At 45.1% G+C, this 57,671-nt stretch carries 47 protein-coding genes, 6 tRNA genes and 1 rRNA gene (1 of these 54 running past the window's edge); 37 read left to right on the forward strand and 17 right to left on the reverse strand.

Annotated features, from left to right (window positions below):
• The first annotated feature begins 8 nt into the window (after nucleotides 1–8).
• Together rrf and BCV39_RS09480 are read left to right on the forward strand one after the other, a co-directional pair.
• Nucleotides 9–124: ribosomal RNA gene (rrf, locus tag BCV39_RS09475) — 5S ribosomal RNA — on the forward strand.
• A 69-nt stretch (nucleotides 125–193) separates the two neighbouring features.
• Nucleotides 194–284: transfer RNA gene (locus BCV39_RS09480), tRNA-Ser, on the forward strand.
• A 125-nt stretch (nucleotides 285–409) separates the two neighbouring features.
• Here BCV39_RS09480 and ilvY read toward each other — a convergent pair.
• The gene (gene ilvY, locus BCV39_RS09485; RefSeq protein WP_048612410.1) at nucleotides 410–1,300 is read right to left on the reverse strand and encodes an HTH-type transcriptional activator IlvY; all 891 of its coding nucleotides are present in this window, start codon (nucleotides 1,298–1,300) and stop codon (nucleotides 410–412) included.
• Between the two features lie 146 nt (nucleotides 1,301–1,446).
• Between ilvY and ilvC the strand changes: the two genes are divergently transcribed.
• Nucleotides 1,447–2,931, forward strand: a complete 1,485-nt coding sequence (gene ilvC / locus BCV39_RS09490; RefSeq protein ID WP_048661257.1) for a ketol-acid reductoisomerase — start codon at nucleotides 1,447–1,449, stop codon at nucleotides 2,929–2,931.
• Between the two features lie 274 nt (nucleotides 2,932–3,205).
• Here ilvC and BCV39_RS09495 read toward each other — a convergent pair whose 3' ends face one another.
• The 4 genes from BCV39_RS09495 to BCV39_RS09510 all read right to left on the reverse strand — a co-directional run bounded on the left by BCV39_RS09495 (nucleotide 3,206) and on the right by BCV39_RS09510 (nucleotide 8,417).
• Nucleotides 3,206–3,457, reverse strand: a complete 252-nt coding sequence (locus BCV39_RS09495) for an accessory factor UbiK family protein (protein ID WP_009848085.1) — start codon at nucleotides 3,455–3,457, stop codon at nucleotides 3,206–3,208.
• Between the two features lie 119 nt (nucleotides 3,458–3,576).
• A complete protein-coding gene (locus BCV39_RS09500; RefSeq protein ID WP_102431909.1) occupies nucleotides 3,577–6,699 on the reverse strand; it encodes a multidrug efflux RND transporter permease subunit in 3,123 nt (1,040 codons plus the stop codon).
• Between the two features lie 11 nt (nucleotides 6,700–6,710).
• Nucleotides 6,711–7,817: an efflux RND transporter periplasmic adaptor subunit gene (locus BCV39_RS09505; RefSeq protein WP_102431908.1), complete on the reverse strand. Its 1,107-nt coding sequence runs from the start codon at nucleotides 7,815–7,817 to the stop codon at nucleotides 6,711–6,713.
• Between the two features lie 18 nt (nucleotides 7,818–7,835).
• Complete coding sequence (locus BCV39_RS09510; protein WP_017629442.1) at nucleotides 7,836–8,417, reverse strand: TetR/AcrR family transcriptional regulator; 582 nt, start codon at nucleotides 8,415–8,417, stop codon at nucleotides 7,836–7,838.
• Nucleotides 8,418–8,597: 180 nt separating this feature from the next.
• Here BCV39_RS09510 and rep point away from each other — a divergent pair, with 180 nt between their 5' ends.
• Nucleotides 8,598–10,616: a DNA helicase Rep gene (gene rep / locus BCV39_RS09515; protein WP_102431906.1), complete on the forward strand. Its 2,019-nt coding sequence runs from the start codon at nucleotides 8,598–8,600 to the stop codon at nucleotides 10,614–10,616.
• Between the two features lie 97 nt (nucleotides 10,617–10,713).
• Here rep and BCV39_RS09520 read toward each other — a convergent pair whose 3' ends face one another.
• On the reverse strand, nucleotides 10,714–11,127 hold the full coding sequence (locus BCV39_RS09520; protein WP_017069626.1) for a cytochrome c5 family protein: 414 nt from the start codon (nucleotides 11,125–11,127) through the stop codon (nucleotides 10,714–10,716).
• Between the two features lie 298 nt (nucleotides 11,128–11,425).
• Here BCV39_RS09520 and BCV39_RS09525 point away from each other — a divergent pair.
• From BCV39_RS09525 to BCV39_RS09580, 11 genes are all read left to right on the forward strand, one after another.
• Nucleotides 11,426–11,502: transfer RNA gene (locus BCV39_RS09525), tRNA-Arg, on the forward strand.
• 49 nt (nucleotides 11,503–11,551) lie between these two features.
• Nucleotides 11,552–11,627 (forward strand) — tRNA-His (locus BCV39_RS09530).
• A 76-nt stretch (nucleotides 11,628–11,703) separates the two neighbouring features.
• A tRNA-Pro gene (locus tag BCV39_RS09535) sits at nucleotides 11,704–11,780 on the forward strand.
• A 44-nt stretch (nucleotides 11,781–11,824) separates the two neighbouring features.
• Nucleotides 11,825–11,900: transfer RNA gene (locus BCV39_RS09540), tRNA-His, on the forward strand.
• A 55-nt stretch (nucleotides 11,901–11,955) separates the two neighbouring features.
• A tRNA-Pro gene (locus tag BCV39_RS09545) sits at nucleotides 11,956–12,032 on the forward strand.
• 1,057 nt (nucleotides 12,033–13,089) lie between these two features.
• Entirely contained in the window at nucleotides 13,090–14,817 is a 1,728-nt protein-coding gene (locus BCV39_RS09550; protein ID WP_019826573.1) for an ABC transporter ATP-binding protein, read from the forward strand.
• Nucleotides 14,818–14,911: 94 nt separating this feature from the next.
• The gene (locus tag BCV39_RS09555) at nucleotides 14,912–16,465 is read left to right on the forward strand and encodes an ABC transporter substrate-binding protein (RefSeq protein WP_102432228.1); all 1,554 of its coding nucleotides are present in this window, start codon (nucleotides 14,912–14,914) and stop codon (nucleotides 16,463–16,465) included.
• Between the two features lie 178 nt (nucleotides 16,466–16,643).
• Nucleotides 16,644–17,621 (forward strand): ABC transporter permease, encoded by a 978-nt coding sequence (locus BCV39_RS09560; protein WP_008218600.1) that lies wholly within the window; start codon nucleotides 16,644–16,646, stop codon nucleotides 17,619–17,621.
• A gap of 2 nt (nucleotides 17,622–17,623) precedes the next feature.
• Complete coding sequence (locus tag BCV39_RS09565; protein ID WP_048607511.1) at nucleotides 17,624–18,562, forward strand: ABC transporter permease; 939 nt, start codon at nucleotides 17,624–17,626, stop codon at nucleotides 18,560–18,562.
• A gap of 187 nt (nucleotides 18,563–18,749) precedes the next feature.
• Entirely contained in the window at nucleotides 18,750–19,718 is a 969-nt protein-coding gene (locus tag BCV39_RS09570; RefSeq protein ID WP_102432227.1) for an SPOR domain-containing protein, read from the forward strand.
• A gap of 200 nt (nucleotides 19,719–19,918) precedes the next feature.
• Nucleotides 19,919–21,160, forward strand: coding sequence for an NADH:ubiquinone reductase (Na(+)-transporting) subunit B (locus tag BCV39_RS09580; protein ID WP_102432226.1), 1,242 nt, complete (start codon nucleotides 19,919–19,921; stop codon nucleotides 21,158–21,160).
• A 76-nt stretch (nucleotides 21,161–21,236) separates the two neighbouring features.
• Here the strand turns inward: BCV39_RS09580 and BCV39_RS09585 are convergent, their stop codons facing one another.
• The 3 genes from BCV39_RS09585 to BCV39_RS09595 all read right to left on the reverse strand — a co-directional run bounded on the left by BCV39_RS09585 (nucleotide 21,237) and on the right by BCV39_RS09595 (nucleotide 23,998).
• The gene (locus BCV39_RS09585; protein WP_347230996.1) at nucleotides 21,237–21,500 is read right to left on the reverse strand and encodes a DUF6482 family protein; all 264 of its coding nucleotides are present in this window, start codon (nucleotides 21,498–21,500) and stop codon (nucleotides 21,237–21,239) included.
• 115 nt (nucleotides 21,501–21,615) lie between these two features.
• Nucleotides 21,616–22,971: a glutathione-disulfide reductase gene (gorA, locus tag BCV39_RS09590; protein ID WP_102432224.1), complete on the reverse strand. Its 1,356-nt coding sequence runs from the start codon at nucleotides 22,969–22,971 to the stop codon at nucleotides 21,616–21,618.
• Nucleotides 22,972–23,158: 187 nt separating this feature from the next.
• Entirely contained in the window at nucleotides 23,159–23,998 is an 840-nt protein-coding gene (locus tag BCV39_RS09595) for a 23S rRNA (adenine(2030)-N(6))-methyltransferase RlmJ (RefSeq protein WP_102432223.1), read from the reverse strand.
• A gap of 280 nt (nucleotides 23,999–24,278) precedes the next feature.
• Between BCV39_RS09595 and prlC the strand changes: the two genes are divergently transcribed.
• A complete protein-coding gene (prlC, locus tag BCV39_RS09600) occupies nucleotides 24,279–26,321 on the forward strand; it encodes an oligopeptidase A (protein WP_102432222.1) in 2,043 nt (680 codons plus the stop codon).
• Nucleotides 26,322–26,389: 68 nt separating this feature from the next.
• Here prlC and asnC read toward each other — a convergent pair whose 3' ends face one another.
• A complete protein-coding gene (gene asnC / locus BCV39_RS09605) occupies nucleotides 26,390–26,854 on the reverse strand; it encodes a transcriptional regulator AsnC (RefSeq protein ID WP_008218581.1) in 465 nt (154 codons plus the stop codon).
• A gap of 126 nt (nucleotides 26,855–26,980) precedes the next feature.
• Here asnC and BCV39_RS09610 point away from each other — a divergent pair, with 126 nt between their 5' ends.
• The 3 genes from BCV39_RS09610 to BCV39_RS09620 all read left to right on the forward strand — a co-directional run bounded on the left by BCV39_RS09610 (nucleotide 26,981) and on the right by BCV39_RS09620 (nucleotide 31,727).
• On the forward strand, nucleotides 26,981–30,103 hold the full coding sequence (locus tag BCV39_RS09610) for an EAL domain-containing protein (RefSeq protein WP_102432221.1): 3,123 nt from the start codon (nucleotides 26,981–26,983) through the stop codon (nucleotides 30,101–30,103).
• 112 nt (nucleotides 30,104–30,215) lie between these two features.
• On the forward strand, nucleotides 30,216–30,995 hold the full coding sequence (locus tag BCV39_RS09615) for a class I SAM-dependent methyltransferase (protein ID WP_102432220.1): 780 nt from the start codon (nucleotides 30,216–30,218) through the stop codon (nucleotides 30,993–30,995).
• A 141-nt stretch (nucleotides 30,996–31,136) separates the two neighbouring features.
• Nucleotides 31,137–31,727, forward strand: coding sequence for a hypothetical protein (locus BCV39_RS09620; protein WP_102432219.1), 591 nt, complete (start codon nucleotides 31,137–31,139; stop codon nucleotides 31,725–31,727).
• A gap of 112 nt (nucleotides 31,728–31,839) precedes the next feature.
• On the opposite strand, the gene BCV39_RS09625 is transcribed toward BCV39_RS09620, so the two are convergent.
• On the reverse strand, nucleotides 31,840–32,718 hold the full coding sequence (locus BCV39_RS09625) for a carboxylate/amino acid/amine transporter (protein ID WP_102432218.1): 879 nt from the start codon (nucleotides 32,716–32,718) through the stop codon (nucleotides 31,840–31,842).
• Between the two features lie 52 nt (nucleotides 32,719–32,770).
• Nucleotides 32,771–33,205 (reverse strand): universal stress protein UspA, encoded by a 435-nt coding sequence (uspA, locus tag BCV39_RS09630; RefSeq protein WP_017060149.1) that lies wholly within the window; start codon nucleotides 33,203–33,205, stop codon nucleotides 32,771–32,773.
• Between the two features lie 189 nt (nucleotides 33,206–33,394).
• On the opposite strand from uspA, the gene ftnA reads away from it, so the two are divergent.
• From ftnA to BCV39_RS09645, 3 genes are all read left to right on the forward strand, one after another.
• Nucleotides 33,395–33,922, forward strand: coding sequence for a non-heme ferritin (gene ftnA / locus BCV39_RS09635; protein ID WP_017066029.1), 528 nt, complete (start codon nucleotides 33,395–33,397; stop codon nucleotides 33,920–33,922).
• A gap of 68 nt (nucleotides 33,923–33,990) precedes the next feature.
• Nucleotides 33,991–34,314: a universal stress protein UspB gene (gene uspB, locus BCV39_RS09640; RefSeq protein ID WP_048661272.1), complete on the forward strand. Its 324-nt coding sequence runs from the start codon at nucleotides 33,991–33,993 to the stop codon at nucleotides 34,312–34,314.
• Nucleotides 34,315–34,564: 250 nt separating this feature from the next.
• Nucleotides 34,565–35,758, forward strand: coding sequence for an NAD(P)/FAD-dependent oxidoreductase (locus tag BCV39_RS09645; protein WP_102432217.1), 1,194 nt, complete (start codon nucleotides 34,565–34,567; stop codon nucleotides 35,756–35,758).
• A 128-nt stretch (nucleotides 35,759–35,886) separates the two neighbouring features.
• Here the strand turns inward: BCV39_RS09645 and BCV39_RS09650 are convergent, their stop codons facing one another.
• A complete protein-coding gene (locus BCV39_RS09650) occupies nucleotides 35,887–36,780 on the reverse strand; it encodes a DMT family transporter (protein WP_102432216.1) in 894 nt (297 codons plus the stop codon).
• 138 nt (nucleotides 36,781–36,918) lie between these two features.
• On the opposite strand from BCV39_RS09650, the gene rmuC reads away from it, so the two are divergent.
• From rmuC to tatC, 7 genes are all read left to right on the forward strand, one after another.
• Entirely contained in the window at nucleotides 36,919–38,451 is a 1,533-nt protein-coding gene (gene rmuC, locus BCV39_RS09655) for a DNA recombination protein RmuC (RefSeq protein ID WP_102432215.1), read from the forward strand.
• A 65-nt stretch (nucleotides 38,452–38,516) separates the two neighbouring features.
• Entirely contained in the window at nucleotides 38,517–39,296 is a 780-nt protein-coding gene (gene ubiE, locus BCV39_RS09660; protein WP_026012235.1) for a bifunctional demethylmenaquinone methyltransferase/2-methoxy-6-polyprenyl-1,4-benzoquinol methylase UbiE, read from the forward strand.
• Nucleotides 39,297–39,394: 98 nt separating this feature from the next.
• A complete protein-coding gene (locus tag BCV39_RS09665; RefSeq protein ID WP_102432214.1) occupies nucleotides 39,395–40,000 on the forward strand; it encodes an SCP2 domain-containing protein in 606 nt (201 codons plus the stop codon).
• Nucleotides 39,997–41,631 carry a ubiquinone biosynthesis regulatory protein kinase UbiB gene (gene ubiB / locus BCV39_RS09670; protein ID WP_102432213.1) on the forward strand — a complete coding sequence of 545 codons (1,635 nt, stop codon included), beginning with the start codon at nucleotides 39,997–39,999 and terminating at the stop codon, nucleotides 41,629–41,631. Before BCV39_RS09665 ends, ubiB begins: the two co-directional genes overlap by 4 nt.
• A 54-nt stretch (nucleotides 41,632–41,685) precedes the next feature.
• Nucleotides 41,686–41,940, forward strand: a complete 255-nt coding sequence (gene tatA, locus BCV39_RS09675) for a Sec-independent protein translocase subunit TatA (protein WP_017060154.1) — start codon at nucleotides 41,686–41,688, stop codon at nucleotides 41,938–41,940.
• Nucleotides 41,941–41,943: 3 nt separating this feature from the next.
• Entirely contained in the window at nucleotides 41,944–42,351 is a 408-nt protein-coding gene (gene tatB / locus BCV39_RS09680) for a Sec-independent protein translocase protein TatB (RefSeq protein WP_102432212.1), read from the forward strand.
• Nucleotides 42,352–42,499: 148 nt separating this feature from the next.
• On the forward strand, nucleotides 42,500–43,255 hold the full coding sequence (tatC, locus tag BCV39_RS09685) for a twin-arginine translocase subunit TatC (RefSeq protein WP_017060156.1): 756 nt from the start codon (nucleotides 42,500–42,502) through the stop codon (nucleotides 43,253–43,255).
• Between the two features lie 288 nt (nucleotides 43,256–43,543).
• Here tatC and BCV39_RS09690 read toward each other — a convergent pair whose 3' ends face one another.
• Nucleotides 43,544–44,305, reverse strand: coding sequence for a TatD family hydrolase (locus BCV39_RS09690; protein ID WP_102432211.1), 762 nt, complete (start codon nucleotides 44,303–44,305; stop codon nucleotides 43,544–43,546).
• Between the two features lie 208 nt (nucleotides 44,306–44,513).
• On the opposite strand from BCV39_RS09690, the gene hemB reads away from it, so the two are divergent.
• The 3 genes from hemB to polA all read left to right on the forward strand — a co-directional run bounded on the left by hemB (nucleotide 44,514) and on the right by polA (nucleotide 49,546).
• Nucleotides 44,514–45,557 (forward strand): porphobilinogen synthase, encoded by a 1,044-nt coding sequence (gene hemB, locus BCV39_RS09695; protein WP_017060158.1) that lies wholly within the window; start codon nucleotides 44,514–44,516, stop codon nucleotides 45,555–45,557.
• A 76-nt stretch (nucleotides 45,558–45,633) separates the two neighbouring features.
• Complete coding sequence (locus BCV39_RS09700; protein ID WP_048661279.1) at nucleotides 45,634–46,068, forward strand: GNAT family N-acetyltransferase; 435 nt, start codon at nucleotides 45,634–45,636, stop codon at nucleotides 46,066–46,068.
• 679 nt (nucleotides 46,069–46,747) lie between these two features.
• Nucleotides 46,748–49,546, forward strand: coding sequence for a DNA polymerase I (gene polA / locus BCV39_RS09705; protein ID WP_057621837.1), 2,799 nt, complete (start codon nucleotides 46,748–46,750; stop codon nucleotides 49,544–49,546).
• Between the two features lie 507 nt (nucleotides 49,547–50,053).
• Here polA and BCV39_RS09715 read toward each other — a convergent pair.
• On the reverse strand, nucleotides 50,054–50,653 hold the full coding sequence (locus tag BCV39_RS09715) for a GTP-binding protein (protein WP_102432209.1): 600 nt from the start codon (nucleotides 50,651–50,653) through the stop codon (nucleotides 50,054–50,056).
• Between the two features lie 217 nt (nucleotides 50,654–50,870).
• Complete coding sequence (yihA, locus tag BCV39_RS09720; RefSeq protein ID WP_017060162.1) at nucleotides 50,871–51,530, reverse strand: ribosome biogenesis GTP-binding protein YihA/YsxC; 660 nt, start codon at nucleotides 51,528–51,530, stop codon at nucleotides 50,871–50,873.
• A 148-nt stretch (nucleotides 51,531–51,678) separates the two neighbouring features.
• Between yihA and BCV39_RS09725 the strand changes: the two genes are divergently transcribed.
• The 5 genes from BCV39_RS09725 to hemN all read left to right on the forward strand — a co-directional run bounded on the left by BCV39_RS09725 (nucleotide 51,679) and on the right by hemN (nucleotide 56,284).
• Nucleotides 51,679–52,296, forward strand: a complete 618-nt coding sequence (locus BCV39_RS09725) for a c-type cytochrome (RefSeq protein ID WP_012602993.1) — start codon at nucleotides 51,679–51,681, stop codon at nucleotides 52,294–52,296.
• A gap of 557 nt (nucleotides 52,297–52,853) precedes the next feature.
• Nucleotides 52,854–53,492, forward strand: coding sequence for a class I SAM-dependent methyltransferase (locus BCV39_RS09730; protein ID WP_048612436.1), 639 nt, complete (start codon nucleotides 52,854–52,856; stop codon nucleotides 53,490–53,492).
• Nucleotides 53,492–54,049, forward strand: a complete 558-nt coding sequence (gene yihI, locus BCV39_RS09735; RefSeq protein ID WP_102432208.1) for a Der GTPase-activating protein YihI — start codon at nucleotides 53,492–53,494, stop codon at nucleotides 54,047–54,049. Before BCV39_RS09730 ends, yihI begins: the two co-directional genes overlap by 1 nt.
• A 6-nt stretch (nucleotides 54,050–54,055) precedes the next feature.
• Nucleotides 54,056–54,544 carry a DUF2489 domain-containing protein gene (locus BCV39_RS09740; protein ID WP_102432207.1) on the forward strand — a complete coding sequence of 163 codons (489 nt, stop codon included), beginning with the start codon at nucleotides 54,056–54,058 and terminating at the stop codon, nucleotides 54,542–54,544.
• Nucleotides 54,545–54,892: 348 nt separating this feature from the next.
• On the forward strand, nucleotides 54,893–56,284 hold the full coding sequence (gene hemN, locus BCV39_RS09745) for an oxygen-independent coproporphyrinogen III oxidase (RefSeq protein ID WP_048663047.1): 1,392 nt from the start codon (nucleotides 54,893–54,895) through the stop codon (nucleotides 56,282–56,284).
• A gap of 82 nt (nucleotides 56,285–56,366) precedes the next feature.
• Here hemN and BCV39_RS09750 read toward each other — a convergent pair whose 3' ends face one another.
• Nucleotides 56,367–57,671: the 3' portion of a GGDEF and EAL domain-containing protein gene (locus tag BCV39_RS09750; RefSeq protein WP_102432206.1), read on the reverse strand. 1,278 nt of this gene lie beyond the right edge of the window; the window shows 1,305 of its 2,583 coding nt (coding positions 1,279–2,583); its start codon lies off the right edge, out of view — the gene reads right to left on this strand; its stop codon occupies nucleotides 56,367–56,369.

Genomic DNA, 57,671 nt, shown 5'->3' on the forward strand with positions numbered 1-57,671 from the left:
AAAATTTGCTTGGCGACCATAGCATTGTGGACCCACCTGATTCCATGCCGAACTCAGAAGTGAAACACAATAGCGCCGATGGTAGTGTGGGGCTTCCCCATGTGAGAGTAGGACATCGCCAGGCTTTAATTTCGTTATTTGCATAGCAAGTAACAACCTCAACAGTGCACAAATCTGTTGATGACAATTTGTTGGAGGGATGGCTGAGTGGTCGAAAGCACCGGTCTTGAAAACCGGCAACCGTTAATAGCGGTTCTAGGGTTCAAATCCCTATCCCTCCACCACCATTGAAAAGCCCGCTGAGAAATCAGCGGGCTTTTTTCATATCTGTCGTTTAGAAAAACAAAAAGAGCACTAACGTGCTCTTTATCTGTGACTCTATCCCCGTTTGTTACCACTTATATATTCTTTAGTCTTGCAGATATTTTCCTTCGGCGACCTGCCAAAATGCTCTAATTAATGGGTTTTCTAACTGTGCTCTCTTGCAGCAAACACCCAACTCAAAGGGTTTGATGGGTTCTATCTTTAAGCGGTCGACTTTATCTCTTACAGGGCTATTGTTAATCACCACATCAGGTGCAATTCCTACCCCACAACCTAGCGCCACCATACTCACTATCGCCTCATGGCCTGAAACTTGCGCGTATATGTTGGGTTTTATCTTCATCTTTTTGAACCATGCATTGGCACGTTCACGCGCCGTACCCGCTTCAGGGATGATAAAAGGCACTTCATTCCAGTTTGGCTTGTCAGACTGAAGTTGCTGGCTAAAGCTGCTGACACCTGATGGAATTATGACGGATAGTGGTATATCGCTAATCGTTTCGAATTCTAACCTTGAAGGAAGGATGTCCGGCTTCGCCGAGATAGCAATATCCGCTTCATCATTTAATATTTTGTCGATAGATTGAGCAGGATCGCCCGTAGAGAGCTTGAATTCAATATACGGGTGAATGGCTCTGAATTCAGTAATTAGTTCAGGTAAGTGACTGTAGCTAGCTGTTACTGAACAAAATATACGGATCTCACCTTTAAGCTCTTGCTCTCCACCTTTCAAATGAAGATTGTATTGCTGCCACTCTCCAACGATGCTTAATGCTACTGGCAATAGATGCTTTCCTGCTGGAGTGAGATCAACACTGCGGTTATCTCTGATAAGCAATTCTTGCCCCGTTTCTTCTTCAAGCTTTTGTATCTGACGGCTTAGCGCTGAAGGACTGACGTGCATAGCAGCAGCTGTTTTGCTGAAACTCTTGCTATCACATAAATGTATAAATAATTGTAGAGATTTTATGTTCATGTTCTGTGATCGTTTCCATGTTGCATTTATTGCAATAACTAATTGTGAATATATCACTTTCAGCAACGGAGTGTCTGTTTTAGTATGAAGTCATTCGATAGAGAGATATCGACCTTACGGACTTATTTTTAAAGGAGTGCCCTACAATGGCTAACTATTTCAATACATTAAACCTTCGTGAACAACTAGACCAACTAGGTCGTTGCCGCTTTATGGATCGTGAAGAATTCGCGACAGAAGCTGAATTTCTTGAAGGTAAGAAAATCGTAATTGTTGGTTGTGGTGCTCAAGGCCTAAACCAAGGTCTAAACATGCGTGATTCTGGTCTAGACGTATCTTACGCTCTACGCCAAGCAGCAATTGATGAGAAGCGTCAATCATTCAAAAATGCTGATGAAAATGGCTTTGTTGTAGGTAGCTACGAAACGCTAATCCCTCAAGCAGACCTAGTAATCAACCTTACTCCAGACAAGCAACATACAAATGTTGTTGAAACTGTAATGCCTCTAATGAAAGAAGGTGCTGCACTTGGTTACTCTCACGGCTTTAACGTTGTTGAAGAAGGCATGCAGTTACGTTCTGACCTTACGGTTGTAATGGTTGCTCCTAAGTGTCCTGGTTCTGAAGTTCGCGAAGAGTACAAGCGTGGTTTCGGTGTACCAACACTGATTGCTGTTCACCCAGAGAATGACCCTAAAGGTGAGGGCTGGGATATCGCTAAAGCTTGGGCTGCAGGTACTGGTGGTCACCGTGCAGGTTGCCTAGAGTCTTCTTTCGTTGCGGAAGTTAAATCTGACCTTATGGGTGAGCAAACTATCCTTTGTGGCATGCTACAAGCGGGTTCTATCGTATCTTACGAGAAGATGATTGCTGATGGTATCGAACCTGGCTACGCAGGCAAGCTTCTACAGTACGGTTGGGAAACGATCACTGAAGCACTTAAGTTTGGTGGCGTAACTCACATGATGGATCGTCTATCTAACCCAGCTAAAGTTAAAGCGTTTGAGCTTTCTGAAGAGCTTAAAGACCTAATGCGTCCGCTTTACAACAAGCACATGGATGACATCATCTCTGGTCACTTCTCGAGCACTATGATGGCTGACTGGGCGAACGATGACGTGAACCTACTAGGCTGGCGTGAAGAGACAGGCGAAACGGCATTCGAAAACTACCCAGCTTCTGACGTAGAAATCTCAGAGCAAGAGTACTTCGACAACGGTATCCTAATGGTTGCTATGGTTCGTGCAGGTGTTGAGCTAGCATTCGAAGCTATGACTGCATCAGGCATCATAGACGAGTCTGCTTACTACGAATCTCTACATGAGCTTCCACTAATCGCAAACACAGTTGCTCGTAAGCGTCTTTACGAAATGAACGTTGTAATCTCAGATACTGCTGAGTACGGTAACTACCTATTCGCTAATGTAGCAACACCGTTACTACGTGAGAAGTTCATGCCTTCAGTAGCAACTGACGTAATCGGCCGCGGTCTAGGTGAAGCATCTAACCAAGTGGATAACGCTAAGCTAATTGAAGTAAACGAAGCTATCCGTAACCACCCTGTAGAGTACATTGGTGAAGAGCTACGTAGCTACATGAGCGACATGAAGCGTATCGCTGTAGGCGGTTAATTAGTCGCTTAGATACTGATAAATTTGCAGAAAAAGCGAAGCAGTATCACTAACTCCTTACAGGTTGGAGTTATAAGTAAGCAACACAACATCTAATAAAAAGGCTTGGTCGCCGTTGACCAAGCCTTTTTGCTTTTAGTAACAAAGTCTTAAAAATCAATCAAATGAACATTGCTTGATCAGTCTTCGTCGACTTTCAGGTCTTGATTGATCCTCAGAAATACAAAAGGGTTGGCGTTTTCACACCAACCCTTTCAGTTTTCTTGCTTTGCGCTTACTTATCGGCAATCTTTGCTTCTAAGTCAGCTAGCTTTTGTTCCATTTCAGTTAGCTTTTGGCGAGTGCGAAGCAGTACTTGTGTTTGAACATCAAACTCTTCACGGCTCACAACGTCTAGCTTGTTTAGTTGGCCTTGGATAACTTGGCGAACTTTTTGATCTACGTCTGAACCAAGCTCTTTTACTGGTTGAGGCATAGAATCGTGGATCTGCTTAGCAATCTGCTCTAGTTTTTTTGGATCAAACATATCAATTAAAACTCCTGAATATTTACCACTATTCTATTTAATCACACTTGAGATGTCGCCTATGGCGTATAAAAAAAGGCCACCGAAGTAGCCTTTTTATTGTTAATACGACTTAGCGATTACTTATTATCAGCTAATTCTCTGTGTGCCGCTTTTGCTTCATCGATGCGAGCTAGCTTTTCTAGGTCTTTGTCTTCTACAAATACAGGTAGAGGCTTGTGTTTTTCAGCCAAGTAGCTGTAAATCACTGGCAGTACAAATAGCGTGAAGATAGTACCAATCGCTAGACCAGCAACGATTACGATACCAATACTAAAGCGCTGAGCTGCACCCGCACCACTTGCGTACATCAGTGGGATTAGACCCGCGATCATCGCAGCTGTTGTCATCAGGATTGGACGAAGACGAACCTTCGCAGCTTCCATTACCGCTTCGATACGAGTCTTGTGATGATGCAACTGTTCTTCTTTTGCAACTTCACAGATCAAGATACCGTGCTTGGTAATTAGGCCGACTAAGGTGATCAAACCTACTTGCGAGTAGATGTTCATTGTTGCCGCACCCCAAGCCAGAGCTATTAGGGCACCACAGATCGCCAGTGGTACAGATACCATGATAACCAATGGATCTTTCAGAGATTCGAATTGAATCGCTAGTACCAAGAAGATGATAGCCAGTGCTAGACCAAAGGTCGCGTAAAGTGCGCTACCTTCAGTTACGTATTGACGTGCTTCACCCATGTAATCGTGGTTGTAGCCACTTGGAAGCTTATTCGCCGCCGTGTCTTCAAACCATGCAATTGCATCACCCATTGCAGCGCCTGGAGCAGGTACTGCACCAATCGTAGCTGAGTTCAATTGGTTGAAGTGAGGAAGAGAGCGAGGCTCTGCCACAACATCAATCGTAATCAAACTGCCTAATGGGACAGCATTACCGTCCGCAGCACGTACGTAGTAGTTATTCATCGATTCTGGGTTCAAACGGAATTTACGTTCAACCTGAGGGATAACCTCGTAAGAACGACCATTCAAGTCGATACGGTTTACGTAGCCATCTGACATCATGGTACCTAGCGTGATACCGATATCTTGCATGGTTACGCCGTATGCGCCCGCTTTATCCTTGTCGATGTGTACTTTCATCGTTGCTGAGTCGTAGTTCAGATCGAGATCCGAGTATACGAATAGTGGGTTTGTCGCTACATCAGTCAAAATGTCAGTGGTGATTTGGAATAAGCTCTCAAAACTGTTTGGTGTTGTAATAACAAACTGAATTGGAAGACCCGAACCCGCACCTGGTAGCTCTGGCATTTGGAAGGCTGTTACTGCCATTCCAGGCACATCTTTCACCAAACCACCAACGCGGTTTGCTACCTCAGATTGGCTTGCTTCACGCTCACTCCAAGGAACCATAGATGCAATACCAAACGCTTGGTTTGCATTAGGAACTCCTGTGAACACCTGCGCGTAAGCGACTTCTGGCTGATCAGACAGAATCTTGTTTACGTCGTTCATGGTATTTTGCATGAAGTCTAAGTTCGCATTAGATGGTGCCGTACCCATCAGCATGATTACACCTTTATCTTCTGAAGGCGCTAATTCACTAGGGATGAACTTAAACAGCATCGGCAAGCTTGCAAATACAATGATCGCAAAACCTATGAACACTGGACGGTGGTTCATAACCGCGCCAAGCATACGCTCGTAACGGTTAGTCATGCCATCCAAAACGCTATGAACTTTCTGCTCAAACTTGCTCGGCTCAGCGTGAGCTTTTAGCATTTTTGAACACATCATTGGTGATAGCGTTAGTGCAACGATACCTGATACAAATACAGAACCGGCTAGGGTCAATGCGAACTCTTTAAATAGCGAGCCCGTGATACCGCCCATCATCGCGATTGGAGCGTATACCGCACCTAACGTTAGTGTCATTGCGATAACAGGAACCGCAATTTCGCGAGTACCGATGATCGCAGCGCGGAAAGGGGACTCCCCGAGCTTGATATGCCTGTCGACGTTCTCAAGTACCACGATCGCATCATCTACCACCAGACCGATGGCGAGTACCATTGCCAGTAGTGTCATCAGGTTCCAAGAGAAGCCCATCGCCTGCATTACCATTGCCACACCAATCAGAGATAGTGGGATAGTAACGATAGGGATCAGTACCGCTCGGAATGAACCTAAGAACAATGTGATTACGATTAATACGATTAATGCCGCTTCAAGAATTGTCTTGATAACTTCTTGAATTGACTCGTTAATCGCAATGGTTGAATCGTACATTACGTTCATTGAGATGTTGCTTGGAAGGTTCTTCTCTAGCTGAGGAAGAAGCTCAAGTACATCTGCAGCGATGTTGATTGGGTTCGCACTTGGTGCCGCATTAATTGCTGCAACAACCGCCTCCTGACCGTTCGCACTTGCACGATAAACGTCGTGGCTTTTCTCTAGAGAAACCTTAGCGATGTCAGACAGACGGATAATCTCACCTTCACCACTTCTAACGACTAAGTTCTCTAACTCTTCAGTGTTTGATACTTGTGTATCGGCACTGCCGTTATAAAGAACGAATTCGCCAGTAGCTTGACCTGTCGCTGACTGGTAGTTGTTGGCATTCAATACCGACATAACATCAGTAGCAGTTAGGTTAACAGCTGCCATTTTTGATGGATCTAGCCATACGCGCAGTGCGTATTTCATACCACCATAAAGGTCGACTTTAGATACACCATTTACCGTGAATAGTTGCGGGTTGATTACACGCTCTAGGTAGTCGGTAATTTGGCTCGACACCAACTCATCACTGGTAAAACCAATGTAGAGTACAGCTGTCGTTGAACCGGTAGACATGGTTACGGTTGGATCTTCGGCTTCTTTAGGAAGCTGAGAACGCACCGAGTTAGTCTTGGCCAGTATGTCAGACAGCGCCGCATTCGGGTCGGTGTTCAACTTCATGTTCACGGTAATAGTAGAACTACCGAGCACAGAAGAAGAAGTCATATAGTCGATGTTATCCGCTTGAGCCACAGCCTGTTCGAGGGGCTGGGTGATAAAGCCTTGGATAAGATCGGCACTTGCACCGTAGTAACTCGTGGTTACGGTTACGACGGTATTCGTCATTTCAGGGTATTCACGCACCTGCATTTTGAAGATTGCTTGTAAGCCAAGCAGCGCAATCAAAAAGCTGATGGATACCGCTAGAACTGGACGTTTAATAAAAACATCAGTAAAGCGCATTGTGCCTCCAGTTACAGCTTAGGTGTTTCAGATGGTGGAGTGATTGCATCACTTTCAACAACCTTAACTTTGGCACCGTTACTTAGACGTACTTGGCCAGAAGTTACAACCGTATCGCCGGCTTTAACGCCTTCAAGGATGTGTGCAATATCAGCTGTACGCTCACCTACTTTTACAACATGTTGAGCAACACGTTGAATGCCGTCTTCTTCAGTCAGGATGTAAACATTGTCACCGTATAGAGTGAAAGTAATCGCCGTTTGAGGCAGAGTTACTTGGTTCTCTAGTTTAGGCAGAATGATGTTAGCGCGAGCGAACATACCGCTACGAAGCTTGCCATCATTGTTTGGAATGTCTGCTTGAACTTGGATAAGACCACTTTGGATGCTTACAGCTGGTTCAATTGCACTGATAGAGCCTTCAAACGGTGTCTCTGGGTAAGCATCAACAAAGATGTCGATAGCCTGACCAACATTGATACGAGAGATATCTGTTTGAGAAACTGTGAAGCGCAGACGCATCACACTGGTATCTTCTAAACGAACGATATCGGTACCCGATTGTAGGTATTGGCCTAGGTATACGTTACGAATACCAACAGTACCGTCGAATGGCGCGCGAATTTCACGACGCTCGATCGATGCTTTTAGGCTTTCAATGTCAGCAGATAGAGAGAAGTAGTTCGCTTCTGCTTCATCGTACGCTTCTTTAGAGATAGAACCTTTCTTGAATAGACCTTGGTAACGCTTGTATTTTGCTTTCGCAGCAGGCAAACGAGCTTCAGAACTCTTTAGGTTTGCTTTCTCTACGTCAGAATCAAGACGCACCAGTTGCTGACCACTCTTAACATCAGTACCTGACTCGAAAGAGATCTGGTCAATAACACCACTGGTCTCGTTCGCTAGTGTCACACCTTGGTTAGGTTCGATGAAGCCGATAGCTTCAATCACTGGAACCCAGTCGATCGGCTGAACTTCAGTTACCGTTACTGGAAACTCTGGTTCAGGGCGGTTGGCCATATACTCAGCAATTTTTTGTTGTTTGAACATGTTAAACCCAATAACGCTGCCGAAAAGTAGTACAGCGATGAGTAACATGAAGAAAGTCCACTTTTTCATTATGGTCAAAACTCCGATCTAGTGTTTAATTATTGCGTCCCAACTGGCTTCGATTGCAGATTCTAGTTCTGCCTCATCAAGTTGGTAAAATCCTAAAGAATGCTTGCGTGCTAGAGAAACACTAGCCGCCAAGCTCAATCCACCTAATACTTCATTGTTAAGTGGTTTAAACAATCCTTGTTCCTTCCCCTCATTAAATAGCAGCTCAACTTGGGCAAACATTTTACGTTCTAGTTCCCTGAAGTTTAGGCTATTTGTGATGGGTAGAGAGTCATACTGAACTCGATTTTTTATTGCGGCTAAATTCGTTCCTGCTAAGTTCCATATGTTCAACCACATAGTACGGTAGCGTTGTTTAATTGGATCCGAATCATTAACCCCTTCTTGAACAGCATCAGCTACTCTTTGAGTCACGAGCATTCGAACATCTTCTATCAAGTGCTCTTTATCATCGAAGTAGCGATAGATAGTGCCTGCAGCCACTCCCGCTTCTTTGGCTAATTTTTGCATTGAAAGGCCTTGGAAACCGACCTCTGCAATTAGCTTTTCAGCTGCAGAAAGTATTTGCTGGCGTTTATCCCGAGGTGCATGAGTTGTCATTATTCCATCACCAGTGAATGAACGTTCATTCATTATAGCCTAAGAACCACACACATGTGCAACAAAGTTTTACACAAGCAGCGTAAAAATCTTGTATAAGAGAACGTAGCATTCGAGGTGTTGCAGCATTATTATAAGCGCGCAATTTAATTCGCTCCTCTAGACCAAATTGAGAACCAAATGAAACTGAACCCAAGACAAGATGAAGCCGTGAAATATGTTTCGGGGCCCTGCTTAGTATTAGCGGGCGCTGGATCCGGTAAAACACGTGTTATCACGAATAAGATCGCTTACTTGGTTCAAGAGTGTGGCTATAAGGCGCGTAATATTGCAGCGGTAACTTTTACCAATAAAGCGGCACGTGAGATGAAAGAGCGTGTTGGACAAACTCTGGGTAAAGGGGAAGCGAAAGGACTTATTGTTTCGACGTTTCACACCATGGGCCTAACTATTATTCGTCGCGAGTACAAAGCACTGGGCTTAAAAGCTGGCTTCTCTCTGTTTGATGACCAAGACCAGTTAGCTCTGTTAAAAGAGCTAACAGAGAGACAGATCGATGGCGATAAAGATTTATTGCGTGCATTGATGAGTGCGATTTCGAATTGGAAGAATGACATGCTGACGCCAGATCAGGCGAAAGCTCGAGCTCAAGGCGAACAAGAACAGCTTTTTGCATTCTGTTTTGAGATGTACCAGAAACAGATGAAGGCATACAACGCGCTCGATTTTGATGATTTGATTGCGATGCCGGTATTACTACTGAAAACTAATCAAGAAGTGCGTGAGCGCTGGCAGTCGCGTATCCGCTATTTACTGGTCGATGAATACCAAGATACCAATACCAGCCAGTATGAGTTGGTTCGTTTACTAGTAGGAGAGCGTGGTCGTTTGACGGTAGTAGGTGATGATGACCAATCTATCTATTCATGGCGTGGCGCAAAACCGCAAAACTTGGTGTTGCTGGGTGAAGACTACCCGAACCTTCGCTTGATCAAACTCGAGCAAAACTATCGCTCAACCAGTCGAATCTTACGTGCGGCGAACATCTTGATCGCTAACAACCCACACGTTTATGAAAAATCACTGTTCTCAGAGATCCCGGACGGTGAAAAGCTTAAGGTACTGAATGCTAAGAATGAAGAGCATGAAGCAGAGCGTATTACTGGCGAGATCATCGCGCACAAGTTTTTGAACCGTACTGAATACAAAGATTACGCAGTGCTTTACCGTGGTAACCACCAATCTCGCTTGATAGAAAAAGCGCTGATGCAGAACCGCGTGCCTTACAAGATCTCTGGTGGTACCTCTTTCTTCGCTAGAGCTGAGATTAAAGACATCATGGCTTACTTACGTGTGTTGGTGAACCCTGATGATGACAACGCTTTCCTACGTATTGTAAATACACCGCGTCGTGAGATTGGTCCGGTGACGCTTGAGAAATTAGGCAGTTACGCCAATATGCGTGGTAAGAGTCTGTTTGAAGCCAGTTTTGAGATGGGCTTAGAGCAGACACTGACCGGGCGTGGTTTAGAAAATCTTCGCCGCTTCGGTGACTGGATTGTTCGTATCTCAGACAATGCAGAGCGTGGTAATACGGTTGAAGCCGTTCGTTCTTTGGTTCGTGACATCAACTACGAAGATTGGTTGTACGAAACCTCAGCGAGCCCGAAAGCCGCTGAAATGCGAATGAAGAACGTCTCTGATCTCTATAGTTGGATTGTGGCCGATCTTGAGGGTGACAATTACGACAAAGAAGAGAAAACCCTGCGCGAGGTGGTTCAACGTTTAACGCTGCGCGACATGATGGAGCGTGGTGAGGATGATGACGATGCAGATCAAGTCCAATTAATGACATTGCATGCATCGAAAGGCCTAGAGTTCCCGTATGTATTCCTGATGGGAGCAGAAGAGGGCATCTTGCCGCACCAAACCAGTGTTGATGAAGGCAACGTAGAAGAAGAACGTCGTCTTATGTATGTGGGGATTACTCGAGCGCAGAAAGAGCTGACTTTTACTAAGTGTCGTGAACGTCGTCAATATGGTGAATTAATAAAGCCAACACAAAGCCGCTTCCTTGATGAGCTGCCGCACGATGATGTGGAGTGGGAAAGCGTTAAGAAGCCTCAATCCGCTGAAGAAAGAATGGAAAAAGGGCAGGCACACATTGCCAATATTCGTGCGATGTTCAACAAGAAATAAAGCTCAGCTTTAATAGCACTATATTATAAGCCAATAAAAAAGGTGACCATGAGGTCACCTTTTTTGAATCTGGCATTTTTAATTACAGATCGGTAAATTACAGACCGGCAATCATGTGCTCGATAGCATCTTTGATTTCATCGTCTGAACAGTCCATACATGAACCTTTCGCTGGCATCGCATTGAAACCGTTGATTGCGTGGTCAGCTAGGATGTCGCGACCTTGAGCAATACGAGGGCCCCAATCTCCAGCATCACCTGTTTTAGGTGCGCCACTTACGCCAGATGCGTGACAAGCGATACAAAAGGTACCGTAAACTGCTGCGCCATCACGAGGGCCTGTTGGTTCTGCGGCTACTGGCTCGCTGCCGACTAGGTAAACTTGGCCAACTGGTTTGATGCGTTCAGCAATTGCATCTTGCTCCGCTTCGCTAAGGCCTGCAGCCATTGCGCCAGTTGAAAAGGTTAAAACTGCGATGACAACGCTTAAAATTCGACGAGACATATCCATTAAACTCACTTTACATTCCCAAGGTAAGTACATGCTTACCAATTTATAGTGTTGGAAGGGTGTTTTGGCTTTAACCAGCAAAGAGCAACTGTTAAACCAATGTAAATAATGGGTGATTATATCCCGATAAGTTGTTGCAATAAACAACAACTTATAAGCTGTGGCGGGTTGTAGTACTCAAATAAGGGGTTTATCACATATTAACTGTCGAAAAAGAGACCAAACAGAAAAAAAAGTTAAAAAAGTACTAGACGGCATTGGGTGATATACGTATTATTCCACTCCGCCGACAGGGCATGCGCCTGTAGCTCAGCTGGATAGAGCGTTGGCCTCCGGAGCCAAAGGCCGAAGGTTCGAATCCTTTCAGGCGCGCCATCCGGTCTCTTACTTCGGTAAGTGAGAAATTGGCACAAAAGAAATAATGGTGGCTATAGCTCAGTTGGTAGAGCCCTGGATTGTGATTCCGGTGGTCGCGAGTTCGAATCTCGTTAGCCACCCCATTCTTTCTTTATAAAATATCGGTAGCTTCGGCTTCCTGTGTTGATTCACTATCCCAAGAATCGATACAAAATTAGTCGGTGAATAGCGCAGCTTGGTAGCGCATCTGGTTTGGGACCAGAGGGTCGGGGGTTCGAATCCCTCTTCACCGACCACTATTTCAATAATCGCTTTTAAGCGGTTATATAAAAAATTAGTGGTGGCTATAGCTCAGTTGGTAGAGCCCTGGATTGTGATTCCGGTGGTCGCGAGTTCGAATCTCGTTAGCCACCCCATTAATTTTGGTAACTTCTTTGAAGTTCCCAGTTTGAGAAATCAAACGAAATGTCTCGGTGAATAGCGCAGCTTGGTAGCGCATCTGGTTTGGGACCAGAGGGTCGGGGGTTCGAATCCCTCTTCACCGACCACCTTAAGAAAGCTCATCAGAAATGATGAGCTTTTTTTCATCTGTAGATCACAGGTTGGAACCCAAGTGGGGTTCGCCTGATGTTCAAAGGATGTCTCTTCACTGACCGCCTTTATGAAAGCTCATCAGAAATGATGAGCTTTTTTTTCATCTGTAGATCACTAGATAGGAACCCAAATGGGTTCGCCTGATGTTCAAAGAATGTATCTTCACCGCTCACTTAAGAAGCATCATCAGAAATTATGGGCTTTGTTGCATATGTCGTGTCAGTATTCTTCAATTATTGCTTCTCACAGTGTTGAATTGGTCCAGTTCGACTCGCTCCTCTTTAATAAACTCCTTTTAGAAGCAAGAATCCCACCTTCGATCTCCTCGATTATTACGTCTGTATGGAGGTAGTTCATTTATCAAACGGAAAGATCTATATCTAATTTTATATAAAATAACCACTCAATAATTCGACAAATTAATAGGTCTGGTCTAGAGATTTTTGTGAAAAGTTGAATTTGGCCCTTAATCTGCTCACTAACCCATGTATTTGACAGCTTTCTACGCATTTGGTCGTTCAAAACTCCTCAGATTTATTAAGCCTTTCGTTTCTCTGGTTTGTATTTATCAAAAAAATACAAATGGTTAAATGTATGGTTACTTGGCGTGTATCTAGTTGTTTTATTTGTTTAAATTAACAAAGTTAGCGTTTGTTTCTATAGTGTTAATTGTTTTTTTGGAATAATTATTTGTTTTTATTGAATGGTAGTGAGATCTGCTTTGAAGCACAGGTTTAACTCTACAAGTAAGCAGTGGTAAGGAGTTTGTGAGTATTTCTTGCCGATAATATAATGTTGATTTTTCTTACTATATGCTCTCTGGGTGAATAGTTATGTGGCACTTTTGCTTGCTAAGCGTTTAATGTCGACTTTTTATCCTATTTTTGTTGCTTTTCTGTGAATTATTTGCCAAATTGTCAACCGTATAAAATATCAGAACAATATTCTGGTAAGAATGGATTCAATTTTGCAGACAGGGCAGAAAGCTGCCAAAGCAGTAGAGGTCTGGTAATGTCACTTTTAGAAGTAAAAAATCTTCGTATCGAATACCCATCTCGTCATGGAGTTCACGCCGCAGTTAAATCGCTTTCGTTCAACATCGAACGTGGTGAGATCGTTGGTGTTGTAGGCGAGTCTGGTGCAGGTAAATCAACAGTAGGTAATGCTGTGATCGATTTGCTGAGCCCTCCCGGCCGCATTGCTAGCGGCGAGGTATTTCTGGATGGCGAAAAAGTCTCTGGCTTATCTCCTGAACAGATGCGTTCTGTTCGCGGCTCAAAGATTGGTTTTATCTTCCAAGATCCAATGACGTCTCTTAACCCTCTATTCACAGTAGAACAGCAGTTAAAAGAGACGATTCATGCCAACATGAAGGTTTCGGATCAAGAAGCCTACCAGCGTTCATTAGACTTGATGAACCAAGTGGGTATCCCACAACCTGAAAACCGTTTAAAGCAGTACCCACACCAGTTCTCTGGCGGTATGCGTCAGCGTGTGGTTATCGCGATCGCATTGGCTGGTGAACCTGACCTTATCATCGCAGATGAACCAACGACGGCACTGGATGTGTCTATTCAAGATCAAATCTTAGGTTTGATTCGCGATCTATGTATTAAGAAAAACGTAGGTTGTATGTTGGTCACGCACGACATGGGCGTGGTATCAAACGTTACCGACCGCGTAGCCGTTATGTATCGTGGTGACTTAGTTGAGTTTGGCCCGACGGCGAAAGTCCTTGGTACTCCTGAACACCCATACACACACAGTCTTATCTCAGCGGTTCCACGTTCAGACCGTAAACTTGATCGTTTCCCTCTTGTGAGCTACATCGAAGAAGCGCACGAGATGGAGCCTCTAGATGTGAAAAACCACTGGTTAGGCCAAAGCCAAGATCACCGTGATTACACTGGCCCATTGTTGAATGTTGAAAACGTGCACTTACGCTTTACCACCAAAGATTCTTTCTTTGAGAGTCGTCGTGAGTACGTTCAAGCATCAAACAACGTGAGCTTTGAAGTGCATGAAGGTGAGACGTTTGGCTTAGTAGGTGAATCAGGTTCAGGTAAATCAACGATTGCTCGTGTGATTGCTGGCTTGTACGCACCGAATTCAGGCAAGGTAACGTTTGAAGGCGTTGATCTTACTGGTCTTAAATCTGAAAAAGAACGTCGCCCTATGCGTCGTCAAATGCAGATGGTTTTCCAAAACCCTTACACATCAATGAACCCTCGAATGAAGATATTCGACATCATTGCTGAACCTATCCGATTCCATAAACTTACGCGTAACGAGAATGAAACTCGTCAGATCGTGAACGACCTGCTAGAGCACGTTGGTTTAGGCGTAATGGCCGGGGTTAAGTACCCACACGAATTCTCAGGTGGCCAACGTCAGCGTATTTCTATCGCTCGCGCTTTGGCAACTCGCCCTCGTCTTTTGATTTGTGATGAACCTACCTCGGCACTGGATGTGTCGGTACAGGCTCAGATCCTTAACCTACTAAAAGACTTACAAGATGAGCTAAACCTAACCATGCTGTTCATCAGTCACGATTTACCGGTTATTCGCCAAATGTGTGACCGTGTTGGTGTGATGCAAATGGGAGAACTATTGGAAGTCGCGCCAACCGAGCAGCTATTCCAATCGCCTCAGCATGAGTACAGCAAACACCTAATTTCTTTAATGCCTGAATTTACAGGTTTAAGAGAAGAAAAAGCAGTGGCACAAGCCGCGGTATAAAAATCAGCAGGCTGGAGTTTAGCTTGCTAAAAACAATAAACAGACGCAAATACAACAACTAGGGATCTGGATTCCCGCATGAAGGAGTTATGCAATGAAAACCATGAAAAGCAAATTAGCAGTAGCTTTAATGGCAGCTGGCCTAAGCTTTAGTGCAGCAGCAGCAGATATTACCGTTGGCTACGCAGCTGACCCTGTATCACTTGACCCGCACGAGCAGCTGTCTGGTGGCACACTGCAAATGTCTCACATGGTGTTTGACCCTCTAGTACGTTTCACAAAAGAGATGGATTTTGAAGGCCGCCTAGCATCTAGCTGGGAGCGTGTTGATGAAACGACTTTCCGTTTCAACCTACGTAAAGGTGTGAAATTCCACTCTGGTAACGAACTGACTGCTGATGATGTTGTGTGGACTTTTGAACGTCTACAAGCTTCTCCAGACTTTAAGTCTATCTTCACGCCATACGAAAAAATGGTAAAAGTGGATGACTACACAGTTGAGCTAGTATCAAAAGCGGCTTACCCACTAGTACTACAAACAGCAACTTACATCTTCCCAATGGACAGCAAGTTCTACTCTGGCCAAACAGCGGAAGGTAAAGACAAGTCTGAGCTAGTTAAGCACGGTAACTCGTTTGCTTCGACTAACGTTTCAGGTACTGGTCCTTTCATCGTAACGCAGCGTGAGCAAGGCGTTAAAGTAACGTTCGAACGTTTCAACGATTACTGGGATACAGAAACTGAAGGTAACGTAGACAAGCTAACACTTGTGCCAATCAAAGAAGACGCGACACGTGTTGCAGCACTTCTTTCTGGCGACGTTGATATGATTCACCCAGTAGCACCAAACGATCACAAGCGTGTTAAAAACGCTAAGAACATCGATCTAGTAACGCTACCTGGTACTCGTATCATCACGTTCCAAATGAACCAAAACAGCAACGAAGCTCTAAAAGATGTTCGCGTTCGTCAGGCGATTGTTCACGCAATCAACAACGAAGGTATCGTTAAGAAAATCATGAAAGGCTTCGCAACAGCCGCTGGTCAGCAAAGCCCAACAGGCTACGCGGGTCACAACGAAGACCTAGTTCCTCGTTACGATCTGAAAAAAGCGAAAAAGCTGATGAAAGAAGCGGGCTACGAAGATGGCTTTACGCTAACTATGATGGCACCAAACAACCGTTACGTGAACGATGCGAAAGTAGCGCAAGCGTCTGCGGCAATGCTGTCTAAGATTGGTATCAAAGTTGATCTTAAGACTATGCCTAAAGCACAGTACTGGCCTGAGTTTGACCTATGTTCAGCAGACATGATGATGATCGGCTGGCACTCAGATACTGAAGATTCAGCTAACTTCAACGAGTTCCTAACTATGACTCGTAACGAAGAGACTGGCCGTGGTCAATACAACTGTTCTGGTTACTCAAACCCAGAAATGGATGCGATTGTAGAAGCTTCTAACACTGAAACTGACCCAGTTAAGCGTGCTGAAATGCTGAAAGGCGTTGAAGCAACACTGTACAACGACGCAGCATTCGTACCGCTACACTGGCAAAGTGAAGCGTGGGGCGCGAAGTCTAACGTAGGTGCAGCAGACGTAGTAAACCCAATGGTTATGCCTTACTTCGGCGACCTAGTTGTAAAATAATCTAGCTTGCTAGAATCGAGAGCCTGAAGCTTTTCAGGCTCTCAAATTATTAAGAAATAGATTTAAGTTTCGGTATTTGGTCTTCCTTCAGTCTGGCTAAATACCTTTTTTAAGACTGAATTTTGTTATCTAGTCGCGGATTTCGATTAGATAGTCATGGATAGATAAGGGGCAAGGAATGGTTACGTTTCTGGTCAAGCGCCTGTTTCAGGCACTGATAGTGATGTTTGTGATCAGTTTGGTGGCGTTTGCCATTCAGGATAACCTGGGCGACCCGTTGCGTGAGTTAGTCGGTCAATCTGTTTCAGAATCGGAGCGTCAAGCGCTGCGTGATGAACTCGGCTTAAATGATCCCTTCATTACAAAATACACTCGCTTTGTGGGCGCAGCTCTACAAGGTGATCTTGGTACTTCATATTTCTTTAAACGCCCTGCTGTGGACGTAATCTTAGATAAACTAGTCGCAACGCTTGAACTTGTGTTCGGCGCTTCTCTGATCATTGTTTGTCTGTCGATTCCACTTGGCGTTTATTCTGCAATACACCCAAAAAGCTTCTTCACTAAACTGGTGATGGCGGGCAGTAGTATCGGGATTTCTGTGCCTGTTTTCTTAACCGCAATCATGTTGATGTATGTATTCTCTATTGAGTTAGGTTGGCTGCCGTCGTTTGGACGTGGTGAGACCGCAAACTGGTTTGGTTGGGAGTCTGGCTTCTTAACGATAGATGGCCTTGCGCACTTAGTACTGCCGAGTATTGCTCTAGCATCTATCATGCTGCCGCTATTCATTCGTCTAGTACGTTCTGAAATGCTAGAGGTTCTTAGCTCTGAATACATCAAGTTTGGTAAAGCAAAAGGCCTAGCGCTGAACAAGATTTACTACCAACACGCTTTGAAAAACACAATGCTGCCAGTATTAACGGTAGGTGGTGTTCAAATCGGTACTATGGTGGCTTACACCATTCTTACTGAAACTGTATTCCAGTGGCCGGGCACCGGCTTCCTATTCCTTGAAGCGATTAACCGAGTGGATACACCACTGATTACCGCATACGTTATCTTCGTTGGCCTGATCTTCGTAGTAACGAACACCATTGTTGACCTGCTTTACGGCATCATTAACCCAACAGTGAACATTACAGGGAAAGGAGCATAACCATGGAACACACAACAACAGCTCCATCTCGTTGGGAGCGATTCAAGCAGTCAGACATTCTGTACTACTTCTTACGCGATAAAGTGGCAATGGTCAGCTTCGCTATCTTTGCAGCTTTCCTTGTTATGGCATTAGCGGCACCGATTCTAGCACCAACAGACCCGTATGACGTGACGTCTATCGACATCATGGATTCTGAGTTGCCACCATCTTGGATGGAAGACGGCGAAGAACGTTTCTTACTGGGTACTGATGAGCAAGGTCGTGACATCTTATCGACCATGCTTTATGGCTCTCGTCTTTCATTGACGATTGGTTTCTTAGCGGTTGGCCTTCAGCTGACTCTAGGTATCATCATTGGTCTGTCTGCGGGTTACTTCGGTGGTCGTATCGATAGCTTCCTGATGCGTTTTGCCGATGTTCAGCTTTCGTTCTCAACCATGATGGTTGCGATCATTGTCTCGGCTATCTTTAAGGCGAGTTTCGGTAGTGACTTCTACGCGCAATATGCCGTTGTTATGCTGGTGGTGATCATCGGTATTGCCGAATGGCCGCAGTACGCTCGAACGATTCGTGCATCGGTATTGGCAGAGAAGAAGAAAGAGTACGTAGAAGCGGCACGTGTGATGGGCTTTAGAGCGCCTCGCATCATGTTCCGCCATATTCTGCCTAACTGTTTATCACCGATTTTGGTTATCTCTACGGTACAGGTGGCAAATGCCATCATGTCAGAAGCGGCACTTTCTTTCCTAGGTTTAGGCCTTCCGGTAGACCAACCGTCACTCGGTGCCCTGATCAGTACTGGTTTTAACTACATTTTCTCAGGAGCATGGTGGATCACGGCATTCCCAGGTGTGCTTTTGGTAACATTAGTTCTAGTTATTAACCTACTAGGCGACTGGTTACGTGACGTGTTTAACCCTAAAATTTATAAAGGGTGATAGCGCGGTTTGATTTTTAGAAAAAAAAGTCACTAAACTAAGAGCCGTAAGCAATTACGGCTCTTTTTTTGCTTAATGGATCTGGAACTTAGTATCATTGATACTGTCAATAATACTTAAAATGGAATTCATATTTTATCGACATTGATTCGGTAATAATTAACCCGTAAGGGTTTAAGTGGTGGTTATGAAATTGACAATGAATGCTGTATGTCGTGCTGTGATGAGAAATTATCGTATGGGGCTTATCGCTGCATCCCTTTTGGTATCGAGCCAAGTTAGTGCAGAATCGGTTCTATGTGATGCTACTCAGGCAAGCACCAATCAATTACCACAGCTAGAGCAGTCATGTCCGATTGGTAAAGGAGTTTGGGGTAGCAAGGCACCTAAACGTCATTCAGATAACGAACTGTTCTGGGTTCAATGTGGCCTGCTGAACAAGCCTTTGTCACTGAGCCGTGCAAAACCTCTATATGAAAAGATCTCGACTAATGTTTGGATGAAGCCTGAAGGTGGTGACTACCGTTGCTTAATCGGCCCTTACTCGACCTTTTCTGATGCAAGGAAAGACCTAGCTCAAGTACGTAAGGTTCCTGGTTACGGTGAAGCCTTTATTCGTATGGTCGATAAGTCGAAAACTTCATCACGACCTATCGTTGCAAAAACGGCAGAACCAAAAACGGTGAAGTCTAAGGCTCCTGTAAAACCAAAAGTAGAAGCTAAACCTGTATCGAAACCTGTGGCTGCCAAGCAAGCGGCTGTGGTGACGAGCGCTGCTGCTATTCAGACGCTACCAAGTGGTAACGCGAGATCAGATAATGATCTAGAGATCGAGATTCGCGTGAAAGCAGACGTAGCGGGTAGCCAATATGCGATACCTTACCTTCTAGATCATCAACAACAGTTCTACATGGAGCAAGGTAAGCCTTGGAGTCGCCTAGATTACGCCAGTGCTGAGTTAGTGTGTCAGCAGGTCAACATGAAGCTGATGACTGAAAAACAATGGCAGAGCATCTTAGGTTCGAAGGTAATGGAGAAACAGAACTGGCCAATGCACCTACCTTACTGGGGCGCAGATAAGAAAGGTCTGTTTACCAACGGTAACGTAAACCAATTGAAAGGCTCTTCATTGCTTAACGTGATGTGTGTGAAGTAACTCCGACATGCAGTAATACCAAACAAGCCTCAGCCATCGCTGGGGCTTTGTTGTTTTTACATCTTTCTTTTTCAATGTTGGTCTAAGTTCTTGATGTCTACTTCTTCAAAACGAATTTGATTAAATATCGTTAAAAGTTGTTCAAATAGAGCCGTTGATGCGTAGAAAACCATAACTCAAGCAATAAGGTGATTGAGATTATGAGTTTGAAAAAACGATTAGAAGACGTGGCTCCGCGCTTCGAAGCGGGTGGTAAGTACGAAAAGCTTTACCCAGTGTATGAGGCTTTTGCGACCATCTTTTACACGCCCGGCAACGTAAACCGCGGCATAACCCATGTTCGAGACAGCATAGACCTCAAACGCATCATGATTCTGGTGTGGCTAGCAACTTTTCCCGCAATGTTCTGGGGTATGTACAACGTAGGTCAGCAAGCCGTGATGGGTTTGACTGCTACCTATTCTGGCGCCGAGCTAGCCTCTATCATTGACAGCAGTTGGCGCTTATCGTGGGCGTTTGGTAGTGCTGACGCTATAGTCTCCAGTGGATGGGGAAGCCAGATGTTTCTCGGTGCTCTCTATTTCTTACCCGTTTATGCCACGGTATTTGTGGTTGGTGGCTTTTGGGAGGTGTTGTTTGCTGTTGTTCGAAAACATGAAGTTAACGAGGGTTTCTTTGTTAGCTCGGTGCTGTTTGCACTAATCCTCCCGCCAACCATTCCGCTATGGCAAGCCGCATTAGGTATCACCTTTGGTATCGTTGTTGCCAAAGAGCTGTTCGGAGGGACTGGACGAAATTTCCTTAACCCTGCGCTCGCAGGTCGGGCTTTTCTCTACTTCGCTTATCCTGCCAACATGTCGGGTGGCTTAGTATGGGTTGCCGCTGACGGCTATTCAGGCGCGACACCGCTGAGCCAATGGTATGAAGGCGGTAGTTCGTCACTCATCAACAACATGACAGGTGAGGCGATCACTTGGATGGATGCCTTCATCGGTAATATTCCAGGTTCGATGGGCGAAGTGTCTTCACTGCTGATCATGCTAACGGGTGTGATTCTGATTGTGATGAAGATTGCTTCTTGGCGCATTGTAGCAGGTGTGATTGTTGGTCTGGTGGTGACGTCGAGCTTAATGAACTGGATTGGCTCAGAGACTAACTCGATGTTCTCGATGCCGTTCTACTGGCACTTCGTGTTGGGTGGTGTTGCATTTGGTACCTTCTTTATGGCAACGGATCCGGTTTCCGCGGCGTTCACTAATCAGAGTAAGTGGGCTTACGGGATCTTGATTGGTGTAATGACGGTCGGTATCCGAGTGCTCAATCCTGCTTATCCAGAGGGCATTATGCTCGCTATCTTGTTTGCTAACCTGTTTGCTCCGCTGTTCGACTTTGTCGTGAAAGAGCAAAACATTAAACGCAGACAAAAACGCACTGCACGATAATAAATATGACCCAAAAGAAAAAGGCTTGCATTAGTGCAAGCCTTTCTATTTTTATCACGACTGATTTGAAGTTGATTTAACTCCACTTCAAATCAATCTCGAACGGTTGTGTGCTACCACAGTGTTCACCACACATTTCGTCATAAGCACTGTTATGAATTAGAGTTGCCGACGCCACACCTTGATCACTAAAGTGGTCACGTGCTTGATTGACACTCAAAAATTTCATTGGGTGCTGGTGGTCGTCTTTAATTAACTGCTTTTGCTTACCAACGATTTGGTAAGCCAAGTAAATCCCGCCTTCAAATGATTCAATTAGTAGATTCATCACAAACTCCATTTTTCTAGTTAGGTGGATATTGGTGTTACGTCGAATCGAGAACCAAGGTTCAAAGCGGGCATAAAAAAAGCAGTCCCAAGGACTGCTTTTTAAAAGTATCAACTAAAGGTGTTGATTAACGCATAGTTACGAATTCTTCGCTGCCCGTTGGGTGAATCGCCACAACAGAGTCGAAGTCTGCTTTGGTTGCGCCCATCTTCATTGCAACGCCGAAGCCTTGAATCATTTCATCAACAGTGAAACCGATGCCGTGTAGGCCAACTACAGTCTCTTCTTCGCCAGCACATACTAGCTTCATCTTACAAGGTTGACGGTGCTTGGTGACTGCTGTGTACATCGCAGTGAAGCCAGATGTGTAAACCTTGATGTTGTCTTTGCCGTACTGCTCTTCAGCTTCTTGAGTCGTTAGACCGATCGTGCCGATAGGTGGGTGGCTGAATACAACAGTAGGAACTAGCTTGTAGTCCATCTTCGCGTTGGTTTGACCGTTGAATAGACGCTCAGAAAGCTGACGACCTGCTTTAACTGCTACAGGAGTTAGCTCGATACCGCCTTCCATGATGTCACCAACACAGTAGATGCCCGGAACGTTAGTCGCTTGGAACTCGTCTACCTTGATATAGCCACGGTCGTTCGTCTCAACGCCAGTTGATGCTAGGTTGATCGCGTCAGTTGCTGGGTGGCGACCGATAGCCCAAATTAGGTGGTCAACGTTTTGAGTGTTGCCGTTCTCTAGGTGTAGAGTCAGTGTGCCATCCGCTTCTTTCACCACTTCTTTAGGCACTGAGTGCGTATGAAGTGTTGGACCTTCTGCTTCCATTACTTCTACTAGCGTTTCGATGATCATTGGATCGAAGCTACGTAGTGGTGATTCTTTACGGCAGAATAGGTGTGTTTCTGTGCCAAGTGCACTTAGTACGCCTGCGATCTCAACTGCGATGTATCCCGCGCCGATAACAGCAACACGTTTAGGTTGCTCCATTAGGTCGAAGAAGCCGTTTGAGTCGATGCCGTACTCTGCGCCTGGGATGTTTGGAATGGTTGGACGACCACCTACCGCGATCAGGATGTGATCTGCAGTGTAGTGTTCACCATTCACCTCAACCGTCTTCTCGTCAACGAACTTAGCAAAGCCTTTGATTACGTTTACTTTGTTGTTACCCAGTACGCGATCGTAAGATTGGTGGATACGACCAATGTACGCTTGGCGGTTTTCTACCAATTTGCTCCAGTTGAAGCCTTTTACGTCAACGTCGAAGCCGTAATCTTCAGAGTATAGATTGATCGCTTCAGCAACTTGAGCGCCGTGCCACATTACCTTTTTAGGAACACAACCAACGTTTACACAAGTACCACCAAGGTCTTGAGCTTCGATAAGTGCAACTTTTGCACCGTGCATTGCTGCGCGGTTTGCTGATGCGATGCCGCCGCTGCCGCCGCCGATACAGATGTAATCAAAATGAGTCGCCATTACTTTCTCCATTTATTGAAGGTTGTAGTCACAGTGAGAGCACCGGATACCTACGTCCTATAGATTCTTAAATTGTCTAATTATTATATTGAGGGCAGATCGGTTGAACTCAATCTCCCTGTTTAAAATTTATTCGTCCACATCACAGTCTGTTGAAGATTCTTCAGTCTATGATATGGATTCGAGATTACTCGGGTACGATCCACTCTACTTTGAAATGACCGGTCGCCGGCGCAATTGCTTCCTTCAAGAATGGAAGAATCTCTTTCATTTGGCTTTCTAACTTCCAAGGCGGGTTAATCACGATCATGCCTGATGCTGTCATGCCACGCTCGTTGGTGTCTGGTGATACGCCAAGTTCGATTTGTAGAATTTTGTTGATGCCTAAGCTTTCGAGACCTTCGATCATATCTTCGATATCACAGCGGTTTACTACCGGGTACCAAATTGCGTAGATACCGGTTGCCCAGCGCTTGTGGCTTTGAGCGATTGCAGTCACGACATCACGGTACTCTTTTGCAAGCTCGTAAGGCGGGTCGATCAGTACTAAACCACGACGTTCTTTTGGTGGTAGGCTGCCTTTTAAGCGTTGGAAGCCATCTTCTTTGTAGATAGATACCTGACGATCGCGGTGGAATTCTTGCTCAAGCAGAGGGTGATCGGCCGGGTGAAGCTCGGTCAGTACCATGCGGTCTTGGTCACGCAGGTGAGCACGTGCAACACGTGGTGAACCCGGGTAATAACGCAGCTTGTCGCCGTTGTTTAGTGTTGAGATAGACTCAAGGTAGCTTTGAATGTCTTCAGGGAGGTCTTTTTGCTCCCACACACGAGCAATACCTTGCTTGTATTCACCGGTTTTTTCAGACCATTCATGCGTTAAGTCGTAACGACCTACACCAGAGTGAGTGTCATGATAAACAAAAGGCTTATCCTTCTGTTTCAAAGAATTAAGAATAAGGCTCTGTACGATATGCTTTACTACGTCGGCATGGTTACCTGCGTGGAAGCTGTGGCGATAACTTAACAAATTAAACTCTCGTAACACTCTCGATTTAGAGTGTGGTTAGTGTAGGTGGGGTTAATCAGACCATTATAACCCTCAATGGACCATAAATTCTCGAACAATTCAGGAGCAGTCGTTCGCAATATGTGGTTAGTTATTGGTTCTACTATTGAAATTTGCCTTATTGGGCACTATTTAATAACTATTCGCAGGTGATTTTTTTAGGGCGAACCTGAGCCTGATGACTGTAAGACGACCTCATTACAAAAAAGACGAAAGTCTCTAAAGCCAAAGGAATGTTTATATGTCTAATCCGCTATTAACCTTCACGGACTTACCTCCGTTTTCACAAATCAAACCTGAGCACGTTAAGCCAGCGGTTGAGCAAGTGATTGAAGCGTGTCGCAACAAGATAGAACAAGTACTTGAAGGTAATACTTCGCCAAGCTGGGACAACCTCGTTGCTCCGATTGAAGAAGTGGATGATCGTTTAGGCCGTATTTGGTCACCAGTAAGCCACATGAACTCTGTTGTGAACAGCGACGAACTGCGTGAAGCGTATGAGAGCTGCCTACCAGTACTGTCTGAGTACGGCACTTGGGTTGGCCAACACAAAGGCTTGTTTGAAGCGTACAAAGCGATCAAGGCGAGCGAAGCATTCTCTGCACTGAACCGAGCTCAACAAAAAACCATTACCGATGCACTGCGTGACTTCGAGCTGTCAGGCATTGGCCTGCCAGCTGACGAACAGCACCGTTACGGTGAGATCAGCAAGCGTCAGTCTGAGCTAGGCTCTCAATTCTCAAACAACGTGCTTGATGCAACCATGGGTTGGAGCAAACAGATCACAGACGTAGCTGAACTGGCGGGTATGCCTGAATCGGCACTGGCGGCAGCTCAAGCGGCGGCCGAATCTAAAGAGCAAGAAGGTTACCTACTGACTCTAGATATCCCATCATACCTACCTGTGATGACTTACTGTGATAACCAAGCGTTACGTAAAGAGTTGTACGAAGCTTACGTAACTCGTGCTTCAGATCGCGGTCCAAATGCAGGCAAATGGGACAACACTGAGATCATCACAGAGCAGCTTAAACTGCGTCACGAGATCGCTCGTATGCTAGGTTTCAGCACTTACAGCGAAAAATCACTGTCGACCAAAATGGCTGAAACGCCAGACCAAGTACTTGGTTTCCTAAACGACCTAGCAGTAAAAGCAAAACCGCAAGGTGAACGCGAAGTTGAAGAACTGCGTCAGTTTGCTGAAAAAGAGTTTGGAGTTTCTGAACTAAATCTTTGGGACATCGCTTACTACAGCGAAAAGCAGAAGCAGAACCTGTTCGAGATCTCTGATGAAGAACTTCGTCCTTACTTCCCAGAATCTAATGTGGTTTCAGGCCTGTTTGAGGTACTGAATCGTGTGTTTGGTATGTCGGTAACAGAGCGTGAAGGCGTCGACACATGGCATGAGTCAGTGCGCTTCTTTGATATCTTTGATGCGACAGGAGCACTGCGCGGTAGCTTCTACCTAGACCTATACGCACGTGAGCACAAACGTGGTGGCGCTTGGATGGATGACTGTCGTGGTCGTCGCATTACTGAATCTGGCGAGCTACAAACACCTGTCGCTTACCTAACGTGTAACTTCAACAAGCCAGTTGGTGATAAGCCTGCGCTATTTACTCACGATGAAGTAGTGACTCTGTTCCACGAGTTTGGCCACGGTATCCACCACATGCTAACGCAAGTTGAAGCGGGCGCAGTTGCGGGTATCAACGGCGTGCCTTGGGATGCGGTTGAGCTACCAAGTCAGTTCCTAGAGAACTGGTGTTGGGAAGAAGAAGCGCTGTCGTTTATCTCTGGTCACTTCGAAACGGGTGAAGCATTACCAAAAGAGATGCTAGAGAAGATGCTGGCAGCGAAGAACTTCCAATCTGCGATGTTTATTCTGCGTCAGTTAGAGCTTGGCCTGTTTGACTTTACACTGCACACAGAATACGACCCAGAAGTGGGTGCTCGCGTACTAGAAACGCTAGCGGACGTGAAATCTAAGGTGTCGGTACTGCCAAGCCTTGATTGGAACCGTTTCTCACACAGCTTTGGTCATATCTTCGCTGGTGGTTACAGCGCAGGTTACTACAGCTACCTATGGGCAGAAGTGCTATCGGCAGATGCGTTCTCAGCATTTGAAGAAGAAGGTATCTTCAACACTGAAACGGGTAATCGCTTCCTGAATAACATCCTTGAAATGGGTGGCAGTGAAGAGCCTATGGAGCTGTTCAAACGCTTCCGTGGTCGTGAGCCACAAATCGACGCAATGCTGCGCCATGCGGGTATCAGTGCTTAATATTGTGCTGATAAGAATGTAAAAAGAGCCTCCTTGTGAGGCTCTTTTTGTATCTATTTATCAAATGATTATGGGTTAACGTTGCGGTTGATAGGGTTCTGTAATGAAATCAGAGTCTCTGTCGACTGAACTTCATCGATTGCTTGCAGCTTATCGATCAATACAAACTGCAGCTCTTCAATCGACTTACACATCAGCTTTACAAAGATATTGTAAGCTCCAGTGGTGTAGTACGCCTCAACCACTTCATCTAAAGCATTCAGCTTGGCGATCGCTGAGTGGTAATCTTTAGCTGCATTGAGGTTGATACCAATAAAGCAACACACGTCGTACCCCAGTTTTTTGGTGTTTACCACAACCTCGGTACGCTCAATAATGTCGGCCGATCTCATCTTTTCGATACGAACGTGAATCGTCGCAGGGCTGACATCGAACTGCTTTGCCATTTCAGCATAAGGAGTACGTGCATCTTCCATCAAGGTTTTGAGGATGGCACGGTCTAGATCATCGAGACGAGCTGTGGTTGTGGACATGCATAATCCTTAGATTGAATGAAAAACATACCGGCCTGAGTACACATCATAGCCAAGGGTGATAATATTAGCAGTAACTATAGGGTTAGGGTGAATTCAGTGCGATTTTCGTTATTTTTTATTGTGATGTGTTGGAGTGTGTTTGCTTCAGCTCAGACAAAGGATGTATTGGTGATCCACTCCTACCACCAAGGCTTTTTCTGGACAGATGATTTCCATAAAGGATTATCAGATGAGCTCGATCGTGATGGTCTGTCTTATCGTGTCGTTTACCTTGATAGCAAACGATCTCAAAACCCAGAATACCTAGAGCGCGTGTATCAGCTTTATCACACCAAGTTACTGCATGAAGAATTCGCTGCAGTTGTGGTGAGTGATAATAATGCACTGAATCTAATGAAGCGTCTCGCCCCCGATCTCAAAGATACGCCAGTCATCTTTGGCGGCATCAACAATTTCTCCCCTGAAATGATCGAAGGTTTGAACGCGACGGGCATCACCGAAGATATCGACTTAGTTGGCAATATTGAGCTGGTTAAGCGTCTTCAAGCGACCGTAAAGAAAATCTACATTGTTACTGATCACTCGGTCACGGGTGAGGCGATTCGTTCTCAAATCGATTTGTTCATCAAAACTCATCCCGATTTTTCTGATCTCGTTGAGCACTATGTGCCGGATTCCTACCAAGAGTTAATGAAATTTTCTCAACGTGCTGACTTAGGCAAGAGCTTGCTGTTTTGGGCGTATTACCGCGATGCACAAGGCAGAGTGAGTACTGATGAAGATTGGCGAAAACTGAATATCAAGACCCAAATTCCATTGTACATGGTGCACGATCTAGGGCTAGGTTTTGGTGCGATTGGTGGTGTGATTCAAAGCGGAGAAACGCAAGGCCGAGACACCGGGCGCGTATTGTTGAGTGTACTGAAAAACCCCAAGGCACCATTGCCATTGGTGGTTGCTGGCGCGCCAGAAATCAAACTTGATTACCAACAGATCTCAAGATGGGATTTGGGTGCCGAGAATGAAGCCTCGGTGACCTTCCTCAACAAGCCAAAGTCATTTTTAGTACGCTACCGCGATGAAATTCGCACCATAGGTTTGCTGTTTTTGGTTATGTCGTGTGTCATTGCGACCTTGGTGTATTACCTCAATCGCCTAAAGAAAAGTGAACGTGCCAGCCGACAAAGCCAGCTGCTGCTTGAGTCGATATTCGACCAAAGCCTGCAGTTTATGGGGATTATTGATAAGGGCGGTGTGTTGTTGTCGAGTAACAGCAAGCTACATGAGCTGCTTTATAACCAAGGCTATAAACTGGGAACACCTCTGCAGCAACATCAACATTGGGAAGATTCTGCACGAGAAGTGCTAAGTGAATATTTCATCACTAAAAGTGAACACCCAGCCTTACGATTTGAAGCTGAGGTGTGGTGTCGTGATCGTGGTGCGATGGTGTTGGATATTTCATTGAAGCCGATGCCAGGCAATGAGAAGGAAGACACTCAGTTCCTGTTTGAAGCGCGTGACGTGACCTCTCGTAAGCTGGCTGAGAATAAACTGTTCCAGCGCGAAGCGAACCTCAAGTTATATTACGACAAACAACCGGTGATGATGATTACCCTCGATGGCAATAACCGCATCCAACAAGTGAACCAGTTTGCGGAGCAGCTACTAGGTTACCCGCTAGATCAACTATTAGGGCACCGCCCTCGAGAGTTCTATGTCGATGAGAACGCGATGATTCCACGTCATATTTTGCTGCAACCACAACATAAGATTCGTGGGGTATGGCGTCGTGATATCGAATATCGTCATGCCGACGGCAGTAAGATCTGGATTCGAGAAAATATCCGCCCGCTAGTGGAGTCTGATCAGCTGTTGATTGTGGGGGAAGACATAACAGAAACGCACGAGCTCTCTGAAAAGTTAGAGTATCAAGCTCGTTATGATCTGCTAACCGATACCTTCAACCGTAACCACTTTGAGCAAGAGTTGCAAAAGGCGCTCAAAGAGGTTGAGAGTCACATGCGAACTCATGCAATGTTGTTCTTAGACTTGGATCAGTTGAAGGTCCTGAACGACACCGCAGGGCATGAAGCGGGTGATGCCGCAATCATGTTTAGCGCCAAATTGCTGGAAGATGTACTGCCTTATAATGCGGTGTTAGCGCGAATGGGCGGTGACGAGTTTGCAGTATTAATGAAAGACTGTACTGAGCGAGATGCGGTGAATGTGTGTCGCAGTATTATCTCGATGATGAGCGAGAATCCGTTCTTGTGGGATGATATTCGACTCAACCTGACCTGCTCTATTGGCATTCGATTGATTGACCATACTGCGGCTTCACCGCAGATGGTGCATGCTCAGGCGGATGCGGCTTGTCATGCGGCTAAAGAAGAAGGCCGTAACCGTTATAACCTTTACCATCAAGATGATGAAGACCTGCGTCGTCGTCACTTAGAGATGGAGTGCGTCAACTTAGTGCATGAGGCTTTGGCGAATGACCGCTTAGAGTTGTTTGCTCAGCGCATTCTTGGTCTAGATGAAAATAGTGAAAAAATGCATTTTGAGATCTTGGTACGTATCAAGAATATCAAAGGTGAGTACATCTCTCCGGGGATCTTCATGCCAGCCTCTGAGCGCTACAACATCGCGCATTTGATTGACCGCCAAGTGGTGGGTCAAACCTTGAGTTGGTTGGAACAACGACCAGATATCATTGATGAGTTGGGGATGTGTTCAATTAACCTTTCCGGTCACTCGATGGGTAACCGTGAGTTTGTCGAGTTCTTGATAGATAGCCTGAGTGATTCATCGATACCGTGTCATAAGATTTGTTTAGAGATCACCGAAACGGCTGCGATGAGTAACATGAAGCAGGCGATCAAATTCTTCACTCGAATCAAAGAGCTCGGCTGCATGATTGCACTGGATGACTTTGGCTCAGGGCTATCGTCGTTTGGTTATCTGAAAAAACTGCCGGTCGATATTGTGAAGATCGATGGCTTGTTTGTACGTGATATTGATGTCAATGAGATGGACCATGTGATGGTTCGCTCGATCAATGATTTAGCTAAGCAGATGGGTAAACATACCGTGGCTGAGTTCGTTGAAAATACTCAAATCATAGATAAGTTGATCGAGCTTGGTGTGAACTACGCGCAGGGCTACATCATAGGGCGACCTAAGCCACTGGCGGAGCTCGTTGAAGAGTTAAGGCAAGAGCGCGAGACAGAGCTATTGGTTTAGGTAAGCCGACTTTAGCTGTGAATACTTTTCACCGCTAATATGTATTGTTGAGGCAATCAGGTAAACTGGTTGCCTCTTTTGTTTTGAATACTACTGTCTGTTGGAGACGACCTTGCAACTACAACTGATTTGTGAAGATGCTACCCAAATCGATCATTTGAATGACTTAGCGACCCGCTGGAACTTATCTCATGATGAAAGCTGTGATTTTGCTTTGGTACTGACTAGTGAGCGACTTGAGCTACGTAAAGTCGATGAGCCTAAGCTTGGCGCTATCTTTGTTGATTTAGTGGGAGGCGCTGTCGGTCACCGACGTAAGTTTGGTGGTGGTAAAGGTCAGGCGATTGCCAAAGCCGCTGGTTTAAACAAAGGTGCAACGCCAACTATCCTCGATGGCACTGCGGGCTTAGGGCGCGATGCGTTTGTGTTGGCTTCTCTAGGTTGTAAGGTACAAATGGTCGAGCGTCACCCCGTTGTGGCAGCACTGCTTGATGATGGCTTGCAGCGAGCGCAACAAGACCCAGACATCGGTGGTTGGGTTAGCGAACGTATGAAGTTGATTCACGCTTCGAGTCACGATGCGCTAGATAAACTCAGTAACGATCCTGATTTCGAACAACCAGACGTGGTGTATCTAGACCCAATGTACCCACACCCAGAGAACAAAAAGAAATCGGCTTTGGTTAAAAAAGAGATGCGCGTATTCCAATCTTTGGTGGGTGCCGATCTGGATGCTGATGGTCTATTTGAGCCGGCGATGAAATTGGCATCGAAGCGCGTTGTGGTCAAAAGACCGGATTACGCAGCTTGGTTAGACGAGCAAAAACCGAGTATGGCGATAGAAACCAAAAAGAACCGCTTTGACGTCTATGTGAAAGCATCAATGACTTAATTGATGCATCAATAACTTAGATACACGCTAAGAAAATTTCCCGTCATAAATACGATAAATTGCCATTTAACACTTGCGATAGTCGCGTTACGGATGTATATCTAACTAAGAATCATTATTATTCTTAGCTGGAGTTGTAGCATGGCTAAACGCTTTTGTAAGTTAAACCGTCGAGATATCACTGAACACTTGGGCGAGATCCACAGCTTGGTGACTGAACCTAAGTTCGTGTGTCGTTCTTGTGCGCGTTCTTCGGCGGATCAAGCGAATCTATGCAAACCAACCGCAATTCCACCTATTGGTTGTCAAAACAAACCCGTTGAAGAGAAAGTCGTATGCGGCCTGTTAGCGGAAACATTACCTGCACCAGAGCTATCGCTTGCAGAAATCAACGAGACAATTGAGCCTAGCGTGCAAATGTTCGATCCAGCCGCAACTGATATTGTTCCTGAGCTTGCAAAAAAAGAGGCAGCACAGAAAAAAGCCAAGTTGAAAAAACTGATGGCGAAGGCGAGTAGTGATGAGAAAGCTGAACTCAAACAAGCGAAGAAAGCAGCTAAGAAACAAGAGAAGTACAACAAAAAGCTCGCGAAGATGATTAAGAAACAGCAAAAGCTGTTTAAGAAAAGCCAGAAACTGGAAAGTGACCTTGAACGCATCAATCTACAACTTGATGATGTCGCCTTCACTGCAACCAAGACTCAGGTAGTGAGCCATAATCACATTCACTGAAGTTGATTCGAATGGTTTATTGCTACAGCGATGATTTAAAAAGAGCGACCTTAGGTCGCTCTTTTGCTTTTTGGGGTTATCCGAGCTAGCTTATGCATCTCGTTCAAATCAGCTAAGCGTTGCTTGCGGATCTTGCTACGCGCTTCTTCACCCAAGTCTCATTGACGAACAAAGAGAACAAGATAACGGCGCCACCAATAGACAATCGAACCAAATCGACATCTCTGTTCCAAATCAGGATATTCACCACCAGGCCAACAGGAACCAAAGCATTGTTCATTACCGCCAGTGCGCCAGCATTCACCATGCATGCACCTTTATTCCACATAAAGTAACCCAGCCCCGAAGCAATCAAGCCAAGGTAGATCAGGATTCCCCATTGAAGTGTGGTGGTGGGTAGTTTCTCTGGATTGCCCAGTAGCATGAAAGCAACCGAAGCGACACATAGCGCCCCTAAGTAGAAGTAACCAAATATGGTTCGCTGGGGTAACTCGGTCGATTCCTTCTCCATTACCACCTTGTAGCCCACCTGACCGATAGCAAAGCACAGGTTCGCGCCTTGCACTACGAGGAAGCCAACTAAAAAGTTTTCGTTGATGCCTGCGAATTTAATGAATACCGCGCCTAATACCGCAATTGCCGCAGTCACTAGGTACCACGGAGAGAATTGGCCTTTGAGAAAGTCATAAATCAGCGTGACGTAAATTGGCGTGAAAACGGTAAACAAAAGGACTTCAGGAACAGATAGCAGTAAGAAAGACTGATAGTAGAAGCAGTACATCAGGCCAAGCTGGATACCACCAATAGTCATCAATTTAGCGATCAGCTTACGTGATACGCCGCGAAACTTTAGGAAAGGAAGAAATACGACGCCAGCAAGGGCAACACGCATTAAAACAGAGAACCAAGAATCAACCTGACCCGCAAGGTAAACGCCGATCAGGCTAAAGGAGAAGGCCCATAGGAGGGTAACACCAGCTAAATAGCTCATAGTAAAACTTCGTTAATAAGATATGAGCTGTATGTTACCTAACCTTAAATCATTAGTCTTCTGAATCTCTTAGAGGCACGACCAGCATATCAACCGGAGAGGCGTTGATCAGTTGTCGTGTTGAAGAAAGCAGTTTGCTCCAAAAGTCTTGATGGTGACCGCAAACCACGAGATCAACATTGAACTCGTTGATGGTGTCACACAGCTCATGACTCAAATCGCCACTGCCCACCAGGGTATGGGTGATCGGGTATTGAGCGTGCTCCGCAAAATTTTGCAGCTGAATACGAGATGCTTCCATCGCGTTATGTTGCGTTTCGGCCATGTTGATATCAATCAGGCCAGTGTAGAGTTCCGCGTAGTTAATATCGATATGGATAAAAGAGACTTTGGCTTCCAATGGCTTTGCCAATGCTACCGCTTTATCCACAATTAATTTGCTGTCTTCTGATAAATCGACCGCGACCAAAATATGTTTGTAACTCATATCTCTACCTCCTTTATTCATTGTCTGTTTAAAGATTAGCACTATGCGGTGGCTTTTTTTGCTGAAGTGATCTCATATCCACTGTCTTGCGTAATGACAGCTCGAAATATTGGTTAACTAATGGCCTGCGAGATATTCATTAAAAAGTGATATAGTAGAGAAAATTGAGGATGTAATTAGGAGTCTTAAATGCTGTCAAAAACTATGGTTGAGCAACTGAATGATCAAATTAACCTAGAATTTTTCTCATCCAATCTATACTTACAAATGAGTGCTTGGTGTGAAGACAAAGGATTTGAAGGTGCAGCAGAGTTTCTGCGTGTTCATGCAGTAGAAGAAATGGAACATATGCAGCGCCTTTTCACTTACGTAAGCGAAACAGGTGCAATGCCAATTTTGGGTGCAATTGAAGCACCAAAACACGAATTCGAAAGCCTTGGCGCAGTGTTCCGTGAAACTTATGAACATGAGCAGATGATTACTGAAAAGATCAACAAACTGGCTCACGTTGCTTTCAGCACACAAGACTACTCAACCTTTAACTTCCTGCAATGGTACGTTGCAGAGCAACACGAAGAAGAGAAGTTGTTTAAAGGTGTATTGGATAAGCTAGAACTTGTTGGTGAAGACGGTAAGGCACTGTTCTTTATTGATAAAGACCTAGCGCAATTGGCAAAAGATGGTTCATCTTCAATTATGGAAGCTCCTGCCGTTTAGGTAGTACGAGAAAGACACTGATTATCTTTTTCTTTTGAGTTTTCTTATGAAGATGTAGGGAGGAAAGGATGATCAGCGGCGACACTATTCTATTTGCACTAATGGTTGTGACTTGCGTGAACTGGGCGCGTTATTTTACTGCGCTAAGAACGCTCATTTATATTATGCGAGAAGCGCATCCTCTACTTTATCAACAAGTAGACGGAGGCGGTTTTTTCACAACTCATGGCAATATGACCAAACAGGTTCGTCTGTTTAGTTACATCAAAAGCAAAGAGTATCACCATCACCATGATGAAGTGTTCACTTCCAAGTGTGATCGTGTGAGACAGTTATTCATACTCTCTTCCGCCCTTCTGGGTGTAACGTTGCTGGCTTCTTTCATCGTCTAAGTTATTTAGTGCGTGTGAAGTAGAACTTAGTTTTTGGTGTAAAGCTTTGGTTGTTGGTTTGCTAAGCCAAGTCGTGGTTTTGATGTTGTCTGCAAATTGTACAATTGAACATCAATTGCAAAGTTTAAAATTGCCGCTAAAATAGCGAGCAATTAGTAAGGATGTGCTGTTTATGCACATCCTTTTTTATTGATGGCATTTCGAGAACAGGGCGTACTCGGGCTGCAAAAGTGAAGAAAAGCAGAACCACATGAGTGAAAAATTTGATGTAATCGTAATTGGTGCGGGCGCCGCGGGCTTAATGTGTGCTGCGGAAGCTGGTAAACGCGGCCGACGAGTGCTGGTGGTTGATCATGCAAAGAAACCAGGCAGAAAAATTTTAATCTCAGGTGGCGGTCGTTGTAACTTCACTAACTATGATGTTTCAGCCAACAACTTCCTGTGTAATAACCCTCACTTCGTGAAGTCAGCTTTATCTCAATACACCAACTGGGATTTTATCTCAATGGTGAGCAAGTACGGTATTGAGTTCGAAGAGCGAGACCACGGCCAATTGTTCTGTGTGAATGACCATACCGCAAAAGACATCGTGAGTATGCTGCTTGACGAGTGTAAGCAGGCGAAAGTTGAGCAGCGTTATCGTTGTGATGTTCATTCTATCGAAAAGACCGATTCTGGCTTCAAGATGCATCTCAATACCGACCAAGTTGAGTGTGACTCACTGGTGGTAGCGACTGGTGGTTTGTCGATGCCTAAGCTGGGCGCAACGCCATTTGGTTACAAGATTGCAGAGCAATTTGGTTTGTCTGTGATGCCAACTACCGCAGGCTTGGTGCCATTCACTCTACATAAAGAAGATAAAGAAGCTTTCGCTGAGCTTTCTGGCATCGCAATTCCTGCCGAGATCACCGCGCAAGACGGAACCTTGTTCAAAGAAGCATTGTTGTTTACTCACCGCGGCCTATCGGGTCCTTCAGTACTGCAAATTTCTTCGTTCTGGAAAGCGGGTCAGTCGGTTTCGATTAATCTAGTTCCAGAAGTAGACGTTGCCGAGCTACTTGAAAATTCTCGCGAGAAACACCCAAATCAAAGCCTGAAAAATACCTTAGCGAAAGCATTACCAAAGCGTTTTGTTGAGGTGTTGATTGACCGTAAAGAGCTGGAAGACAAGCCGCTTAAACAGTTCAACGAAAAGCAGCTTAGTGGCATTGTTGAGCACCTAGAGAACTGGAAAATTGCGCCAAATGGCACTGAAGGCTACCGAACGGCCGAAGTAACTCTAGGTGGCGTGGACACCAATCACCTATCTTCAAAAACCATGGAATGTAAGAGCGTCTCTGGCCTCTACTTCATCGGTGAAGTGATGGACGTAACAGGCTGGCTTGGAGGTTATAACTTCCAGTGGTGCTGGAGTTCTGGCTTTGCAGCAGGTCAGTGGGTTTAAGCTTACCCATAGATTTAAAATTACATAAAAATGGCGAGTCATACGACTCGCCATTTTTGTATCTAGTTTAGCGTTAAAAGTAACTCAATTGATGACTTTCTCGATCAATCGAGTCTTTTCGCTCTTATTTACGCAGTTTTGTTTTTTGAAAATTTGATCTGTTGAACCACTAAACCAGCAATGATCAGTACCAAGCCAAACAGTGTCGCTGGGTGAATTTCTTCGCCGATAATCGTGGAAAGTAGCATCAACGAGATAAATGGTGATGCGAAAATCAGGTTGCTGATACGAGCTGTGTTGTTGGTTAGCTTGAGTGCTGATAACCACAATACAAAGGTAATTCCCATCTCGAATAGGCCAACGTAAGTCACCGCCATCCAGCCCTTCGCCGTGATTTGGCTAAAGCTTTCGCCCTCAAAAATGGTTAAACCGATCGCGAATGGCAATGCCACTAAGAAACCAAGCAGTACACCCACCACAGGATCTGCCTTGTTTTTGGTGTTGAGAATCCAGTATCCCGCCCAAAGCAAAGTTGAAAGCAGCGCTAGCGCCACACCGAGTGGGCTATCGAACTGCATTCCTAACACGTCGCCTTTGGTCGCAATAACTACCACACCCGCATAGCTGAAGGTACACGCAATCCAATCTTGTTTACGAATCTTTTGCCCTAGAAAAACCGCTGCCATTAAGGTTAGCGTGATCGCCCAGCTGTAGTTGATGGCTTGAGCTTGTGAAGCGGGAAGCAGGTCGTATGCTTTGAATAGAATCAGGTAATAGGCCAATGGGTTGACCAAGCCGAGCAGTAAGTAATACCAAGGGTTTGAAAGGAACGTAGTACTCAGCTGAGAAAGCTTGCCCTGAAAGGCGCAGACTGCGATCAGCGCAATCGACGACACAATGCTAGCGATAGTCAGCATTTGAATAGGTGAAAACTCAGCAAGGGTCAGCTTAAAAGCAGTAGCGACCGTTGACCACAGCAGTACTGCGGAAAGGCCAAAGCCTAAGGCACGACGTTCGTTCATGGCAACTCATTTTAATTTGATGGGACAGAATACGGAGCGCCTAGTCTATCTGTCGAATTTTAATACGGCAAACTGGACATTTATCCAGTATCAAAATACCATTTAATGAGTTATTTCCAATTAGGCTAAATCATTATCATGCAATGGATTATCGAACATCAGGCAACGCTTATTGCTGCAATTTCTGGCGCGCTCGTCAGCGGTGGCGTCGTGGGTTGGTGGATTAAACAGAAGCTCTCTTTTCAGCAGCGATTGCTCGAGCAGCAGCTAGAGTCCGATCGTTTGTTGCATGAATCTCAGCAAGCTCAGCTCAAATCATCACTCGCAGAGGCGCAACAAGAACTCAATGAGTTAGATGATGACCGAGACAAAGCGGCATTCGAGCTCAAGCAAGCACACGGTAAGGTGATGGCTGCGATGGAAAAGCTGCGCTACTTTGAGGCAGTAAAGCAAGAGCGCCAGCAGTACGCTGATGAGATCAATGTGCTGAAAGACCATAAATCTGAATTGGAAGCCGAACTGCGCGAACAAGAAGCAAGGCATGATCAAGAAAACCTCGCCAATAGCGAAAAGCTGCAGTTGCTAGAACAAGCTGAATCTCGACTTAAGCAGCAGTTTGAATTGTTAGCGAACCAACTTTTTGAGAGTAAAACCGCCAAGGTCGATCAGCAGAACAAGCAGAGCCTAGAAGGTTTGTTGTCTCCACTAAGAGAGCAGTTGGAAGGCTTTAAGAAGCAGGTTAACGATAGCTTTAGCCAAGAAGCCAAAGAGCGCCATACCTTAGTGCATGAGCTGAAAAACCTGCAGCGCCTTAATGAAAGCATGACGCGTGAAGCGGTTAACCTGACTCAAGCACTAAAGGGCGATAACAAACAACAAGGTAACTGGGGTGAAGTGGTACTGGCTCGCGTGCTTGCTGAATCAGGGCTGCGCGAAGGTCACGAATACCAAACGCAAGTGAACCTACAGAACGATGCAGGTAAGCGCTATCAGCCGGATGTGATTGTGCATTTGCCACAAGATAAGCAAGTAGTGGTGGATTCTAAAATGGCATTGGTCGCGTTTGAGCGTTACTTCAATGCCGAAACCGATCAACAGCGTGATGCCGCATTGCGTGATCATTTGGCTTCATTGCGAGCGCATATTAAAGGCTTGAGCCAGAAAGATTATCATCAGCTCAAAGGCATACAGAGCCTGGATTACGTGTTGATGTTTATCCCGGTTGAGCCAGCATTCCAAGTGGCGATTCAGGCTGATCCTAGCTTGGTGAAAGATGCGATGGAGCAAAACATCATCTTGGTCAGCCCAACCACCCTGCTGGTGGCACTGCGTACCATTGATAATCTTTGGCGCAACGACAGACAGAACCAAAATGCACAAGTTATCGCGGAACGTGCGAGCAAGCTTTACGACAAGCTGCGCCTGTTTGTTGATGATATGGAAGGCCTTGGCAGCTCACTTGATAGAGCCAACCAAAGTTATCAAGGGGCGATGAATAAGCTAGTCACAGGGCGAGGCAACGTGATTCGTCAGGCCGAAAGCTTCAAGCAATTGGGTGTTGAAGTGAAGAAACCGATCTCGATTGGTTTGGCTGAAATGGCGCAAAATGAGGCTTTTTCAGAAAATGCCTCCTTAGTAGAAAGACAACCTGCTGAGGATAAAGTAAACTAATCGGCCGCAGCGCCTCTAAATACAAAGAGCGCTGTCGATGAGAACTTACCATGGTAGATAACAGCATTATGGACACAAGCGTGCAGACAAATTCAGCAGTAGAGTCAGAAACCACACACTTTGGTTTCGAAACAGTCGCAAAAGACGAAAAAGTCGCGAAAGTAGCAGAGGTATTTCACTCTGTAGCCGCTAAATACGACATCATGAATGACTTAATGTCGGGTGGTGTTCACCGCTTGTGGAAGCGATTCACGATTGATTGTAGTGGCGTGCGCCCGGGTCAACGTATCCTAGACCTTGGTGGTGGTACCGGTGACCTGACTGCGAAGTTCTCGCGTATCGTTGGTGAAAAAGGCCACGTGGTTCTTGCTGATATCAACAACTCAATGCTGAATGTTGGCCGTGATAAGCTGCGTGATAGCGGCATTGTTGGCAACGTACACTATGTACAAGCGAACGCTGAAGAGTTGCCTTTCCCGGATAACTACTTCGATTGCATTACCATCAGCTTCTGTCTGCGTAATGTAACCGATAAAGACCAAGCGCTGCGTTCAATGTACCGCGTGCTTAAGCCGGGTGGTCGTCTGTTGGTTCTTGAGTTTTCTAAGCCAGTGCTTGAGCCACTATCAAAGGTTTACGACGCATACTCTTTCCACCTATTGCCAAAAATGGGTGAGCTGATTGCTAACGATGCAGATAGCTACCGTTACCTTGCAGAATCTATCCGCATGCACCCTAACCAAGAGACTTTGGAAGGCATGATGCAGGAAGCGGGTTTCGAGAATACTAAATATTTCAACCTAACGGGCGGCATTGTTGCGCTGCACCGCGGTTACAAGTTCTAGTCGAACTTGGTAGCAGGCTCGTTGAGCGTGCTAAACAATAAGAATAAAGACAGAACGGATAGGTTAAGGCTTATCCGTTTTCAAAGGTAAGGACAGTCATGCCATTTGATCCATTGGTAACCGCGGTTATTGAAACCTCTTTAAATACTTTCGTGAACGATGATCCAGCTTTGGTTCGTCGTTTGTCTCGTTTAAAGGGGCAGATCATTCAAGTTAATTTGAAAGAGTTGAATAAAACACTCACTTTCGTTTTCAGCCAACAAATTGATGTGTTGTCGGAATACGAAGGGCAGCCTGATTGCTACCTATCTTTGAATTTATCGGTGTTACCGGAACTGCGTGAGCAATCGAACATCACCAAGCTGATCAAGCAAGATAAGCTGATCTTAGAGGGTGATATTCAACTGGCTCAGAAATTTGCTCAACTGATGACAGACTGCAAGCCTGACTTGGAAGAGTGGTTATCGCGCGTAACAGGTGATGTGGTTGCTCATACCTTGGTCCAAGGCGTTAAAAACGTCGGTGGTTTTGTGGCAAAGCAAGCCAGCAAACATCAAAGCCATGTTGCTCAAGTTCTGACTGAAGAGTGGAAGATCGCACCAGCACCGTTAGAAGTCGCGCACTTTTGCGATCAAGTTGATGACGTGAAAAGCTCTGCAGCACGCCTTGAAGCTAAGTTGAACGCCCTGTTGGAGAAAGCATGACCCCAACAGAACTGAAACGTCTTTATCATATTATCAAGGTACAGTTGGAATATGGCCTTGATGAATTGATGCCAGAGCACCAATTGACCAAAGCCCCTTTATTGGCGCGAAAGTCACTGTTTTGGCTTAAAAATAAGCATCAAGATAAAGAGTTGGGTCATCGCTTACGTCTAGCGCTGCAAGAGCTTGGCCCTGTATGGATCAAGTTCGGACAGATGATGTCGACACGTCGCGATCTGTTCCCTCCTCATATCGCGGATCAGTTGGCATTGTTGCAAGACCAAGTTGCGCCATTCGATGGTCAATTGGCTAAACAAGATATGGAAAAGGCGCTCGGTGGCAGTTTAGATAACTGGTTTACCGACTTTGATATCGAGCCTCTGGCTTCTGCTTCTATCGCTCAGGTGCATACCGCAAAGCTTAAAGAGAGCGGTCGTGAGATTGTTCTCAAGGTAATTCGACCTGATATTCGCCCGGTGATTGACGCAGATCTAAAACTGATGCACCGAATGGCGCGTATAGTCGCTAAGTCGCTTCCTGAAGCACGTCGTTTGAAACCTGTTGAGGTGGTTCATGAGTACGAGAAAACCTTACTTGATGAACTAGACCTGCGCCGTGAGGCGGCCAATGCGATTCAACTGCGACGTAATTTTGAAGGCAGTGAAGAGCTGTATGTTCCAGAGGTTATCCCTGATTTAAGCAGTGAAACCTTGATGGTGTCAGAGCGAATCTATGGTATTCAGGTTTCGGATATTGAGACGTTAAACTCCAACGGCACCAACATGAAATTGCTCGCGGAACGTGGTGTGACCGTATTCTTCACCCAAGTATTTCGAGACAGCTTTTTCCATGCAGACATGCACCCGGGTAACGTATTCGTTAACCCAGAAAATCCAGATAACCCGCAGTGGATTGGTTTGGATTGTGGCATTGTCGGCACACTCAACAGTGAAGATAAGCGTTATTTAGCAGAAAACCTGCTGGCTTTCTTCAACCGAGATTATCGTAAAGTCGCTGAGCTGCACGTTGATTCGGGGTGGGTGCCACACAACACCAACGTTAACGACTTTGAGTTCGCGATTCGCATGGTGTGTGAGCCAATTTTTGCAAAACCACTTGGCGAGATCTCATTTGGCCATGTGTTGCTAAACTTATTTAATACAGCAAGACGTTTCAACATGGAGGTTCAACCTCAGTTGGTGCTTCTGCAGAAGACCTTGTTGTATGTGGAAGGCCTAGGCCGCCAGTTGTATCCGCAGCTTGATTTGTGGGCAACCGCCAAGCCTTTCCTTGAAACCTGGATGATGAATCAGGTGGGGCCGCAAGCTGTGATTAACGCAGTAAAAGAGCGCGCGCCATTCTGGGCAGAAAAACTGCCAGAGCTGCCAGAGCTACTTTATGACAGCTTGCGCCAAGGTAAAGCGATGAACCACAGAATGGATCAGCTTTATCAAGGTTACCGAGATAGTAAGCGTCAGCAAGCAACTGGAAAGTTTTTGTTTGGCGTTGGAGCCACTTTAGTCGTATGCTCCGCAATATTAGTTTCAAGCCCTTATGAGCAGCTATCTATGGGCTGTGGCATCGCAGGTGTCACATTTTGGTTGCTTAGTTGGCGAGCTTACCGTCGTTAGACAGTAGACTCTCTTAATATTTTTTATGTGTAGACAGACCCGAGGACAATGACAATGGGTGGTATCAGTATTTGGCAACTTCTAATCATTGCTGTAATTGTAATTTTGCTATTCGGAACAAAGAAACTGCGCGGTATGGGTGGTGACTTAGGTTCAGCGGTTAAGGGCTTCAAAAAAGCGATGAGCGATGAAGACAAGCCTGCAGATAAGAAAGATGCAGACTTCGAACCAAAGAATATTGAACAGCAGAAGACAGAAGCTCACGCTGAAACAACTGCTGAAACAAAGAAAGACAAAGAGCAGGCGTAAATCGTGTTTGATATCGGTTTTTGGGAACTGGTATTAATATCTGTCGTTGGGTTAGTGGTTTTAGGGCCTGAGCGTTTGCCCGTGGCGATTCGCAGTATTTCCAAGTTTGTTGGACAAGCGAAAAGCATGGCAAATAGTGTGAAAGATGAACTTTCTCATGAGCTTAAGGTGCAAGAGCTGCAAGAAAACCTACGCAAGGCGGAAAAAATGGGTATGGAAGATTTATCTCCAGACCTTAAAGCGTCAGTCGATGAACTCAAGCAGGCCGCTGCTGAGGTTCAACGTCCGTATGCTAAGCCTGAGTCTGATAAGCCAAGTGAGACTAAACCTAGTGTCACGGAAACTGTGGAATCTGAAACCATTCAGGTCAACAGCGAAGCTTCAGCACCGTCAGATAAGAAAACCGAATAGTCTCGCAAGGAGGAGTCGCCGGATACTTGAGTCGCTAGATGTTTAAATAGATAGCTATTCAAGTAAATAACTATTCAAGTGGATACCAATTCAACTGGATAGATACACGCGCGGCTCCTTTTCGATCTTCCTGTTTAAGAGGTTTGACATGTCTTCGACTGAGCAGACACAGCCTTTAATTAGCCACCTTCTAGAACTACGTAATCGTCTACTACGTGCGATTGTCGCGGTGCTAGTGATATTTGTCGGGCTAATTTATTTTGCTAATGATATTTATGAATTCGTATCAGCACCTTTGGTAGATCGTCTACCTGAAGGGGCGACGATGATCGCAACCGATGTTGCATCGCCATTTTTCACACCACTGAAATTAACCTTGATCGCGTCTATATTCCTCGCGGTTCCGTTTATTTTGTATCAGGTGTGGGCTTTTGTTGCTCCGGGTTTATACAAGCATGAAAAACGCTTGATCATGCCGCTATTGGCTTCAAGTTCATTGCTGTTTTACTGTGGTGTGGCGTTCGCTTACTTCATTGTATTCCCGTTGGTATTTGGCTTTTTTACGGCCATATCATTAGGGGGGGTAGAGTTCGCAACCGACATCTCAAGCTATCTTGATTTTGTACTCGCGCTGTTCTTTGCTTTTGGTATTGCCTTTGAAGTGCCCGTTGCGATTATCTTGCTATGTTGGACGGGGGCAACAACGCCTCAATCTCTATCTGAAAAGCGTCCTTACATCGTTGTAGGTGCTTTCATCATCGGTATGATGCTGACACCACCAGATATGATCTCACAAACACTGTTGGCGATTCCAATGTGTATTCTGTTTGAGATTGGTCTGTTCTTCGCACGTTTTTATACGCGTAAGCCAGATGCGGATGAAGAGGAAGAAGCTGAGTCTTAATTCGGAATGCTTCAGTAAGAATCACATAATAAAAAAGCGGCCTAGGGCCGCTTTTTTATTATGTCTGTTTATCGAATCTTTAACTGATAGCCACAGTTCTGACATATATAGAGCTCTTTGATGCCCAAAATCTTATGCCATAGGGTTCGATGTTGACGTTGTAAGTGTTGTGAATGGTCACACATAATCAACTACCTCCATATGCAGGTGGTTGATACTATACATATCACTTAGCTTTCTCAAATAAATTCAGGATAAATCCGTAATAATTACTTATTAATAGATTCATCATAGATTAAACAATGCCTTAGCATTTGTGCTGGTTATGTTTTCGACTTCTTCAAGGGTAATTCCGCGCAATTCGGCGATGCGTTTTGCCACCAATTCTGTATAGGCTGGCTCATTACGTTTACCGCGATTCGGTGTTGGTGCCAAGTATGGGCAATCTGTCTCTAGAATGACGTAATCCATATCAAGATGTGGGATTACCTTGTCCATCCCTGAGTTCTTAAAGGTCGAAACGCCGCCTAAACCTAAGTGAAAACCTAACGCATTGATCGCTTGAGCTTCCTCTAAGCTGCTGCCAAAACAGTGGAATACCCCGCGTAAGCTGCCATCTTGTTCTTTACGAAGTAGGGCAAGTGTCTCTTCAATGGAATCACGGGTGTGGATCACCACCGGTAGATCGAGCTCTTTTGCCCACTGCAGTTGAGTCACGAAAGCCATCTCTTGTTCAGCCTTGAAGGTTTTATCCCAGTACAAGTCGATACCAATCTCACCCACGGCGATAAAGTCATGCTTATCAAACCAAGCTCGAATGGTTTTGAGGGTTTGCTCGATATTCGCATCGACATAGCAAGGGTGTAAGCCCATCATTGAACGGCACACACCAGGAAACTGCGCTTCCGTTGCTAACATTGGCTCGATAGATTCTAAATCGATGTTCGGCAATAGAATGGTATCAATCCCTTGAGCCAGTGCGCGCTGTACGACTTGCTCGCGGTCTTCATCAAATTCGCTCGCGTAAATATGAGCATGGGTGTCGATCATTGTTTTGTCCTGAAAGCGGTCTTTACTGAGTTGTCATGAGTATACGGCAGTGTGAGGAGAAGGTCATTTTTTGCCATTTATCCCTGTTTTTGAGTGGGTTTCATATTTTACTGCTAGCGTCCTGAGCCATCAGTGATATGCTTTTGCCTGTATTTAGCACTTTTCATATCTAAGTATTTCGGTGCTTAGACTAGGCAAGGAGAATCTAGTGTCTGTTTCAATTCAAGGTCAATTCCCAGGTCGCCGTATGCGCCGTATGCGTAAGCACGACTTTAGCCGTCGCCTAATGGCAGAAAATCAATTGTCTGTGGATGATCTAATCTACCCAATGTTTATCCTGATGGGTAAAGACCGCCGCGAGCCTGTCGAGTCAATGCCAGGTGTTGAACGCTTGTCTATCGACTACATGCTTGAGGAAGCAGATTACCTGTCAAAGCTGGGTGTTCCTGCGATTGCTCTATTTCCAGTCGTGAACCAAGATGCTAAAAGTTTATGCGCAGCTGAAGCTCATAACTCAGAAGGTTTAGTGCAGCGCGCTGTACGTTTACTAAAAGAGCATGTGCCAAACATTGGCGTTATTACTGACGTAGCACTAGACCCATTCACCACTCACGGCCAAGACGGCATCATCGATGAAGATGGTTACGTGATGAATGATGAGACGACTGAAGTCTTGATCAAGCAGGCACTATCACACGCTGAAGCGGGTGCTGACGTGGTTGCACCATCGGACATGATGGACGGTCGTATTGGTAAAATCCGTGAGGCGCTAGAAGAAGCGGGCCATATTCACACTCAGATTATGGCGTACTCTGCGAAATACGCATCGTGCTATTACGGTCCATTCCGCGACGCAGTCGGCAGTGCTTCGAACCTGAAAGGTGGTAACAAGAAGAACTACCAGATGGATCCTGCGAACAGCGATGAAGCGATTCACGAAGTCGCGATGGATCTTAATGAAGGTGCGGACATGGTGATGGTTAAGCCTGGCATGCCTTACCTAGATATCGTGCGCCGTGTGAAGCATGAACTTCAAGCGCCGACATTTGCATATCAAGTGTCTGGTGAGTATGCGATGCACAAAGCGGCGATTCAAAACGGTTGGCTGAAAGAGCGTGAAACCGTCATGGAATCACTGCTGTGCTTTAAGCGCGCTGGTGCTGATGGCATTCTTACTTACTTCGCTAAAGATGTGGCTGAATGGCTTGCAGAAGACAATGCACAAGCCGCAGAGCACTTAAAAGAAAAGTAATCGTGTAGAGTTCACTTAAGTGATCAGTAAAGGGTTGGCCATTGTGCCAGCCCTTTCGTTTATAAGGATGAATAAGATGTCAGTTGTCGTGCGTGAAGGTTCGTTAGAAGAAGTGGTGTCTGTGGTCGAGCAGATCTCTGAGTTCGCTAAAAAAGAGAGTGTCGCTTCTCTTTCAGAGCGGCTGGTAGGGAAAAAGAACCTTATCTTAGTAGCTGAAGAGGCTGGGGTGCTGCTTGGTTTTAAGATCGGCTATGAATTGGATCAGCAGACTTTTTACAGTTGGTTTGGTGGGGTGTCACCGCTCGCGAGGAACAAAGGCGTTGCACAGGCGCAATTAGACGCTCAGGAACAGTGGGCGAAAGAGCAGGGCTACAGACAGTTAAAGGTTAAGTCTCGTAACCAGTTCTCAGCCATGCTGCGCCTGTTATTAAGAAACGGTTACCTAATCGAAAAATTTGAAGAAAAAGAAGACATTAATGACCATAGAATCCATTTTTTGAAGCAAATTTGAACACTGTCGTTAACAGCATATAAATTAAATGAGATTTATTATCATTTAATTGTTGACTATCAAATGAGAATCATTATTATTAACTTCGTCTTAGGGAATGAGGAAATGTTCACAAGGATGTTAAGTACTCAAGTATCTACTTGGTTACCCAACAGAATTCTCGCGAACTTGTACTAAGTTCTTTTTGACACGACATTGCTCACATTGCTTCCAGTGTAATTTATAGCTTTTAGGTAAAGCTGTGGTATTCAATTTGAATGGCTTTACCGGTTTTTGCTAGGCGACATCTTCGGGTGTCGCTTTTTTTATACCTACCATTTCAACAAGATGCATATTTAGTGGCACGTATTTTTATGAATAAAACGCCATCAGCATTCTTTTCCACAACGCAAGATCGAGAAAAGATCGTTGATCATCTGTTCGATCTGTAAAATTATCCTTTATTTTCAGTTGCTTATTGGTGTTTTTTGAGTTGTTTACCTTAGTTCTCAACAGGGTGGATAAATAATATAAACAGAGTTATCCACAGAACGCTTGCGTCTAAGAACAAAAAATAACAACAAATCGATTATAACGAACACAACCGAGTGAACGGATACAGATCGACAACGTGGAATCCAACCAACAGACGTGGCATTCTTAACAGATAATTTCTGTACTTACTGGATACACAAACATTATGGCTCGTATTCCTGATAACCCATTGATTCTGATCGATGGCTCTTCTTACCTATATCGCGCGTTCCATGCTTACCCTGGCACAATGAGCAATGGTGATATCCCAACTAACGCCGTTTACGGTGTAGTTAACATGCTGCGCAGCATGATGCGTCAATTTGCTTCTGATCGTATTGCGGTAATTTTTGATGCGAAAGGAAAGACGTTCCGTGATGACATGTACCCAGAGTACAAGGCAAATCGTCCACCTATGCCTGATGATCTTCGTTGTCAGATTGAGCCTTTACACAATGTGATTCGTGCAATGGGTTTGCCACTTATCTCTATTCCCGGCGTTGAAGCGGATGATGTGATCGGTACACTTGCTTCTCAAGCTTCTGCGATGGGTATGCCTGTGCTTATTAGTACTGGCGATAAAGATATGGCGCAGCTGGTCGATGACAACGTTACTCTGATCAACACCATGACCAACGTGGTCATGGATCGTGAAGGCGTGATTGAGAAGTTTGGTATTCCACCAGAGCTTATCATCGACTACCTTGCACTGATGGGCGATAAAGTCGATAACATCCCAGGTGTTCCAGGTGTTGGTGACAAGACAGCGACTGCTTTGCTGCAAGGCATCGGTAGCATCGAGAAGTTGTACCAAAATCTTGATGATATTGCGGCGCTTGGTTTCCGTGGTTCAAAGACCATGGCTAAGAAGCTGATTGATAATAAAGACAACGCTGAGATGTCTTACGAGCTTGCTACGATCAAATTGGACGTCGAGTTAGAAGAGACACCTGAGTCGCTTGTAAAAGCACAACCAAACACGGATGAGCTGATTAAGCTATACGGTCAACTGGTCTTCAAGTCTTGGTTGAACGAGCTACTTGAAGGTGGCAGCGGTGTGGTTGAGGCGGATGAAAAGTCGGGCGCAGTGCGTAGCAATACGGCATCAACCACTTCTACCGTAGAAATGAACACCTCTGCCGTGACCATTGATCGCAGCAACTACGAAACCATCCTCGATGAAGCGTCATTCAATGTTTGGCTAGAGAAACTGAAAGCGGCTGAAGTGTTTGCCTTTGATACTGAAACAGACAGCCTAGATTACATGGTGGCGAACCTCGTTGGCCTGTCATTCGCGACTGAAGAAGGCGTTGCCGCTTACGTGCCAGTTGCTCATGATTACCTAGATGCACCGCAGCAGCTGGATCGTGATTGGGTACTTGAACAGCTTAAGCCGATTCTTGAAGATGATGCACAAGCAAAAGTAGGTCAGAACCTTAAGTATGATATGAGTGTGCTAGCGCGCTACGGTATCGAGATGAAAGGCATCAAACACGACACCATGTTGGCGTCTTACGTTTTCAATAGCGTAGGTGGCAAGCATGATATGGACAGCCTAGCGCTACGTTTCCTACAGCACAGCTGTATCTCATTTGAGCAGATCGCAGGTAAAGGTAAGAAACAGCTTACTTTCAACCAGATTGAGCTGGGTGAAGCCTCTCCATACGCTGCAGAAGATGCTGACGTGACACTACGTCTTCATAATCGTTTGATGGAAAACATTGAGCAAGATGAAAAGCTAAAAGCCATCTATGAAGAAATTGAAGTACCACTGATCCCTGTGATGTCTCGCATTGAACGCACTGGCGTATTCATCGATGACATGTTGCTAGGCGCTCAATCGCAAGAGATTGCGGTTCGTCTGGATGAGCTAGAACAGAAAGCCTACGAGATTGCTGAGCAAGAGTTCAACATGAACTCGCCAAAACAGCTGCAAGCGATCCTGTTTGAGAAAATGGGCCTGCCTGTTATCAAGAAAACGCCATCAGGTGCACCTTCAACCAATGAAGAAGTGCTGCAAGAACTGGCTCTTGATTACCCGCTACCTAAGCTGATCATTGAGTATCGTGGTCTTGCGAAGCTGAAGTCTACCTATACAGATAAGCTGCCAAAGATGATCAACGCTGAAACCGGCCGTGTTCATACGTCTTACCACCAAGCGGTAACGGCGACGGGTCGTTTGTCTTCGACGGATCCAAACCTACAGAACATCCCAATTCGTAATGAAGAAGGTCGTCGTATCCGCCAAGCATTCGTTGCACAACATGGTTGGAAGATTCTAGCGGTCGATTACTCTCAAATTGAATTGCGTATCATGGCGCACCTTTCGGGTGATAAAGCGCTTCTGGAAGCATTCCAACAAGGTAAAGATATCCACGCGGCAACCGCGGCTGAGATCATTGGGGTTGATATTGAGCAGGTAACGACGGAACAACGTCGTCGCGCTAAAGCGGTTAACTTCGGTCTTATCTACGGCATGAGTGCTTTTGGCTTGGCTAAGCAACTGGGTATTCCACGTGGCGAAGCACAACATTACATGGATACTTACTTCGAGCGTTACCCTGGCGTGATGCAGTATATGGAAGACACGCGCAGTGCGGCTTCAGAGCAAGGTTTCGTAGAAACCATTTACGGTCGTCGTCTGCACCTTCCTGAAATCCAATCTCGTAATGGTATGCGTCGTAAGGCGGCTGAGCGTGCGGCGATCAACGCACCAATGCAAGGCACAGCGGCAGACATCATTAAGAAAGCGATGCTATTGGTTGATGAATGGATCCAAGCGGAAGGCGATGGTCGTGTGAAATTGCTTATGCAAGTACACGATGAATTGGTATTTGAAGTAGAAGAGTCATCTTTAGCCGAAATTGAAAGTAAAGTACAAGAATTGATGGAATCCGCTGCAGAGCTAGAAGTGCCGCTTGTCGCGGAAGCTGGCCACGGTGACAACTGGGATCAAGCCCACTAATCAGTTTTTGACCTTAATAAGTAAATTAGTATGAGCCAGTGCACAAACACTGGCTTTTTTTTGTCTCAAATAAAGTCAGGTCGTAGTAAGAATTTAGGTGTTTTAATAAAACATTCATGAAAAAAAACTACAAAAGTTGTTTTCATTTCTGAGCAATTGTTGTACATTAAATCTCGTAGGGTACAGAGGTAAGATGTTCTATCTTTCAGACCTTTTGTTTCACGTTATTGGATTAGGCTGATTCAGCCGCCCCAGTCAGTATTTGACTGGGGCGTTTTTTCTTGTGCGAAAGAAAAATATTTCCAACCTGCTATCCCCCCAAAAACCTCTCGTTTTTAGTGTCTTTCATTACACTTTCTCAAGCACAGTGATAAACCCCCTGATTTGCCTTAGATCTGGAATTCGACCAGCTTTTGGTAATTTAAATCCGTCTCTAAGTTGATTGTTTTATCGCTTGAAATAACTTTTATTTTACAAGTGATCGATAAAGGATTGATGGCTCACGCCTTATTTATCAGTGTATTGAGTCGGTGAATGCTCAATGTAATCCATGATTTTCTGTTGTTTCTCGGTGCTGTATTTCAGTGCTTCGGCGGTGATCTGGATGGATTGCGCCATCGAAGAGATATTGTTGGTCGCTTTTACCAAGGTTTGCTGCATTGGTTTCAGGATAAGCAGATAGATAGCGGTCAAAGCGATAATAATGACGGCGATAACGGCCGCCAGCGCAATGATGATCTTGGTCTGAATATCATCCAACAGCATTTGACTGGTTTGTTTAAAGGCGAGTCGAGATTGGTCTAAGGCTTGTGGCAGTTGATTGAGGGATGTCTTGGTGGAGCTCGCAAGCTTATTGATACTTTCAACGGTTTGGTTCAAGGCTTGTTGCTGGTCTTCGCTTAGGTTGGGGTTGTTGACTATCGCCTGCAAAGATTGCGATATCACCTCAAGAGACTCACTCGCATCTTGGGCGTACTTTTCCATCCCATCTAAGTCCAAGGTCATATCGACATTGATCAGTGGGGTTTGTTCTTGTTCTGCTTCAGAAGCAAATCCTGTCAGTGAGACCAACATAAGTGCAATGATAGCCAATGGTGTTTTCCACATGAGTATTCCTTTCTCATTATCCTGTTTATTTAGATGTGTTTTTTAGTATGGTTCACTTCTGTTGCTTGTAACGGGTTAATCCTGTCTTTGATTCTCAGTTTTTGAGTTTAAATCGCTAATTTTAGGGAAAAAAATACCCCACCTATATAAGGAGGGGTATTGATAAGGCTAAATTACTTGCTGTAAGTGCTCTAACCTATAGTGATAAGTAGGGGAACTACTCTGAGTCGTTGTGCTCTTCGTCCGCTAGCTCATCAATGATTTGATCAGCAAGCGCAGGGGCAAACCACTCATCCATCTTGGCACGCAGTTGGTCTACGCCGATGCCTTTCATAGAAGAGAAGACATCAACCGCAACATCACCACCGAAAGATTTTGCATCGTTGCGGATTTTCAGTAGCTGTGCTTTACGCGCGCCACTTTTCAGTTTGTCTGCTTTTGTTAACAAAACCTGTACTGGGATGCGGCTATCGATAGCCCAGTAGATCATTTGTTGGTCAAGGTCTTTCATTGGGTGACGGATATCCATCAATACCACTAAACCTTTCAGGCTTTCACGTCGTTGTAGGTATTCACCTAACGACTTCTGCCATTTTTTCTTCATTTCAAGCGGTACTTGAGCAAAGCCATACCCAGGTAAATCGACGATATGACAACCGTCCGTCACCTTAAATAGGTTGATTAGCTGAGTTCGACCGGGTGTTTTACTGGTTTTCGCCAAGCTTTTTTGGTTGGTAACGCGATTTAGCGCGCTAGATTTACCAGCATTGGAGCGTCCTGCAAACGCAATTTCGATCCCTTCGTCTTCTGGTAAATGACGAATATCAGGTGCACTGGTAATGAAATGCGTGTTTTGATAATGAATTTTTACGCTCACTGTTAACTCCATCTCGACTTTGTGTAGTCGATTGATTACTTTTTTGTGAATTTGTGTAAAATAACCGTGCTCGGCATAAGGTCGCCTATTGTACCATGAGTGGCAACATAGAGTGGTACTGGAAGCTTGATAATTATAATGGAATGTCATGAAGAAATTAGCGCTAATTTTGAGTCTTTTAGCCAGCTGCTCAGTATGGGCTCAAGGTAGTATTGAAGCTGGTAAAGCCAAATCACAAACATGTGTTGCCTGCCACGGTGCTGACGGCAACAGTCTGATCACTCAGTACCCTAAGCTGGCTGGTCAACATGAGAAGTATCTAGAAAAGCAGTTAAAAGAGCTTAAACTAGGTATGACAAGTGGTGGTAAGCAAGGTCGTTACGAACCTGTAATGGGTGCAATGGCGATGCCTTTATCTGAAGAAGATATGGCTGACCTAGCGGCATACTACGCCTCTCTACCTATCTCTAGTAACTCTACTCCTGAAAATGTAGTAGATGAAGGTAAGGTTCTTTACACTGCGGGTAATGCAGAACGCGGCGTAACGGCGTGTATTGCTTGTCACGGCCCTCGTGGTAATGGTACCGAACTTTCTGGTTTCCCTAAGATTTCAGGTCAGCACGCAGATTACATCAAGGCTCAACTTGAAAAATTCCGCGATGGTGACCGTAATAACGACATGAATGCGATGATGCGTGATGTAGCTAAAAAGTTAACAGACGCTGATATTGATACCTTATCGAAGTACGTTGGTGGTTTACACTAATTTGTCGGTTTCTTGCTCTTAGCCAGAGTAAAGGAATGTACGTTCGAGCGAGATTGAAGAGACGCCCCGATCAGTAATGGTCGGGGCGTTTTCTTTTGCATTGGTTTTATTAATGCATTTTGCATTTATGTCTGATTTATCAATGTGTGATCGATTTGTGTACAAAAGTGTGAAGTCGCACTCTTGTAGTCTTTTTGTAACACGGTAAAGTAACCGCCATCAGCTAGGAGCTGACTTAGATATGGATGATCATCTAGTCTAACGGTATAGACAGAAATGGATCAGGCTAGGACAGCCCAGCAACAAGGTGTTAGAAAAGGATAGCCAAAACTCATCAGGACGATGAACAACAAACAAATTTGGCATGGAAAGCACCAATAACAAATGGAGATTTGTGTACCAAGTTGAGTATGCAAATTTTGGCCGATATAGGCAGATTTAGAGAGCGATAGGTTTTCCTATCGCTTTTTTTATTGATTTGATGAAAAAACACCCAATACCTCTCCACTATAAACTCAGTTTCTGGTATGTTTCGCATCCCTGTTTAAGGATGTGCTATGTATACTTGTCCCTTATGCCATCACCAAGGCGTGAATCACTATTTTGAAGACAAACGCAGAGCCTATCTGCAGTGTCAGCAATGTGAACTGGTATTTGTTAAACCTGAACAAAGGTTAGAAGCAAAAGAAGAAAAAGCACACTATGATCTCCATGAGAACGATCCTAGTGATGCAGGCTATCGCCGCTTTTTATCTCGCATCGCGGATCCACTAACAGACAAAATTTCATCTAACTCACAAGGGTTGGATTTTGGTTGTGGCCCAGGCCCTACGCTATCTATTATGTTAGAAGAAGCCGGACACACCATGGAGTTGTACGATATCTATTACCACCCAGATACCTCTGTGTTGGAAAAAACGTATGACTTTATGACTGCCACGGAGGTGATAGAGCATCTTTATCACCCAGACAAAGTGTGGCAGCAATGGTTGAATTTAGTTAAACCCAAGGGCTGGATTGGTCTTATGACTAAGCTAGTAATAGACGTAGACGCGTTTGCTGGTTGGCACTACAAGAATGACCCGACACATGTCGTCTTCTTTAGTCGTCAAACATTCCAGTTTTTGGCAGAGCGGGATAAGCTCGAACTAGAATTTTTTGGAAATGATGTAATTTTACTGAGGAAAGTGCAGTAATGGGTCGTAGTAAGAAATCAAGAAAGCCGGGAGCACTTGGTGCTCCGGAGCCTATGGTTACTCGTAACCGTAGTGAATCTGATGTTGAAGGTCGTGAACGTAAGCGTGTTAAAAAGCGTAAAGGCCTTAAGTCTGGCAGCCGCCACTCAGATGGTAGCGAAGCAAAACAGCGTAAAGCTGCACAAGCTCGTGATCCACGTTTAGGCAGCAAGAAAAAAATCCCGCTGATCGTTGAACCAGCGAAGAAGCCGACTAAACAAGAGCGCAAGCTGTCTAACGAACAAGAGTTAGAAATGCTTGAGAATGATGCTCAACTGAACACATTGCTAGATCGTATCGAAAATGGTGAGAACCTAGGTGCTGGTCTACAGAAGTTTGTTGATGAGAAACTTGATCGTATCGAACACCTAATGGGCCGCTTAGGTCTACTAGAGCCAGAAGACGATGAAGAAGAGATCTTCGAAGAAGCACAGGTTGCATCTAAGAAGAAAGCGAGCTCTGACGAAGACTTGCTATCTCAATTCGAAGATTTCGATTTAGACAGCTTTAAAGGTTAATAGCCAATGAACGTAACCTTATTAGCAATTGCTGGTGGAATTATCATTCTCGGCTTGGGCTCTTACGCAGGTTACCTTCTACTTCAAGTGAAGAAGCAGACGGAGTTGCAAAAGCAGCATCAAGCACTAGCCATTGAAAAACGTAACGCGACGATTTACGAAAACGTAAATACTTTGTGCTTAGCGGGCATTCAAGGGCAATGTGACTTACCTGAGATCAGTATCCGAGTGTGTATCATTATGGATAATGTTCAGGGTGATGAGCGTGTCGATTTTGATTCTGAGTATCCTGCTATTTCTGAGTTGTACCATATCGTAAAAGATATGGCTCGCGGAGATGCAAGACAGGAACTGACGAAGAAAGAACGCATGCAGCAGAATCTCACACGCCATAAGGCAGAGACTCGCTTGAATGATGCGGTCATTGAAGATCTGAAAAGGTTGCAAGAGAAGGTTAAGCCTCTCAACAACCAAATCAACATTCAGATGATCTAGTCGCTAAGACTTTTAAAATAGAGGCTTGTTTAATACAGAGTGTTCTTGAGTTGTGCGGTTGTTGAGACATATAGTTTTGTTGAGACATATAGTTTTAATACGCCTTGTTCTTAAGACAGCTTATCTTTATAGATAGTGTTAAATGAGCCTTCTTACCTTTTGCGTCTCGTTAATCCCGACGCTTTGTTAGTGATCAAGCTAGCAGTTCTGAGTTTTTGTCTGAAAAATTGATTTTGTCTTAGAACGACCTTACTGGTCGTGTGGCAAAATAACCCGTCTATATTTTAATGTATGTAAAATGATTTGAGAGACCTTAGGTTCTCGCGGATCTAAATTGGAAATACCGCTATGTCGAGCAAGCCAGTAACAACGAATCAGCAAATCGTTTGGGATCAAGAGATCTTAAACAAGTACAACTATTCGGGACCTCGTTACACCTCATACCCAACTGCGTTGGAGTTTCATGAAGCGTTTACCGTCGCTGATTACGACATGGCGTGTACTCAATATCCTGAGCGTCCACTCTCTCTTTACGTGCATATCCCATTCTGTCACAAGCTTTGTTATTACTGTGGTTGTAATAAAGTCATTACTCGTCACTCGCATAAAGCGGATGAGTACCTTGATGTGATCGAACATGAAATCCGCCAGCGCGCCTCTTTATTGAATGGTCGTGAAGTGACTCAATTGCACTTCGGTGGTGGTACGCCAACGTTTTTGACCAAAACACAAATCACTCGCTTGATGATGATTCTGCGTGAGGAATTTAACTTCACCGCTGACGCTGAGATCAGTATTGAAGTTGACCCGCGTGAGATTGAGCTAGACGTACTTGATCACCTGCGTAATGAAGGCTTCAACCGTTTGAGTATTGGTGTACAAGACTTCAATAAAGAAGTGCAGAAGTTGGTTAACCGTGAGCAAGATGAAGAGTTCATCATTGCGATGGTTCAACGTGCGAAAGAATTAGGTTTCCGCTCAACTAACCTTGATTTGATTTACGGCCTACCGAAGCAGACTCAAGCTTTGTTCGCTGAAACATTGAAGCAAGTGCTGGAGATGAAACCGGGTCGTTTATCGGTATTTAACTACGCACACATGCCTCAGTTGTTTGCTGCTCAGCGTAAGATTAAAGACGAAGACCTACCGGAAGCGAAAGAGAAAATGGCGATCTTACAAGATACCATCGAAACGCTAACGGGTGCGGGTTACCAGTTCATCGGTATGGACCACTTTGCTCTACCTGAAGATGAGCTAGCGGTTGCCCAGCGTGAGGGCATTCTGCATCGTAACTTCCAAGGCTACACCACTCAAGGTGAAGCTGACCTAATTGGTTTCGGTGTTTCTGCGATCTCTATGGTGGGTGATGCTTACGCGCAAAACCAAAAAGAGTTGAAGAAGTACTACGCTCAGGTGAATGATTTGCGTCATGCACTTTGGAAAGGTGTGGCACTAGACAGTGATGACCTTCTACGCCGTGAAGTGATCAAGCAGCTTATCTGTAACTTCAAGCTTGATAAAACCATGATCGAGTCTGAGTTCTCGGTTAACTTTAATCGCTACTTCAAAGAAGATTTAGAGCTTCTACAAACCTTCATCAACGATGATTTAGTTGAAGTCGATGACAAAGAAATCCGCGTTACGCTGCGTGGCCGTTTGCTGATCCGTAACATCTGTATGTGCTTTGACAAGTATTTACGCGCTAAGGCTCGCCAGCAGCAATTCTCTCGCGTTATCTAATCGCTCGATAGAGAACAGAAACATAAAAAATGCCAGCATCATGCTGGCATTTTTATATCTGACTCATTCGATTTCTGCCTGACTAGGTGAGGCTCTCAGTGGTATTTTGTTTGACCTTGGCACTTTGCTTGGAGTTGCTGAGGTCGGTAGGCCATTGGTCAAACGGAACTGGACGGCTGTATAAGAATCCTTGAGCAAGCGGGCAGTGTAGTTGCTTGAGTAATTCTGCCTGTTGCTGTGTTTCAACGCCTTCGGCCACCAAGCTTACTTTGAAACCCTTAGTGATGTTAACGATGGCCGCGACGATGGAGCTGTCTAGGTTCTCTTTTTCTAGCTTGCTAACGAAGCTACGATCGATTTTCAGGCAATCAAATGGCAGCTTTTGCAGATAGGCTAGGGAAGAGTAGCCAGTACCAAAATCATCAATTGCGATTGAGACCCCTAATGCTTTTAGTGTCAGCATGTTATCGATGATGGTCGGGTCGTTGTCGACGATGCGTGATTCGGTGATCTCTAGTGTCAGGTTGCTTGCTGGCAGCTTTGTGTCTCGCAACGTGCCTTTTACTTGTTCAACAAAGCCACTTTCGCTTAGCTGATCGACCGATAGATTTACGTGAATCGAGAAATCTTTGCTCCACTTTCCTGACTCAATCGCGATGGCGGTATCTCGACACGACTTATGCAGAATTTGTTTTCCGATATCGTAAATGAGCCCGCTCTCTTCCGCGAGAGGAATGAACTCGAGTGGCGAGATCACCCCTTCATCGGTTATCCAGCGAGCTAAAGCTTCAGCTCCAATAGTTGACCCGGATTCCAGATCAATAATAGGCTGGTAAAACGGTTCGAACTGCTGAAGCTCAATCGCTCGATTCATCCGCGCTAGCATCTTGGTTCGATGTCTTGATGCTTTGCCCATTTCAGGGCTATAAATACTGACATTGGTTTTGTATTGTTTCGCATTGCTCAATGCAATACTGCTGCTGCGTAACAGTAGTGTGATGTCGTGGAGATTCGAGACCTTCACTATCCCCATCGATACCTTAATCACCACGCTCTCCGATTCCATTGAAAATGGGGAAGCGAAGGTTTGAAGTAAGCGATTAGTCAGGAGCTGAACATCATCGCTTTGCGTAACGTTTGGCGCATAGATGGCAAACTCATCACCACCAGTACGAGCCAGCAGGTATTCGGATGGCAGTGTGCCTCTTAAGCGTGCGGCCGAAATGATAAGCAGCTGATCACCATTGTAATGACCTAGGCTGTCATTGATGTCTCGGAAGCGATCAATACCAATCAAATACAGCGTGCCTTTTTCGTTGTCAGGATGTTTCTTGGCAGCGTCAATAAAGCCTTCACGACTGTATAGCTTAGTTAATGAGTCATAGGT

The sequence above is a fragment of the Vibrio sp. 10N.286.55.E10 genome (assembly GCF_002872555.1).
GTDB classification, from domain to species: Bacteria; Pseudomonadota; Gammaproteobacteria; order Enterobacterales; family Vibrionaceae; genus Vibrio; species Vibrio crassostreae.

Excerpts from the sequence above, each read along its gene's own strand:
- BCV39_RS09555 (WP_102432228.1), top strand. The coding sequence starts at position 14,912 with ATGAAAACCATGAAAAGCAAATTAGCAGTAGCTTTAATGGCAGCTGGC.
- uspA (WP_017060149.1), bottom strand. The coding sequence starts at position 33,205 with ATGAGTTACAAACATATTTTGGTCGCGGTCGATTTATCAGAAGACAGC.
- hemN (WP_048663047.1), top strand. The coding sequence starts at position 54,893 with ATGTCGAGCAAGCCAGTAACAACGAATCAGCAAATCGTTTGGGATCAA.
- ftnA (WP_017066029.1), top strand. The coding sequence starts at position 33,395 with ATGCTGTCAAAAACTATGGTTGAGCAACTGAATGATCAAATTAACCTA.
- BCV39_RS09690 (WP_102432211.1), bottom strand. The coding sequence starts at position 44,305 with ATGATCGACACCCATGCTCATATTTACGCGAGCGAATTTGATGAAGAC.
- BCV39_RS09580 (WP_102432226.1), top strand. The coding sequence starts at position 19,919 with ATGAGTTTGAAAAAACGATTAGAAGACGTGGCTCCGCGCTTCGAAGCG.
- BCV39_RS09620 (WP_102432219.1), top strand. The coding sequence starts at position 31,137 with ATGGCTAAACGCTTTTGTAAGTTAAACCGTCGAGATATCACTGAACAC.
- BCV39_RS09585 (WP_347230996.1), bottom strand. The coding sequence starts at position 21,500 with ATGGAGTTTGTGATGAATCTACTAATTGAATCATTTGAAGGCGGGATT.
- rep (WP_102431906.1), top strand. The coding sequence starts at position 8,598 with ATGAAACTGAACCCAAGACAAGATGAAGCCGTGAAATATGTTTCGGGG.
- BCV39_RS09610 (WP_102432221.1), top strand. The coding sequence starts at position 26,981 with ATGTGTTGGAGTGTGTTTGCTTCAGCTCAGACAAAGGATGTATTGGTG.
- polA (WP_057621837.1), top strand. The coding sequence starts at position 46,748 with ATGGCTCGTATTCCTGATAACCCATTGATTCTGATCGATGGCTCTTCT.
- BCV39_RS09565 (WP_048607511.1), top strand. The coding sequence starts at position 17,624 with ATGGAACACACAACAACAGCTCCATCTCGTTGGGAGCGATTCAAGCAG.
- BCV39_RS09560 (WP_008218600.1), top strand. The coding sequence starts at position 16,644 with ATGGTTACGTTTCTGGTCAAGCGCCTGTTTCAGGCACTGATAGTGATG.
- BCV39_RS09725 (WP_012602993.1), top strand. The coding sequence starts at position 51,679 with ATGAAGAAATTAGCGCTAATTTTGAGTCTTTTAGCCAGCTGCTCAGTA.
- BCV39_RS09665 (WP_102432214.1), top strand. The coding sequence starts at position 39,395 with ATGCCATTTGATCCATTGGTAACCGCGGTTATTGAAACCTCTTTAAAT.
- BCV39_RS09730 (WP_048612436.1), top strand. The coding sequence starts at position 52,854 with ATGTATACTTGTCCCTTATGCCATCACCAAGGCGTGAATCACTATTTT.
- tatA (WP_017060154.1), top strand. The coding sequence starts at position 41,686 with ATGGGTGGTATCAGTATTTGGCAACTTCTAATCATTGCTGTAATTGTA.
- BCV39_RS09505 (WP_102431908.1), bottom strand. The coding sequence starts at position 7,817 with ATGAAAAAGTGGACTTTCTTCATGTTACTCATCGCTGTACTACTTTTC.
- BCV39_RS09570 (WP_102432227.1), top strand. The coding sequence starts at position 18,750 with ATGAAATTGACAATGAATGCTGTATGTCGTGCTGTGATGAGAAATTAT.
- gorA (WP_102432224.1), bottom strand. The coding sequence starts at position 22,971 with ATGGCGACTCATTTTGATTACATCTGTATCGGCGGCGGCAGCGGCGGC.
- BCV39_RS09500 (WP_102431909.1), bottom strand. The coding sequence starts at position 6,699 with ATGCGCTTTACTGATGTTTTTATTAAACGTCCAGTTCTAGCGGTATCC.
- yihI (WP_102432208.1), top strand. The coding sequence starts at position 53,492 with ATGGGTCGTAGTAAGAAATCAAGAAAGCCGGGAGCACTTGGTGCTCCG.
- rmuC (WP_102432215.1), top strand. The coding sequence starts at position 36,919 with ATGCAATGGATTATCGAACATCAGGCAACGCTTATTGCTGCAATTTCT.
- BCV39_RS09495 (WP_009848085.1), bottom strand. The coding sequence starts at position 3,457 with ATGTTTGATCCAAAAAAACTAGAGCAGATTGCTAAGCAGATCCACGAT.
- BCV39_RS09510 (WP_017629442.1), bottom strand. The coding sequence starts at position 8,417 with ATGACAACTCATGCACCTCGGGATAAACGCCAGCAAATACTTTCTGCA.
- BCV39_RS09700 (WP_048661279.1), top strand. The coding sequence starts at position 45,634 with ATGTCAGTTGTCGTGCGTGAAGGTTCGTTAGAAGAAGTGGTGTCTGTG.
- BCV39_RS09625 (WP_102432218.1), bottom strand. The coding sequence starts at position 32,718 with ATGAGCTATTTAGCTGGTGTTACCCTCCTATGGGCCTTCTCCTTTAGC.
- uspB (WP_048661272.1), top strand. The coding sequence starts at position 33,991 with ATGATCAGCGGCGACACTATTCTATTTGCACTAATGGTTGTGACTTGC.
- BCV39_RS09520 (WP_017069626.1), bottom strand. The coding sequence starts at position 11,127 with ATGGATATGTCTCGTCGAATTTTAAGCGTTGTCATCGCAGTTTTAACC.
- BCV39_RS09715 (WP_102432209.1), bottom strand. The coding sequence starts at position 50,653 with ATGTGGAAAACACCATTGGCTATCATTGCACTTATGTTGGTCTCACTG.
- asnC (WP_008218581.1), bottom strand. The coding sequence starts at position 26,854 with ATGTCCACAACCACAGCTCGTCTCGATGATCTAGACCGTGCCATCCTC.
- BCV39_RS09650 (WP_102432216.1), bottom strand. The coding sequence starts at position 36,780 with ATGAACGAACGTCGTGCCTTAGGCTTTGGCCTTTCCGCAGTACTGCTG.
- prlC (WP_102432222.1), top strand. The coding sequence starts at position 24,279 with ATGTCTAATCCGCTATTAACCTTCACGGACTTACCTCCGTTTTCACAA.
- ilvY (WP_048612410.1), bottom strand. The coding sequence starts at position 1,300 with ATGAACATAAAATCTCTACAATTATTTATACATTTATGTGATAGCAAG.
- tatC (WP_017060156.1), top strand. The coding sequence starts at position 42,500 with ATGTCTTCGACTGAGCAGACACAGCCTTTAATTAGCCACCTTCTAGAA.
- ilvC (WP_048661257.1), top strand. The coding sequence starts at position 1,447 with ATGGCTAACTATTTCAATACATTAAACCTTCGTGAACAACTAGACCAA.
- ubiB (WP_102432213.1), top strand. The coding sequence starts at position 39,997 with ATGACCCCAACAGAACTGAAACGTCTTTATCATATTATCAAGGTACAG.
- BCV39_RS09740 (WP_102432207.1), top strand. The coding sequence starts at position 54,056 with ATGAACGTAACCTTATTAGCAATTGCTGGTGGAATTATCATTCTCGGC.
- BCV39_RS09645 (WP_102432217.1), top strand. The coding sequence starts at position 34,565 with ATGAGTGAAAAATTTGATGTAATCGTAATTGGTGCGGGCGCCGCGGGC.
- BCV39_RS09550 (WP_019826573.1), top strand. The coding sequence starts at position 13,090 with ATGTCACTTTTAGAAGTAAAAAATCTTCGTATCGAATACCCATCTCGT.